The sequence below is a fragment of the Ulvibacterium sp. genome (genome assembly GCF_028285715.1).
Classification (GTDB): domain Bacteria; phylum Bacteroidota; class Bacteroidia; order Flavobacteriales; family Flavobacteriaceae; genus Ulvibacterium.
Map to the genome: position 1 here is coordinate 1 of NZ_JANQOO010000036.1, position 57671 is coordinate 57671.

Annotated in this window: 40 protein-coding genes and 1 tRNA gene (1 of these 41 running past the window's edge); 17 read left to right on the top strand and 24 right to left on the bottom strand. The window is 42.5% G+C overall.

The features are described 5' to 3' along the window. Positions 1-700: 700 nt before the first annotated feature. The 11 genes from Q0993_RS21485 to Q0993_RS21535 all read left to right on the top strand — a co-directional run bounded on the left by Q0993_RS21485 (position 701) and on the right by Q0993_RS21535 (position 9003). Positions 701-1531, top strand: coding sequence for a DUF4261 domain-containing protein (locus Q0993_RS21485; RefSeq protein WP_299537393.1), 831 nt, complete (start codon positions 701-703; stop codon positions 1529-1531). A gap of 111 nt (positions 1532-1642) precedes the next feature. Continuing rightward, positions 1643-2296: a hypothetical protein gene (locus tag Q0993_RS21490; protein ID WP_299537395.1), complete on the top strand. Its 654-nt coding sequence runs from the start codon at positions 1643-1645 to the stop codon at positions 2294-2296. A 149-nt stretch (positions 2297-2445) separates the two neighbouring features. Further along, positions 2446-2994, top strand: coding sequence for a hypothetical protein (locus tag Q0993_RS21495; protein WP_299537397.1), 549 nt, complete (start codon positions 2446-2448; stop codon positions 2992-2994). A gap of 145 nt (positions 2995-3139) precedes the next feature. Continuing rightward, entirely contained in the window at positions 3140-3655 is a 516-nt protein-coding gene (locus tag Q0993_RS21500) for a barstar family protein (RefSeq protein ID WP_299537399.1), read from the top strand. A gap of 149 nt (positions 3656-3804) precedes the next feature. Beyond that, positions 3805-4440 carry a DUF6000 family protein gene (locus tag Q0993_RS21505; protein ID WP_299537401.1) on the top strand — a complete coding sequence of 212 codons (636 nt, stop codon included), beginning with the start codon at positions 3805-3807 and terminating at the stop codon, positions 4438-4440. A gap of 138 nt (positions 4441-4578) precedes the next feature. After that, positions 4579-5178: a hypothetical protein gene (locus Q0993_RS21510; RefSeq protein WP_299537403.1), complete on the top strand. Its 600-nt coding sequence runs from the start codon at positions 4579-4581 to the stop codon at positions 5176-5178. 165 nt (positions 5179-5343) lie between these two features. Next, on the top strand, positions 5344-5796 hold the full coding sequence (locus Q0993_RS21515) for a hypothetical protein (protein ID WP_299537405.1): 453 nt from the start codon (positions 5344-5346) through the stop codon (positions 5794-5796). 145 nt (positions 5797-5941) lie between these two features. Beyond that, the gene (locus Q0993_RS21520; RefSeq protein WP_299537407.1) at positions 5942-6538 is read left to right on the top strand and encodes a hypothetical protein; all 597 of its coding nucleotides are present in this window, start codon (positions 5942-5944) and stop codon (positions 6536-6538) included. Positions 6539-6711: 173 nt separating this feature from the next. After that, positions 6712-7539: a hypothetical protein gene (locus Q0993_RS21525; RefSeq protein WP_299537409.1), complete on the top strand. Its 828-nt coding sequence runs from the start codon at positions 6712-6714 to the stop codon at positions 7537-7539. A gap of 152 nt (positions 7540-7691) precedes the next feature. Next, positions 7692-8258, top strand: coding sequence for a hypothetical protein (locus Q0993_RS21530; protein ID WP_299537411.1), 567 nt, complete (start codon positions 7692-7694; stop codon positions 8256-8258). A 121-nt stretch (positions 8259-8379) separates the two neighbouring features. Beyond that, the gene (locus Q0993_RS21535; RefSeq protein ID WP_299537413.1) at positions 8380-9003 is read left to right on the top strand and encodes a hypothetical protein; all 624 of its coding nucleotides are present in this window, start codon (positions 8380-8382) and stop codon (positions 9001-9003) included. A 298-nt stretch (positions 9004-9301) separates the two neighbouring features. Here the strand turns inward: Q0993_RS21535 and Q0993_RS21540 are convergent, their stop codons facing one another. The 8 genes from Q0993_RS21540 to Q0993_RS21575 all read right to left on the bottom strand — a co-directional run bounded on the left by Q0993_RS21540 (position 9302) and on the right by Q0993_RS21575 (position 18098). Then, positions 9302-9853 carry a BfmA/BtgA family mobilization protein gene (locus Q0993_RS21540; RefSeq protein WP_299537416.1) on the bottom strand — a complete coding sequence of 184 codons (552 nt, stop codon included), beginning with the start codon at positions 9851-9853 and terminating at the stop codon, positions 9302-9304. A 328-nt stretch (positions 9854-10181) separates the two neighbouring features. Further along, positions 10182-11447, bottom strand: a complete 1266-nt coding sequence (locus tag Q0993_RS21545) for a site-specific integrase (protein WP_299537419.1) — start codon at positions 11445-11447, stop codon at positions 10182-10184. 218 nt (positions 11448-11665) lie between these two features. Next, positions 11666-11739 (bottom strand) — tRNA-Pro (locus Q0993_RS21550). Positions 11740-11806: 67 nt separating this feature from the next. Continuing rightward, positions 11807-12682 carry an alpha/beta hydrolase gene (locus Q0993_RS21555; RefSeq protein WP_299537422.1) on the bottom strand — a complete coding sequence of 292 codons (876 nt, stop codon included), beginning with the start codon at positions 12680-12682 and terminating at the stop codon, positions 11807-11809. Between the two features lie 62 nt (positions 12683-12744). Beyond that, the gene (locus Q0993_RS21560; protein ID WP_299537425.1) at positions 12745-14253 is read right to left on the bottom strand and encodes a sulfatase; all 1509 of its coding nucleotides are present in this window, start codon (positions 14251-14253) and stop codon (positions 12745-12747) included. Further along, a complete protein-coding gene (locus tag Q0993_RS21565; RefSeq protein ID WP_299537428.1) occupies positions 14246-14974 on the bottom strand; it encodes a M15 family metallopeptidase in 729 nt (242 codons plus the stop codon). The genes Q0993_RS21560 and Q0993_RS21565 overlap by 8 nt, the downstream gene beginning before the upstream one ends. 72 nt (positions 14975-15046) lie before the next feature. Further along, a complete protein-coding gene (locus Q0993_RS21570; protein ID WP_299537430.1) occupies positions 15047-16153 on the bottom strand; it encodes a serine hydrolase in 1107 nt (368 codons plus the stop codon). A gap of 97 nt (positions 16154-16250) precedes the next feature. Next, complete coding sequence (locus tag Q0993_RS21575; RefSeq protein ID WP_299537432.1) at positions 16251-18098, bottom strand: DUF5060 domain-containing protein; 1848 nt, start codon at positions 18096-18098, stop codon at positions 16251-16253. Positions 18099-18262: 164 nt separating this feature from the next. Between Q0993_RS21575 and Q0993_RS21580 the strand changes: the two genes are divergently transcribed. Further along, on the top strand, positions 18263-19672 hold the full coding sequence (locus Q0993_RS21580) for a GH1 family beta-glucosidase (RefSeq protein WP_299537434.1): 1410 nt from the start codon (positions 18263-18265) through the stop codon (positions 19670-19672). A gap of 2 nt (positions 19673-19674) precedes the next feature. After that, entirely contained in the window at positions 19675-21462 is a 1788-nt protein-coding gene (locus Q0993_RS21585) for an arylsulfatase (RefSeq protein WP_299537436.1), read from the top strand. 6 nt (positions 21463-21468) lie between these two features. Here Q0993_RS21585 and Q0993_RS21590 read toward each other — a convergent pair whose 3' ends face one another. From Q0993_RS21590 to Q0993_RS21615, 6 genes are all read right to left on the bottom strand, one after another. Next, positions 21469-22071, bottom strand: a complete 603-nt coding sequence (locus Q0993_RS21590) for a hypothetical protein (protein ID WP_299537438.1) — start codon at positions 22069-22071, stop codon at positions 21469-21471. Positions 22072-22245: 174 nt separating this feature from the next. Next, a complete protein-coding gene (locus tag Q0993_RS21595; RefSeq protein ID WP_299537441.1) occupies positions 22246-23871 on the bottom strand; it encodes a sulfatase in 1626 nt (541 codons plus the stop codon). 97 nt (positions 23872-23968) lie between these two features. Beyond that, complete coding sequence (locus Q0993_RS21600) at positions 23969-25558, bottom strand: sugar phosphate isomerase/epimerase (protein ID WP_299537443.1); 1590 nt, start codon at positions 25556-25558, stop codon at positions 23969-23971. A gap of 142 nt (positions 25559-25700) precedes the next feature. Next, positions 25701-26417 (bottom strand): gluconate 2-dehydrogenase subunit 3 family protein, encoded by a 717-nt coding sequence (locus Q0993_RS21605; RefSeq protein WP_299537445.1) that lies wholly within the window; start codon positions 26415-26417, stop codon positions 25701-25703. A 2-nt stretch (positions 26418-26419) separates the two neighbouring features. Next, positions 26420-28141 (bottom strand): GMC family oxidoreductase, encoded by a 1722-nt coding sequence (locus Q0993_RS21610; RefSeq protein ID WP_299537564.1) that lies wholly within the window; start codon positions 28139-28141, stop codon positions 26420-26422. 171 nt (positions 28142-28312) lie between these two features. Further along, on the bottom strand, positions 28313-29191 hold the full coding sequence (locus Q0993_RS21615; RefSeq protein ID WP_299537447.1) for an AraC family transcriptional regulator: 879 nt from the start codon (positions 29189-29191) through the stop codon (positions 28313-28315). Between the two features lie 201 nt (positions 29192-29392). Between Q0993_RS21615 and Q0993_RS21620 the strand changes: the two genes are divergently transcribed. Both Q0993_RS21620 and Q0993_RS21625 read left to right on the top strand, forming a co-directional pair. After that, on the top strand, positions 29393-31216 hold the full coding sequence (locus Q0993_RS21620; RefSeq protein WP_299537449.1) for a sodium:solute symporter family protein: 1824 nt from the start codon (positions 29393-29395) through the stop codon (positions 31214-31216). A 12-nt stretch (positions 31217-31228) separates the two neighbouring features. Next, positions 31229-32416: a glycosidase gene (locus Q0993_RS21625; RefSeq protein WP_299537453.1), complete on the top strand. Its 1188-nt coding sequence runs from the start codon at positions 31229-31231 to the stop codon at positions 32414-32416. A gap of 81 nt (positions 32417-32497) precedes the next feature. Here Q0993_RS21625 and Q0993_RS21630 read toward each other — a convergent pair whose 3' ends face one another. After that, a complete protein-coding gene (locus tag Q0993_RS21630) occupies positions 32498-34597 on the bottom strand; it encodes a thioredoxin domain-containing protein (RefSeq protein ID WP_299537455.1) in 2100 nt (699 codons plus the stop codon). A 71-nt stretch (positions 34598-34668) separates the two neighbouring features. Next, entirely contained in the window at positions 34669-36051 is a 1383-nt protein-coding gene (locus Q0993_RS21635; RefSeq protein WP_299537458.1) for a sialate O-acetylesterase, read from the bottom strand. Positions 36052-36164: 113 nt separating this feature from the next. On the opposite strand from Q0993_RS21635, the gene Q0993_RS21640 reads away from it, so the two are divergent. Continuing rightward, on the top strand, positions 36165-37544 hold the full coding sequence (locus Q0993_RS21640) for a Gfo/Idh/MocA family oxidoreductase (RefSeq protein ID WP_299537460.1): 1380 nt from the start codon (positions 36165-36167) through the stop codon (positions 37542-37544). 48 nt (positions 37545-37592) lie between these two features. On the opposite strand, the gene Q0993_RS21645 is transcribed toward Q0993_RS21640, so the two are convergent. Continuing rightward, positions 37593-39071 (bottom strand): SLC13 family permease, encoded by a 1479-nt coding sequence (locus tag Q0993_RS21645; protein ID WP_299537463.1) that lies wholly within the window; start codon positions 39069-39071, stop codon positions 37593-37595. A 144-nt stretch (positions 39072-39215) separates the two neighbouring features. Then, on the bottom strand, positions 39216-40115 hold the full coding sequence (locus Q0993_RS21650; RefSeq protein ID WP_299537466.1) for a nucleoside hydrolase: 900 nt from the start codon (positions 40113-40115) through the stop codon (positions 39216-39218). 207 nt (positions 40116-40322) lie between these two features. On the opposite strand from Q0993_RS21650, the gene Q0993_RS21655 reads away from it, so the two are divergent. Further along, on the top strand, positions 40323-40754 hold the full coding sequence (locus tag Q0993_RS21655; protein WP_299537468.1) for a nuclear transport factor 2 family protein: 432 nt from the start codon (positions 40323-40325) through the stop codon (positions 40752-40754). An 11-nt stretch (positions 40755-40765) separates the two neighbouring features. Here Q0993_RS21655 and Q0993_RS21660 read toward each other — a convergent pair whose 3' ends face one another. The 6 genes from Q0993_RS21660 to Q0993_RS21685 all read right to left on the bottom strand — a co-directional run. Next, positions 40766-42019, bottom strand: a complete 1254-nt coding sequence (locus tag Q0993_RS21660) for an FAD-binding oxidoreductase (protein WP_299537470.1) — start codon at positions 42017-42019, stop codon at positions 40766-40768. Position 42020: 1 nt separating this feature from the next. Further along, on the bottom strand, positions 42021-43028 hold the full coding sequence (locus Q0993_RS21665; RefSeq protein WP_299537472.1) for a 4-hydroxyproline epimerase: 1008 nt from the start codon (positions 43026-43028) through the stop codon (positions 42021-42023). Between the two features lie 100 nt (positions 43029-43128). Further along, positions 43129-44712 carry an aldehyde dehydrogenase (NADP(+)) gene (locus Q0993_RS21670; RefSeq protein ID WP_299537474.1) on the bottom strand — a complete coding sequence of 528 codons (1584 nt, stop codon included), beginning with the start codon at positions 44710-44712 and terminating at the stop codon, positions 43129-43131. Positions 44713-44819: 107 nt separating this feature from the next. After that, entirely contained in the window at positions 44820-45749 is a 930-nt protein-coding gene (locus tag Q0993_RS21675; protein WP_299537567.1) for a dihydrodipicolinate synthase family protein, read from the bottom strand. Between the two features lie 227 nt (positions 45750-45976). Next, entirely contained in the window at positions 45977-48043 is a 2067-nt protein-coding gene (locus Q0993_RS21680; protein ID WP_299537476.1) for a DUF11 domain-containing protein, read from the bottom strand. Positions 48044-48066: 23 nt separating this feature from the next. Further along, positions 48067-57671: the 3' portion of a T9SS type B sorting domain-containing protein gene (locus tag Q0993_RS21685; RefSeq protein WP_299537479.1), read on the bottom strand. It continues 2800 nt past the right edge of the window; only the last 9605 of its 12405 coding nucleotides appear in the window; its start codon lies off the right edge, out of view; its stop codon occupies positions 48067-48069.

The window sequence follows — 57671 nt, forward strand, 5'->3', positions numbered from 1 at the left end:
GTGGCTGGCTGTTAACCAGGCTTTTGCTCCTTAGCTAGCTTATGTTTCGGTGGAGAGGAAAGTGCTTCGAAACCGCCACAAGCCATGTGCAAATCGTTGGCGGTAATTCATAAATCTAAGTGGGAAGGACCTATAAGACATTTAAACTTGTAAATGAATTTTTTGATGACTTCTTTTATCATCATTATGAAAATCAAAAAGGGAAAGACTCAAACCCCGAAGTATTTCCAATAATTATTCTTTCTTTTTGCCAAGCAACTAATGTTCTATCCATCTTAATCATATTTTTTTTCCTGATCGGTCTAAATGAATCAACCCAGAAGAGCATAGTCTTGTACTCAATTCTCGGTCTTTACTTGTTCTTTGGTGGCATTAATTTTTATCGTTTCATTTGGAAAGAACGATCAAAACTCTTCAATCGTCAGAAAAGAAAGTTACATCGAAACTTTAAAACTTTGAATTGGGCTTATATTCTTTTTTCTCTTTGGCTACCTCTTTTCTTAATCTATTTCTTTAAGGAAATCTATTAGATAAGCGGCCAAAGCATTAAAAACAAAACTACCGCCAACAAGGGCTATAATTTATAGCTGTAATTCGTTAACTTGAAACTACAAAACTATCAACGGCTGGATTTGCCACGGCTGGAAATCGTTAGATTTCCAACGCCGCTACAAATCATAGCCGGACCGTTGGGCACAATATGAGAAAATCAGTAACCATAATATTAATTGGAATTCTATCAATGGGATTATTTAGCTTTTTAAAGAAAGAGAAAAAGACTGAATCAAACGTAAATTCAGCAATTTTAGGAATGGTTCTTTTAGAAGACCCAAATTCATTTGACTTAAAAGGAACTGTAAATGAATTAAAAACAAAATGGAAACTAAAAGTAAATGACAATGATGCCGATGACAAAGCTGCTGTATTAGTAATTGGAGAATATAATGTTGCTATAGCAAATATTCCAGCCGCAATTCCAGAAGGAGAAGTTGAAAGAACAGCTGAATACAATTATTTCTGGGAAAACGGAATCGAAGAAACATCTAAACACAATGGACATATTGTATTATCAATTATGAATGCAGGAAAAAATCCAGTTCAAGAAAACTTACTATATAGTAAAATTGCTTCTTCAGTTATGAATAATAGCAAAGCAATTGGAATTTATATTGGAGGCAGAACTTTAGTTCTAAAAAAGGACTTCTATCAAACGAATGTAGAAATGATGAGCGAAGAAGACCTTCCTTTATACAATTGGATTTACTTTGGCTTAAGAAAAGAAAACGGAAAACAATCTGTATACACATACGGACTTGCTGACTTTGGCAAAATGGAAATGGAAATTGTTGAGTCCGAAAACTCAATAGAAGAATTGAATGAAATGATGTTCAATCTAGCTCATTATGTTATAGCTTATAATGTCACGTTAAAAGATGGAGAAACGATTGGAATTTCGGCTGAACAAAAATTAAAAATTTCCGAATCAAAAGGAAAGTTCTTGGAAGGAAAAACATTGAAAATTGAATATTAAAAAATACTGTGCCCAACAATGGTTATAAGTAATTGCTTGTTCTCGCCTACTTCTGAAAATCCTCACGGATTTTCAGCTTGGTGTGTGCTTGCAAAGGTTAAGTACTAACCCATGCAACTACTAATAGCCGAGACCGTTGGCAACAATATGAAGAAACTAATTTTCATATTATTATTTGGACTCTGTTCTTGTAAATCTGGGTTAAATTCTTCTTCAAAAGGAGAGTCTACTTCCTCTTCTAAAAAATGTGTTGGAATACAAGAAAGAGAACTTCTTGAGAAGGCCGTCAAAACATTTGAAACAAAAATTCAAAACCAATATCCAGAGCGTTCTACCGAATTGGCTTACTTTGAATTCATCTCAGACTGGAGTAATAAAAAATTACAAATGGACTTTTTTAAAGATTCATTGGAATTGAAAATACGTAGTTTGGATTTATGGACAGAATCCACTCGGTCGGTTGAAAATATGGAGCGAGAAAAACAATTATTCAACGTTGATTCAATGAACCCCATAAGAGTCAAATTAAACCCAGATTTTTCAACTTGTCTTGCCAATAAAATCGATTGGAGAATTGGCACTAGTACTTTTTTAAGATTGAATTCGAAATATAGAATGAGTCCCAGACATGCCAGAAAAAGACTGTTCAGGACGAGTCAAAATGACTTGAAAAAATTTGAAAACAAATTGACTATAGTTCTCGGTGTTTATTACCAAACCATGTTCAATATAAAAAATACTGTTGCCAACACGGTGTATAATTAATTGCGGTCGGAATTTCTAACTGGAATTTCCTACAATAAATTATCTTTAAAGCCAGGCGGACATTTTCCGTTTTGGCCAGCGCGCCAACTCGCCCGCTGCTAACGCAGACGGCGTGCAACTAATCATACACAAGACCGTTGGCAAACATTATGAAATACTCTAAATATTCAATTTTGCTCTCTAGCTTTTTAGTTGTTGGAACAATTTTGAGTTGTAATCAAAAAATGGATTCTAAAAATGATTCTGAAACAACAGATAAAGCCTCTAAAATAAGATTTGGATTTAGAGGAGAAAGTTTGTTTTACAAGCTAAACGGAAAAGAATATGAGATTTGGTCCACTTGGATCGAGGAAAGACGAGTTTATCTCGATGATTTGGACAAGACAAATCTTACTGAAAAAGAGAAAACGGAAATCTTCAAAGAAATATTAGCTTATATCAAGAAAACTGAAAATCGGAAACCAGTATTTTTCTACAATGTGGACTTTAAAAGCTCGGATTTATGGAAAAAACTATGTGAAAAATATTCATCGGAGATTGAACGAATTGAGGTAACGAATACTGAACAAGAGAATATTGACTTTTATAATTCCTTGGTTGAAGACCTTAAATACGAGGGAACGGTAATCAATATTAATGGGTTTACTATTACAACTGTTGAGGAATTAGATAAACATTGGGATGAAATAAAAAAATAACGATTTGCCAACAATGGCTATAATTCAGCGTGGCTGAAGAACTAATATGAAACTAAAAACAATAAATACGGCTGATTTCTTTTGCGGAACGATTCTACCGAATCATTCCACGCCGAAATCATAGCCGAGAACGTTGTGCATCATTATGACCAAATCAAAATTGGAGCAAGAAGAAGACAAATTCGGAAAGGATTATGAAATCCTTAAGAGCAGTCCGATCTGCAAATACTTCAAAAATGGAATTCTCGATGAGGACTTAAATTGGTTTAATAGCAACAATTATGAGGTTATCGAAATGAATTGCCGTAATTGGAATCGAAAAAATGCTCATCAGAAATTAAAGATTGCTCTTAATTTTCCGGATTATTACGGGGAGAATTTAGATGCGTTTGCCGACTGTTTGACCGATATGTATAATGAAAGATACAGAGGTCTTGTTTTAGTATTTAGGCGTTATGACAATTTTGTTGAAGAAGACGGAAAGTTTGCCGAAGCAATCCTTGATATTATAGCCAGTGAATCTCGAATTTGGCTTCTGACTGGACAAAAACTAATCGGACTTATTCAATCAGATAATCCTGATTTGGACTTTCCAAAAATTGGCGGGACCAGCCCAGATTGGAACGCGTCTGAGTGGTTTAATGAGAATAGAAAAAAATAACGAAGCACAACAATGGCTATAATTCATTGTGGCAAAAAGCTAAATCGATGTTTAATCTATAAATCAAACGGCTGGATTTCGGCGGAATAATCCTGCGGATGATTCCACAACGAAATCATAGCCGAGCCGTTCTACGCAATTTGTTATAAATGGACGAAAAAACTAAAAAACAACTGGAATTACATGTTGCAGGTGCAACAGTTCGCCACAAAAGCCCATTTGAAATACTTGAACATCACGACAATGGACAAAAACTAAACTTGGATTTTATCAAAAAATGGGTCAGACCATTTTATATGTTTTCTATCAACAAGCCAGATGAATACATCGCAAACTTCAATTCAATTCGAGCTGAGCTGACTTTGGAAATCGCCAAAAAATTGCTTGGAGATTTTAATTGGCGGAGTCGAATCGTTGGGGCTCATTTTGCCGTGATTAATGACTACAGGGAACTAGAAACAATAATCGGAATACATCTTCTTAAAAGTCAAGTTTGCTATGCTGGAACTGGTTACTGTCAAGCTCTAGCCAGTTTCAACACAGAAAATGGAATTGACTTCTTAAAAAGATATTTGGACTACTACCTCACTCGAAAGGACCTTTTTTACGACCAAAGAGATGCCATGGCTGCATTAAACTGGACTGATCGAATTAATGGAACTTCCGAAATGGAAAAGTTCGTTCCAAAATTCAGGGATTGGGCAATTAATCAAAAGGACTTGGAAATTGACATAGCAAGATTTGACGAGCAAATGAAAAATCTAAATAAAATAAAAACTGCGTAGAACATTGGCTATAATTCATTGCTAGATTCTAACTAACTTCAACCCATAAACAAATAAAACGGCTGGATTTGCCACGGCGGGAAATCTAACGATTTCCAACACCGCAACAAATCATAGCCGAGACCGTTGTAACACATTATGACAATACTCAAAAGTCTTATTCTAATTCTCTTCGTTCTTTTATCTATTAATGGATTAAAAGCCCAAAATAGCGACCAAAATTGGGAAATATTAAAAAATAACTTGAAAGAAAATAAAACACCTAATTGGAATCATTGTTTTATTGACGGAAGGCTTGAATTTCAATCTTTGACAGACTCGATTAATAATTATTCCATCTTATTACCTAAAAACTACAGCTCAACAACTTACAAAAATGATAAATACATAGTTTATCAATATAATCCCACAGATGAATCTAATGAAAACCCTATTCTGGAAATAAAAATTGGACCAGTAATCTCTGAAAAAATTGATGTTCATTTTGACAAAGCATTATCCGAATCAGTATATTCCAAAAGCTTCAGACACTATGGGAAAATTGAACTAAACGAAAACGAATCATACTGGATAGAATCTCAAAAAGATAAAAAATCTAGAATGTTAAGTTTCTATTTGATTAACCAAGAAACGAATAGGATATTTATTCTGACAATAAATTCATTCAAGAAGAGAAAATCTGCTAGTGATTATTGCATATTTACAAACTACTTTAAAAATATTGAATGGATAAAATAACGTGTTACAACAATGTATAACCGCAATTACGACGGATTCGACTACGTCAGAATCCACTCGGAATTGCTAACGTCAAGTGCTAAACCGAATATTAAGGCATATTAACCCGTAACTGACGGTTATACGAGACCGTTGTAAAACATTTAAGAAAAACCGAACTACGAATTGAAAAAAGGAACTTTAATAATAATTTCAATTGTACTAATTATACTTTCTTTTTGGCTCGGAATGAAAGCTGAGCGTGAATTAGCAAGTTGGGACGAAATCGGAAAACCAGTATTTGAAAAAGAACAAATTTACTTCCCGAATAAAAAAACCTCTCTTTATCTCAAAAGCAAAAATTGGGGATTGACTGCTGACCACAAAATTTCTGTGATTTCAACAAAGTCAGACCTTGAATTTCAACCTGACTCAATATCTGAATATATTTTTCACGGATTTGGCGGAATAATATACAAAGTGGAAAATAATACTCTGAAAATCTACTCGCATCAAAAACCGAAAATTCCACCGAAATTTGAATCGGAAATAAACGTGGAATTAATAAAAGTAAAGAATAATGCGGAGTGGAATAAAATGAAAGAACAGATTGACAATAATTATCAAGAATTTGAATAAAAAACGTTTTACAACAATGTATAACCGCAATTACGGCGGATTCGACTACGTCCGAATCCACTCGGAATTGCTAACAACAGTGATAAACCGACAAACAATAACTTTTAATCCGTAACTACGGTTATACGAGACCGTTGCCAACAATATGAAAAAACTTCTTTTTGGACTCGTTTTTATGTCTTTAGTGAACTGCGATTCACAAAACACCAGCTTAAATGAACTTAAAAACTGTTTAAATAAAGAAGATATTTCTGTTCTGGAGAAAGGACTTATAGATTTTGAATCTGGACTTGCGGAAAAATACGAAGGACTTGGCAGAGAGGAAGGTTATATTCAATTTCTAACGGAATTCATAAGTAATCAAATTCCCCCTAGCTTTTTCATTAATCCCAAATCAAAAAAAATACGGACGGAAATAAAGGAAATCGGGATTTGGCAATTGTCTGAACAATCAAACGAGGGAATGGAGACCGAAATTAGACTTGATGGTTCCGAACCCGTAAAGAATACTGGAATATTGACTTTGGAAAATAGATTTCAAAACTGTTTGGTTACAAAAGTTTCTAACGATGGTATTAAAAACTTCTTCGCCCTAAGGGACGAAGTACCAAATCTCAGTTGGGGACTTACTGCCACATATATTATTGACGGAATTAATGAAAAAGATCTGAAAGACAAAATGAATAGGTTCGCTATTGCATATGCAATTTATTATGAGTTCGCACTGAACTTAGAAAAGTAAATACTGTTGGCAACAATGGCTATAATTCATTGCTACATTCTCACTAACTTTAAAACTATAAACCATTAACCGGCCCGATTTCTAACCGACAATTTCCAACGGAAATCGCCGCAACGAAATCATAGCCGAGACCGTTGGCTACAATTTAAAAAATGCTCGCAAATGTTAACATAATGAAACTTGCCTTTGAAGCTTTGGAACAGGCTTCAATGAAAGAGAATTTTTCTGATTTCGTGAATCAGCTAATTCAAAAGGCATTTGAATTCTGGGAATTTAGAGATTTTGAATCGGCTATTGATAAGTGTAATGAATTTATCGACTGGAATTCGGAAATTCAATTTGTGCATTTGTTTAAAGCAATGATTCATTCATCCGCTAAAGAGTTTTACAAATCTCAAGATATAGTTGATGGAATTGATAAGGACACGTTAGAGGATTATGAAATAAAAATAAGTCTTTTCATCTCCGCCATCAATCAATTTTACACTGATAAATATCAAAGAGCATTGGATTTATGTAATGAGTTTTTGAAACTTGAAGATGGACAATTTACTGAAATCCATATTGTACGAGGATTTGCTAATGCATCGCTGGAAAAGCATAAAGATGCTATCAAGGATTTCAAAATTGCACTAAAAGATACTGACCAAGAAAATTCAATTAAAGCGAATCTAGCATATAGCTATTTGAGAAATAAGAATCATCTTAAAGCTTTATTACTTTACAGAAAGATTTCAAAAGTATATCCTAACCAATGGAAAGTCCAATACAACACAGGCTTGTCTTATTTTAAGTTTGCTCAATTTAAAAAAGCAATGCCATTTCTAAACAAAACGGAGAAATTAAAGCCTGACTTTGCGGGGACATATTTGACAAGAGGTTTTATTTACTTAAAAAAGGGGGAAAAGGAATTGGCTCATAACGACTTTTTAAAAGCAAAAGGACTTGGAGCCGAAAGCAACTATGAACATATAATGAAAAAATATTACCATAAATATTAAAAAACTGTAGCCAACAATGGCTATAATTCAGCTTTACCCTCGAACACAAAACAAAATTCCTAACTTTAAATCAATTCGATTTCTCACTTGAAAAATCCTATCGGATTTTCCAAGCCGAAATCATAGCCGAACCGTTGTGCGCAAGCTAAAAAGTGAATTCAAATAAAAAGTGGCATAAAGATTACTACGCAGAAAAAGCTCTTTGGTTCGGAATTGCCTGTATTGGATATGCCTTTTATTTTTTTGCCCCTACTCTGTTCACCCTTGAAAATTCTTTAATCGAAACAAGTGGTAAAGTAGATAACGTAAGAACACTTTACACTCAAGTCAGTTCAAGAGGACATAAAAGTGTGAAATCTGAGCTTATACTGAAATTGGAAAATGATCAGCGGAATTATAAATTAGGTAAAAACATCGAACAGAGTTGGACTAATGAAAAGTACGAACTGATTAAGAAAGAGCTTAAAAAATCAGGAAAAGCAATAGTATGGATAAAGAAAAGTAATCAAACGGACTTGGAACCTGAAGTTTTTCAGATTGCGAATGGAGAAAAGGAAATACTTTTGGACATAGATGAAGTAAAGGCCGAACTTAAGTGGTTATTTCCATTTTTGATAGTAATGGGACTTTTTATGATTGGAATATATTTTAATCATAAATACCCAGAACGATTTAAAACCCTTTTTACAAAAAAAGCCGGCGCACAACAAAGGCTATAATTCATTGCTAGATTCTAACTAAATTGAACTTTTAAAACAAACAAAACGGCTGGATTCCGTACGGAAAAATCCGATGGATTTTTCACGCAACGAAATCATAGCCGAACCGTTACCTGTAATTATGAAACCAACTTTAGAGCTTCCTATAACATTACGTCCACCAGAAATGGAAGAGGTTCCTATGAATTCTTCTGTTAAGGAAAGATTGGAATTACGGAAAACTGCAAAAATTGTAGAAGGATTTAAAATTTTACCAAAAGACAATAATCCTGAACACGAAGAATTAGCATTTAATTTCTACGCAGAAATTAATATTAACAACTCAAGACTTTGGAATTTAATACTCGAATTGACTAATCAGCTACCTGATGAAATTTCATTAATTTTTAATCATTCGGATTGTGAACCTGAATACGGAAAATACTCTGATAAAAATCAAACTCTTGAATTTCTTGCTAAATACGAGACTGAAATTATTTCTGACACTTTTATCGACATTGGAATGATATTTCACTCGGATTCTGAATTGATTGAAATTTTCGTCCCTGAATCCAAATACATAAAATTTTGGGGAATTGACCAACAATCATTTCTTGAATCAATGAATAAGTTTGACCTAAAAGAAATTGAAGGAATTGAATTTGTGGATGAATATCCAAAAGTCCGAGAACCGTTAAGGTTGTTTAATGAAAACACAACTGACTCAAACGAGATGATTGAATTATTAAGGACAAGTTTTAAATAAAATAACTACAGGTAACAATGGCTATAAGTAATTGCTTGTTCTTGCATACTTCTGAAAATCCTCGCGGATTTTCAGTTTGGTGTGTACTTGCTAAGTTAGGTGCTAACCCACGTAACTACTCATAGCCGAAACCGTTGGAGCACATTCAGCTAAAGCTGACTTTTTTGGCTGTTTAAGGTAGTAAGAGTCCCTCATTAATTCTTAGGTTCAAACTCCAATCAAAATTAAGCAAGCGAAACAAAGTTTCGTGCTGCAAGTCCCAAATCCTTACCAAACTAATCTGCTTGCAAGGTAAAAGTCAATAGTCTTTTTCCAATACTCTTTTTAACCTAGATAATTCCGTTGCGCCTATGTCAATTCGATAATAAGGTTTTCCAAACCGAGGTTCAACTCGGTTAATTTTTGTTACGGCATCCTCAAATAATTCTTGTGCCCTATCATATCTTCTTTTTAAACGGTCATACTTAATTCTCGAAATCTTGTCCTCCTTTTTATTCCACTCATCACGGGTCAGTTTCTCGAATTTCCTTTCGATGAGTTTGGGTTCCTCCCGTTGTCTAACGATCTCATGTTTTCCAAACAAGGCTTCCAACATGATATTGGTCGGCAGGGTCTGGTTCTTTTCGATATTCCTGATTATGGCTATCGCTGCCTCTACCCTCTTCCTTGTCTTCTGCTCCTCTTTGTTAATCTGGTCCGCAAAACGTTTCGAAGGCAATATTCCGTGCCATTCGAAAAAATCCATTACGGCCTCCATGGTTTCCGAATAGGACTTGCCAAATTTCCGTGAAAAACCCCTGAACCTCTTTATGGTTCTATGATGCAGTCGTATGGTTCCGAATCCGTCCATTTTCACTCCGTTTTTGAGCAATTGTTACAATTTATTCCCCTGTTCATAGGGGTTTTAGTGTTGATTGTTACAATTTTGATGGTTCTCTTAATTTCAATTTTATTTTTAAAATATTGAACATCAATGTTTTATATCAAACCTTAAATGCACAACGTCGCTTTAGCGCGTTGTCCTCTTGCTATTCAAATCTTCTCCGTTTCACTCCAAAGTTTTGAATACCCTAAAAAGGGCGTTTATATGAACAAAAAGTAGGTCGCATCCTATCAGATTTTTGTTCTTCGCTTACCTATCGGGACGCTACAAAAATTCGACAGGAACCATGTGCTTTTCAGTTATGGTAAGATTTGGGGGCGTTGCTTTTCTGTTTCTCCTTAGCCTCCAAATGATGCATCAGGTTTTGCATGTCCTCCCCTACTTTCTTTTCCAGCACTCTCGCATAAATTTGTGTCGTGGTGAGCTTGACATGACCTAAGAGTTTAGAAACCGTTTCTATGGGAACTCCATTGGCAAGGGTTACCGTTGTGGCAAAAGTATGACGGGCAGAATGGAACGTAATGTTCTTATGTATTCCGCAAGCTTTGGTAATTACCTTCAAGTAGCTATTCACTTTTTGATTGCTAAATACAGGAAGCAACTTTCCATCTGGACTTTGCTTCATCTCATCGGCATATTTCTCGATAATGGCCTTTGCCCTTGGCAACAAGGGAATCTTCACGATTTCATTGGTCTTTGCCCTTTTGGTATGTAACCAATGGTTGCCATCGATATCTAAAAGCAATTGTTCTTGAGCCAGTTCCTTTACATCGATATAGGACAGTCCCGTATAACAGGAAAACAGAAAAACGTTCCGTACCTTTTCATACCCTTGGCCCTTAAATGTGATTTCTTCGATGAGCTCCAATTCCCTTTCCGATAAATAGCTGCGGTTGTGTTTTTGAAAGTTGAGCTTGAACTGATGGAACGGGTCCTTGTCCAACCATTCAAGTTTTACGGCAAGGTTGGTCATTTTCATCAAACGTTCCAGATGTTTCATCGCCCCGTTATTGGAACAGGTCTTTCTTGTCTTCTCGGGTCGATAGTTCAATAGGTACTGTTCGAAGCCGACGATGAACCTGTAGTTCAGTTGCTTGAGATATAGGTCGGGGGTCTTGAACCTGTCCTTGATGAACTTGTGGAGATAGCGTTCCGTGGAATAGTAGTTTTTCATTGTTCCGTATTTCAGCACGGAATCCATATTCGTATTGTGATAGGCAACCAATTCCTTTAAGGTCTTATGTTGGTCGTCCTGTCCAAGGAAACGGGCCTTGATCGCCTGTGCGGTAATCAACTTGCCTTCTTGGAGCAGTTGCTTATGAGCCTCCATTATTTGCACATAGACCTCGTCAAGATAGCTATTGAGCATACGGGCTTTTTGGGTGGTCCCTATTACCCTTCCCCTGGAAACGTCCCAAACATTCACCGATGTATACCGCTTCAAACTGATCTCCGCACGTTTTCGGTCTACGGTTATGCGGGCATAAATAGTAAGCTTTTCAGGATTGCAGTTAATATCCCTTGTAAAAATGAGTACTGCTAAAGTGCTGTTGTTGCGCATGATACGTGTCTTTTGGATTGAACAAAATTTGTTTACAAAGACGACCTTAAATAGCCTTATCTGCTACCAAAATTATGCACAACTAGCGTACCAATCCATTCACCGAACTCTACACCTTTTATTTGATATTAGATGATATCGGATGAATTCATTAAAAATGAAAAGCACTGTCAACCAGTCAGTTAACAGTGCTTTCATACCACTTGAAAAGTGGTTCGTCGGGATGACAGGATTTGAACCTGCGACCCCACGCCCCCCAGGCGTGTGCGCTACCGGGCTGCGCTACATCCCGAAATTGGATTGCAAAAATATAAAAGTTGTACAGATTAGCCCTTATGTTCTTAAAAAAAATACCAAAACTATTCCAAGCTTTCCATCCACTCGAACAGGCGCTCCGTCCAACCCCTTAGATGGGGTTTCTCCCTGGCCAAGGAGAATCCATGTCCACCCTCCGGATAAATATGCATTGCCGCCGATACACCCTTATCCTTCAATGCCTTGAAAAAGAGCAAGCTATTCTCTACGGGAACCCCTAGGTCATCCGTAGCATGAACCAAAAGGGTTTTTGGGGTTTCGGAAGTCACTTGTAATTCATTGGAAAAATGTTTTTCCAGTTCAGGATCAGGATTTTCACCGAGTAAGGCCTTCTGGGAGCCAGAATGCTTTTCCATTTGGGTAAACGTAATCACGGGATAGATAAGGGCCATAAAATCAGGTCGGGCACTGATGGAATCCACGTCGTCCAGTTCTTCATATACCTTTTCGTTAAAGTGGGTACCCAAGGTAGAAGCAGCATGTCCTCCTGCGGAAAAGCCCATAATCCCGATTTTATTGGGGTCTATATGGAACTCCTCGGCTTTGCTCCGTACCAAACGCAGGGCCCGCTGCCCATCTATTAGGGGAACATTATGTTTTTCCGTAACGGATTTCGAAGTCGGCAAGCGATATTTCACCACAATACCTGCAATCCCTTTTCCGTTCAAAAATTTGGCAATATCGGTACCTTCCCAATCGTAGGCCAAAATATGGTAGCCCCCACCGGGAAAAATAAGCATCGCCTGCCCCGTGGCGTTACTTTGAGCCGGTAGATATACTTCAAGTGTGGGTTCCTGAACCTTACTTATCCTTAAGATACCATTGCGTTTATGGATTTCCTTTTCATCGGTCTCTATCCGATTGGGAATCCTATCCTTGGGCCATAATGGAATAATAGTGTCCTGCGCTTGAATTTCCATACAAAATTGCGTTAAAAATAAAAGGGAAATGAAAAAGGGTATTCTCATGATTTAAGTGTTGTTTATAATCCAGGTATAGGGTCTTCCGGTAGGATCCTGTTTCCTTGCCAAACCGGAGTGCCATCCTTATATTCCAAAATTCTCAAATAATTGCCCACGTAGGGAGGGGTATTTACCTTGGGCAACCACTTGCTAAGGCTATCTGCTATATATCTATATTGGGAATCGGCAATCAAGTTGTCCCACTCATTGGTATCCTCCTTCATATTGTAAAGCTCCTCACTGCCATCGGCATAGCGAATATACCTCCAATCCCGGGTGCGTATCCCATGGTTGTTCCAGTTATTGGTGGTGATGGCCGGCCAGGGTCTTTCCGTAGTCGGATTCTTTAATTGAGGCAACAAACTATGGCCCTCCAAATCTTCTTTTGGGGGAAGTCCACATAAGCTATTTAGAGTGGGGTAAATATCCAGAAGCTCCACGGGATGGTCATATGCCGCGCCTGCCAAAGTACCCGGTCCAGCAAAAATCAGGGGCACCCTTGTGGAACGTTCCCACAGGGTATTCTTTCCGGTTATTTCCTTTTCCCCCAAGTGGTATCCATGATCGGACCAAAGCACTACAATCGTGTTTTCGGCCTGTCCGCTCGCCTCAAGCGCATCCAATACCCTTCCTATCTGGCTATCTACAAAGCTAATGGCCGCGAGGTAGGCTTGTACCAAGTTCTTATGTTGTCCATTTTCAAGGGTCCATTTTAACCGCGGTTCGGGAACATCCCAATGGTTGAACCAGGAGGACCGTGGGGTATCTGCCCTATCATTCTCTAAAATGGGAGGAAGTTGTAGGCTTTCCTTGGGATATAGATGATACCATTCCTCTGGGGAATATAAAGGCACATGGGGCAGAAAAAAACCGACGGATAAAAAATAGGGAGATTCTGGCCGACCTTCCAAAACATCAACTGCCCAAGTGGCCACTTCCCAGTCCGAGGTCTCCTCGGCTTTTAGCGGAAATTTGCCCCAATCCATCAACGGATTATTACCCCCAGGGGTAGTCCCAATCAGTTTTGAGGGTGGTTTGGTCTTTACCTTTGATCCAGGTCCCAAGCTATCGAACTCGGTATCGGTTTTCCGACGACCATATCCGCCATGAAAAATTTTTCCAGCGGAAAAGGTTACATACCCGTGTTTGGAAAAATATTGCGGTAAGGTTACGATGTCCTTTAATTCGGGCACATCCCTAATTGAAGGAGAAAGGCCATACACTCCGGTTGTGGATGGCCTGTACCCCGTTAGTATACTGGTCCGTGAAGGGTTACAAATTGGGCTTTGCGTATGGGCGTTGGTAAATACAACGCCTCGCGATGCCAGTTGATCTATATGTGGGGTCTTTACTTGTGGATGTCCCTTTAAACAACCCACCCAATCGTTCAAGTCATCGATAGCTATAAAAAGTACGTTGGGTTTTTCACCTGATGGAAGCGTTTTATTTTCGGTAGAGATATCCTTGCAGGAAGCACAAAGCATACTGGCCATACAGATAAGGACCCCATACATTAAGCTTCTACTCATTACATGGCCATTTAAAATTAGCTACCTTATCATTGGACGCCGTCCCCAAATTGTAATGCCACCACTCCGTTCTAATACCCCAAAAGCCATGTCGTTCCATAGTCTCCTTCAACAACTTGCGATTGTCCAAAACTTCCTGGGGTAAATCGGTGTTATCATGATAGGCCTTTTTGCCAAAGAAATCAAAGTCGGTTCCCATATCCAGTTCCTCACCGTCCAATGTCTCCAAGGTAATATCAACGGCCCCGCCCTTGTTATGAATCGATCCCTTCTTGGGGTCGGCCACATATTGTGGATTGGGAACAATTTTCCACATCATATACTGTACGAAATTCGGCCGATAACAGTCAAAAAATTTGATTCTGACACCCTGGGTCTTAAAATCGGCATTGGCTTCCAATAGCGCCTTGGCCGTTTTTGCCCGGACATAACATTCCGCGCAGTCGTACACCTTTTCCTTTAGAAAATTGTTGGACGTAGCATAACGGAGATCATAGGCAAACCCATCGCTAAAATCGGCAAGACGTACAAAAGTAGTGTCGGCCAAGCCCTCAAAGGAACGAAAGGTTTTTTCAGGTACGGATTGCTCCGGAATAAGGGTATCCACCATATTCACCTCTTGCTTTTTAGGTTCTTCTGTCTCTGTTTTTTTTGACGGGTTTTGCTTGCAGGCCATAGCCAGCACAAGACCCCAAACCACGTACTTAAAGTACTTCAACATAAATCAAACTATTCTATTTATACTAACAAATCATTCCATACGGGAATGTATATGGTAACTTGATATCTGAAATCATTTTTTAATCGCCAACGCCATCCGTTTAAAGAATTCGTTGTAAACAAAGGGCTTCCCTTTGGCCGGATTACCGTCCTCTCCCCTACGGACAAAGACCAAATCCCACTCGGGAATTACGAAACACATATTATTGTGGAGACCACTGGCGTAATATAATGATTTTGGGGCATCTGGCATGTGGTATTCTCCTGTTGGCATCATCCCGTTTACCCACCAGTTGTAACCGTAACAACCGCGTCCATCCACATGGCTTCGATCAGTGTCTGCCACAGTGTCGGTAAAGACTTGATTTTGGGTCGCTTTTTTCACCCACTCTTTGGATAACAACTGCTTACCATCCCAATTTCCCTCATTCAAGTACAAATGGCCAAAACGCGCCAATTGTTCCGCATTGATCATTACATTGGTGCAGCCGTTGTTAATTTCCACCCCGTTTACTTCTTGTTCCGGATTCCATTTGTATTCTCCAATACCTATGGCATGCCCAATGTTTTCGTCAAAAATGGACTTTAGGGTCTTACCCGTGTGCATGGTGAGCAAGCGACCGAACATCATCTGCGCCTCGTCCCAATAGGCATATTGGGTTCCTGGGGCAAAGAGAGGTGTATCTATAGCATAAGGTGTCCAGGACCAATCTTCGCTCACCTCATCCCAGCGTGTAGAACCTTTTCCACTGTAGCCGGAAGTCATGCTAGAGAAATGTTTGAGCTGCACTTCGGGGTATAACCCTGTCATAGCCGTATCTATTTCTCTGGCATAGGTATCCTCGGATAGTATGCCCTTGTCTGTCAAAATTCCGAGAACGGTACTGGTAAACGATTTACTCGAGGAATAGATATTGTGCTTTTTATAAATACTGTCTCCCTTGTAAATGACATGTCCTTTCCTAACTATGAAAACTTCTTCCAAGCCATCCTCCCCGGATTCGGAAGCCAAATAATCCAGGGCTTCCAGAAATTTTTGACTATCTATCCCCAATGCTTCCGGACTTCTTTCCTCCCATTTGTCCGTTGGAAAAACCATGGACAGGTCTTCACTTTTTCCTTCGGAACAGGAAACAAGTAAAAAGGGTACAAACCAGATGACAAATGGCTTAAATTTCATACAAATTCCAATATTAAAATTCCCGAACCCAATTTGAGGAAAAGATACCTTGGCACATAGCGTAACGGTATTGGTTCCATCGACTTTCCACCGGCGACTACTTTCGCGCAATAACAATTACCCAGTCCTTGTTGCTTTGGCCATTATACGCGGTCAATTCCACATTATTGGGTTTGGTAATTTTCCAGCCTTCGTTCTGTTTATCATATAAATTACCTCCTTCCAATGGGTCATAAAAAGCAATGGAAAAAGCACCGTCTCCAAGAGTCAATTCCGTTGTCTCACCCTTGGGTAGATATACCGCATAAATCTCGTCTTTTTTGGCAAAGCAAAAGGCCTTTGGATTGCTCAATAACTCATCATGGCCCTGCATTTCCCAAAAGGGAAGGTGGTCTTGAAAAAATTTCTTGGCATTACTACTGATATCCCACCATGTATTACGAGCCCTAAAATCCTCTGCCGCCATATCATTGTTGGGCATATCCAAGCCTCCAAAATACCAAGAGGTTCCCGCACCCCCTGCCATTAAGGTTCCCCAAAGACTGGTCCGCATCACCTGGGCATAATTGTTATTGGCTGCGGTATCCGTCGTCACTCCGATATCCCAATGCCCAATCTCATCCAAAAACACCACCCAAGGCCTGTTTTTTCTTGCGGATAAATCCCTCCACTTCCTTACTTCTTTATGGACTTCCGTGGTATCGAACATCTGTAACGAGGGAATTTCAAAATCCCCATATCCCAACATGGGCGTTAAAGTTTCCTTTATGGGATCTAAAGGGCGGTCCTCCATACGTTTGCCAGTTACACGAACATGGTTATGTACGGCTATGGGATGATTATAGGGATCCAAATTACGAATGTAGGTGGCATAGCTCTTTAGTTGTTTGCTTGTTCGGTTAGTCTCTTCCCCCAAATTCCAGACTACCCCCAGATGGTGTCCAAACCGGGCAACCAATTCCTTGTAAAAGAGTTTACGCTCCAGACCTAGTTCCCCCTTGTTCAAAATAGTGTCGTTTTCCGTTTCCTGGGTAAAAAGGTTCATGGCAATGCCCAATCCATCCATATGGGTAAACACTTTTTCCCACTGGGCCATCTTACTCACATCGTAGCGTAACTGTTCCTTTGGAGCTATCCAAGGCCAAACATCGTTTCCATCCCCATGCTCGTTCATCACCAGAAAATATAGGCTATTCATTCCCTTGGAAGCCATATAGTTCAACGCCCCAATAATGCCCTTACCCCGGTCGTTGCCCCAAGTAGGATTGCCGACTTTCCAATCACTCCTGTGCGTTGGATATTCATGCAGACCTTTATTCAAAGTCGGTGTGGCCGCACCACCATTATCAAACGTTCCATCGAACTCATGATACGCCAAAAAGTTTTCGGGACTGCCCACTCCATTTTTCAAAAAGGCCTTTCCCGTTTCGCTTTCACGCAAATAGTGCTCTCCGGTATAATGCAAACGACCTGTTTTATAAAATCCCGATGCCAGGGAATCTACAGCAGCAATTTCAAATGTGCCTGTAGTCGTCCACAGAGTACTGTTAGTTTCATCGGCCCTAATCGCTATCTCATTTCCACGGAGCATTTGGGTTTCAAAAGTCCAACTACCCGAAGTAGGAGGCGAAAACTTCACCTGCCATTTGTTTCCGGAGGCCGCTCCGGTATGTGCGGCCTCGCCATCCGCGGCAAAAAAACCATGAATAGGGATGGTATCCTTTCCATTGATAAAACGTGTAATAAGACTATAGTCTAAAAAAGGGTTAATGCTATCCGTCTCAGAAACCTTTGGTCCTTCAAAAGTAATGGTAACCGGTTGCCATTTTTTGAGGTTGCCTTCAATGCTATAGTCATTTCCGGAATTCTTTTTACTACAGGAATTTAGACAAAAAAGAAAGGCTAAAGCAAAGCCAATTAATTTTGGCCATTTGAGGTATTGCATTGGTTATGGTTTGCCGTATTATCGCTCAAGATAGGGATATTTTCGTATTCCCTGTTGGCACATCAGATCATTTTTATACTCGAAAATGTCGTTATTCCATTAGTTATTTTGGGCATTTTTAAAGACTTTTATAATCTAATCGATTGAATCCAATTGAAAACCATATGCTAGAATTTCCAAAAGATTTTGTCTGGGGTTCCGCTACCTCAAGCCATCAAATAGAAGGAGGTGCCACTCAGGATGGCCGGTCCTGGAGTATCTGGGATGCACATTCCCACACCCCCGGCAGAACAAAAAACGGCGAAACCGCCGATGTAGCGTGCGATCATTATAACCGATACAAAGAGGACGTACAACTTATGGCGGACATGGGGCTCAAAGCTTATCGGTTTTCCATATCATGGAGTCGGATACAGCCCGATGGGCAGGGCGATGTAAACCCCAAGGGTATAGCCTTTTATAACAATCTTATTGATGAATTGCTAAAGCATAATATAACGCCATGGATTACCCTGTACCATTGGGACTTACCTTTAGCTTTACAAATGGAAAAGGACGGTTGGCTCAATCCTGAAATTGCGGACTCCTTTGCACAATATGCCGGGATTTGTTTTGAACATTTTGGTGACCGGGTAAAGAACTGGATTACCCTTAATGAACCTTGGGTCGTGGCCATATTGGGTTATGGAGAAGGCGTTTTTGCTCCTGGACGAAAATCCAAGGACGAACCCTACCAGGTAGCCCATCAATTGCTTCGTGCCCACGGAAAGGCCGTACAATTGTATCGAAAGAAATATCAACCTACACAAAAGGGGCAAATCGGAATCACCAATAACTGCGATTGGCGGGAACCCATGACCGATTCCAAGGCGGATAAGGATGCCGCCCAACGCTCCCTGGAATTCTTTTTGGGATGGTTTGCCGATCCTATCTATTTTGGGGACTATCCCCAGGTCATGAAAGAGCGGGTCGGAGATAGACTCCCGATGTTCACGGAGGAAGATATCGCCTTGATCAAAGGCTCCTCGGATTTTTTTGGCTTAAATCACTATACAGGCCTATATGCTTCCGATGTGGATCCCAATGCGGAGGTGCAAAATGAGGTTTATGGCAATGGGGGAATTTTTGAAGACCAATACGTACAGCTCACCGCCGATCCAAAATGGGAAATGACCACTATGCAGTGGGCCATCCTACCTTGGGGCTGTCGCGAACTGGTAGAATGGGTAAGTAACCGTTATGGAAACCCACCGTTATATCTTACCGAGAATGGATGCTCCCTGGATGATCAATTGGATAAAGGGGAAGTAAAGGATACGGTACGAAAGGAATATATCGAAGGATATCTTGCCGCCTGTCATAAGGCCATGGAGAAAGGAATAAACCTAAAAGGTTATTTCGTCTGGTCCTTTATGGACAATTTTGAATGGGCCCTCGGGTATTCCAAACGTTTTGGCATTCACTATGTGGATTATAAAACCTTGGAACGTACCCCAAAAAATTCAGCCCTCTGGTTCAAGCAGGTAATCGCCGATAATGGTTTTGAATTTTCCCTACCTGATATTAAAATCTGATCATGCCTAAAAAGTCCATAGTTCTTTATGCCCTAAGCCTGTTTATCACCATAGGCTGTAAAACGGATAGAAACGAATCAGCGACCGAACTGAACAACAAAAGACCGAACATTGTACTTATCATAGCGGATGACCAAGGCTGGGGCGACCTGAGTAGCAGCGGCAATACCAACCTCAGCACCCCCCATATTGATGCACTTGCCAAAAATGGGGTCTCCTTCCAGAACTTTTACGTACAACCGGTCTGCTCCCCTACTCGAGCCGAATTACTAACAGGTCGTCATTTTCCAAGATTAGGGGTGTTCGATACATCAGCAGGTGGAGAACGTATGAATTTGGGGGAGACCACTTTGGCGGAAATCCTAAAAAATGGTGGTTATGCCACCGCTGCCTACGGTAAATGGCACAATGGCATGCAACCACCTTACCATCCCAACTCCCGGGGGTTTGACGACTACTACGGATTTACTTCCGGACATTGGGGCAATTATTTTAGTCCGATGTTGGAACACAACGGGGAAATTACCAAAGGCGAAGGCTTTTTGGTGGATGATCTGACCACCAAGGGATTGGAATTCATCTCAGAACATGAAAACGAGTCTTTTTTCCTGTATCTGCCCTATAACACACCTCATAGCCCAATGCAAGTACCGGATGCCTACTGGAACCGGTTTGAAAACAAAGACCTGGCCATGACCTATCACGGTGAGGAGGCCGAGGACCAGGATTTTACCAAAGCGGCCCTGGCCATGGTGGAGAACATTGATTATAATGTAGGTAGAATAACCCAAAGACTTCAGGAATTGGATTTGGAGAAAAATACCATAATTATCTATATGACGGATAATGGCCCTAATGGATTCCGTTGGAATGGAGGGATGCGCGGCAAGAAGGGATGGGTAGACGAAGGTGGGGTACGAAGTCCTTTCTTTGTGCAGTGGAAGGATTCATTGCCAGAGGGGAAAGAAATCAATGAGATTGCCAGTGCTATCGACATTTTGCCCACACTGATCAACATAGTGGGACTTGATGCAAAGACCAAAAAGCCATTGGATGGTAAGGACCTTACCCCTTTATTGTGGTCGGAAAGCCATAATTGGCAACCTCGATTGGTATACAACCACTGGGCCGGAAAGACCAGCGTCCGCTCCCAAAAATATCGCCTGGATAATGAAAACCGATTGTATGACATGGTAAACGACCATGGACAGACCACCGATATTTCCCAACAGTTCCAAAAGATTGCCGACTCCCTCATCAAGGCAAAAAATGAATGGTTGGCAGCGGTAAATCCAAAATTTCCACGTGATGAGGATAATCGCCCTTTTACTTTGGGAAGTCCGGACCACCAATTTACACAAATACCGGCCAGGGATGGTACTCCCCATGGCCACATAGCCCGTAGCAACCGGTTCCCCAACAATACTTTTTTTACGCATTGGAAGAGTGAAAAGGATTCCATTAGCTGGAATGTGGAAGTATTGGCCGATGGTGAATTTGAGGTGACGCTCTATTATACCTGTGCTGCTGAAAATATAGGTCCCACAATTGAGCTCGGCTTCGGCGACAGTAAAATCGCGACCAAAATTATGGAAGCCCACGACCCACCTCTTACCGGCATGGAAAATGATCGCACTCCTAGAATGGAGTCCTATGTCAAAGACTTTAAGCCTGTGAAATTGGGAACCATTGCCCTAAAAAAAGGTAGGGGCAATTTAACCTTAAAAGCTTTGGAAATTCCAGGGGACAAAGCCATTGATGTACGGCTGTTGATGTTTAGCAAAAAATAAGATATCTTATTCCGGGATAACTATATACTCACCAGCAGCCAATCGAAACTGCTCAAAACTAATCTCGCCAGTCGTTCTGTCGATTTCTAATTTTATCCACCCTACCAAAAAGTCTTCGTCCTCTTTTACCCGAATGCCAAGGTAGTAGGGATTGGTATTGAATTCACTGTTGACACTCCATTCGTCCGGCCAAATACCATCCGCCGCCTGCCTAATTTCGGTTATTGTTATTGGGTCGGGATCATCATTCCACTTAAAATTTTCCCTAGGTACGTTCCAAATGGTATCCTCAGGTCTATTGAAAAGAATTGGGTTAGGCGGGTTCTCACCAGACCTTACGAGAACGGTACTTTCATTTAAAGATTCCAGAAAGCCCGATATAAGCTGTCCACTTTCATCAACACCATCCCAACTTCCCAAAACGTAATCAATTTGAAAATCATCAATCGTATCCACATTAAGATCATAATCAGCTGCATCGGGCAGCTCAGGCCTATTTTGTCCAGATCCTTCAACTATCCGGATGCCATCGTTATTATCGTTGTTATCGCAACAAACAATGCTAAGTAATAACGACGGTAAGAAAAATAGAATGCCAATCTTTTTCATAGATCTATACTTTTAGGGACTATACCACTAAGATAATCTATTTACACATTGGTTGCGTACAACGGAGTTAACCCACTGTACATCAGCTTTTATAACAAAATCCTTATATGGGTACCCTTTCCTTATCCATTAAACATTTTTGAGTTTCGAAGTATCCATCTTTCCCCAATATGACTAGGGGACATAGGTCAAAATTTCACTGTCCTTATATCCAATTCTCTCGGCCTTGGCTTCAAAGGAGAAGTTTTTGGGCAATGGGACGGTGTAGATATTCCAGATGGAATCCTGGGACTGTTTCCAAACAATGGTAGCATCCGTTTTTTTGGTAATTAATCGGATGCTATCACCGTGGTCTTCCATTTGTAGCGGTGGTAAAGATAATTGTTCCCCATTGGGAAGCCATTGGGAAATGAGTTCCTTTTCGGGATACTTGCCTAAATCATTGGTCTTTTTCATCCAATCTTCAAGCACATTTCTTAAATGGTTCAAGGTATCCTGTAATTCCGGATTATCGGCCAAATTATTTAGCTCATAGGGATCGTTCTGCAAATCATACAATTCCTCCTCTGGTTTTGGGGCCCTTAACCAAAGTGATTGTGCTTCATTCAACTTACCTTCAGCATATAAGGTATTCAGCTCCTGCATTAATGGCATTTGTTCTCGGTAAGACACCGGAATAGCATGTGGAAGTTCCGTGTTGAAGCTCTTGATATACTTGTATCTGGCAGAACGAACGGCTCGTAGCCTATCATAAAGTTCATCGAAACGATCGGAGGAATGAAAGGTATATTGGGGTTTATCCGTTACCTCATATTTCCCGAATTGCGCCACACCCTGCATCACCTTGGGTGGTTCTATACCCGCCAAGGAAAGTACGGTAGGGGCAAAATCGATAAAACTGATCAAACGATCATCCTTACTTCCGCCATTCTTGTTTTTTGGAAATTTAATGATCAAGGGTACTTTGAGCCCTGTATCGTATAACGCCCGTTTATGTCTGGGGAAGGGCCCTCCATGATCCCCATAAAAGAAAATAATGCTATTTTCATAAAGTCCGTCTTCCTTTAGATCTTTAATAATCTCTCCGACCTGATCGTCCATCCGTTTAAGATTACTATAATTTACGGCGATATCGTGCCGAACAATCCGGGTATCCGGAAAATAGGGCGGTACGGAAACGGATTCAGGAGAAACATACAACGTACTATCGCCTTTCTTCCAAATGCCGGATTCATGACATACCCCAAAATTGAATACCGAAAAGAAGGGTTGCTCCCCCTTTCTTTTTCGCCAATGTCTTTCATTGCTGCTTTCGTCCCAAGCCGCATCGGTCCTTTCAAAATTGTAATCCTCTTTGGGGCCATTGGCGGTATAGTATCCTTTCTCTCTCAGGTACTCCGTAAACATTCGTGTGCCCTGTGGTACGATGGGGGAATAGCTTGAAAGCTCCAAAAGGGGTTCATTGTACTTGCCCTTCCAGGGTGAATAGGTACGCATGTTGTGCGTTCCCAAAGTAGTCGGGTACATGCCCGTAATTATGGCACTACGTGCCGGGGCACAGACCGGTACCGGGGCCACTGCATTGGTAAAGGTGACCCCATCCAAGGCCAAGCTCTCCAGATTAGGGAGGGAAATGGTACTGTCCCCGTACATGGCAAAACGTTCAGGGGACTGGTCTTCTGCTACCAGCCAAACAATATTGGGAAGGCTTTGTTCCTTTTCTGTTGTAACAGTTTCTTTCCTTTCCGTACAGTTTAAAAGAAAGAGTGCTAGTAAAATTCCGATCGAATGTTTTTTCATAATCTAGGAAATTGATACTCGATTAACTTTAATCTTTTAATAAAAAGCCCTTTCTCTTTAAAAAGGAAAGGGCAAACACCTGATCCGCGATACAGTTTTATTTATCCAAGCCCTCTAAATAACCAAAACTTTGAGGTATTTGTTCTTCCGAACGGGAAGATTCGTCCTCAATGAAAATGTAATCGATATCCATTTTTTTAGCTTCTTCGACAATAGCCGCAATGTCAATTTGTCCCGTACCCAAAACCACATTGGTCTCCACATCGGATTTACCGTTATGATTTCCTTTAACTCCCTTCTCACAATCCTTTATATGCATTAATTTGAATTCCTTGGGGTACTTTCGCAACCAGGCTATGGGATCCTCACCAGGATGTGCAAACCAGTACACATCCATTTCAAAATCGAAATAATCGGAATTCTTGATCATATAATCCATCAATAATTCCCCTTCATAGGGACGAAACTCATAACCGTGGGGATGATAGGCCAGCGTGATACCTTCATCCTTTAACTTCTTTCCCGCTTTGTTGAAAACATCTAACGCCAATTTTGTTTCCTTTATGGTGAAAATAGTATCCTTATGGGGAATCCAAAAACAAACGGCGTATTTGGCCCCATATTCCTTGGCTCTTTCGATTACTGTTTCGGGTGAATCTTGCAGTTCCTCAAAAGGTGCGCTTACGCTAACTATTTTCAAGTCATTTTGAGCTAACAGGTCTTTGTACTTTTCCATGGTATAGCCATAAGTACCATCGTTTCCGTCCTCCAGATTATGAATACCCCATTTTTTAATCTTGGCAAAGGTGCCGGATACATCTGTTGGGAATACATTGCGCAAACTATATATCTGCAATCCAATTTCCGGCTCTTCCAAGCTCTCAAGATATTCAAGACTGGCAGGTACCTGTTCCAAAACCTTGGAAGCTTCATCTTCTATGAACATATATTCAATACCTAGTTTTTTAGCCTCGCCCACTGTTCCCGCAACATCCAATTGCCCTTGACCCAGGATTACATTGGTCTCCACGTCCTCATGTCCTGTATTGTTCCCCTTAACGCCGTGTGCCATATCCTTTAAATGCATTAAGGTGAACTTGTTCGGATACTTTTTCATCAAAGCGAGGGGATCGGCACCGCCATGCTGTGCCCAGTATATATCCAGTTCAAAGGTGAAATCCGTAGCATTTTGAGCCATATAATCAAATAGGGTACCATCCTTCCAAGGCCTAAATTCATAGCCATGCGGATGGTACGCCAATATTAAACCATGCTCTTTTAATTTTTTGCCGGCAGTATTAAAAACCTGGGTGGCATGCTCTGTTTCTTCCAAGCCCCATTTGTTATCGTCGTGGGGTACCCAGGCACACATGACGTATTTGGCGTTGAAATTCTTGGCATTTTCTATTACCTTATCCACATTGTTTTCCAAATCCCCGAAGCCGGCTCCTACGCTTACCACATCCAAATTGTTCTCGGCAAGCATTTTCTTAAAATCCTCCAAGGGAAGACCATAGGTACCACCTCCTTCTATTTTGGTAATCCCCCAATCCTTAATAATTTTCAGGGTGCCAGGGACATCTTCCTTAAATTGGTTCCTAAGGCTATATAATTGCAAGCCTACCTCCTGCGCCGATACGGGAATGACGAAAGCCAATATCCCGATTAAAGTCAATACGTGTTTCATTTCATCTAGGTCTTTAAATTTTGGAAATCTTTTCAAATCCCTTTTTAAGGGATGGCATGCCTTTGCCAATATGCAATATAATGAATCATTGCATGTTAGCCGCACCCGTTGGATGCGTAATTTAAATAATGGTGTGCGCTTCCTAGGTCAACAGATTGCCGTCATCATCCCACTCAGCCAGTACCCCACGCTTACTTTGATCCACGCATTTGGCTATCCATTCCGGATCATAGGCCATGCCGTGCTGGTCCAGAATATCTTGGGGTACACCGTCCCATACATTAGGCTGGTTCCCTTTATATCCCAAATCGGCTATACCCACCTTTGAGGTATAGTACCCCGTCATAGTCAATGCTCGCATCAAGTGGAAAAATTGAATTTCAAGGGGTTGTTCGTCCAAAGGAACTTCCATATCATGAAAGCAAATAGTATCCAAAATCTGTTTCTGCTGCTCCAAGGTAGCGGACTTAAACTCACTACCGAATTCCGTATTGCTTTTGTGGTCCAGCCACATTAAACCACCCAACAAAGTATTCTGCATTTCTGGAACATCCTTGCCCATAAATTCAATAAACTCCGGCACCTCTGCTTCAATAGGACCACCATGCGGTTCCTTTGGCGGCAAAATAACCGTACTTAAAACTGCGATAGTCTCCATCTCATGATCGTTGAACAACTGTTCCTCGTTCAACTTGTCGATACGCTTAAGCTCTTCGGGCGTCCGTCCAAAATATTTGGTATCGTCGGTGGCCGGTATTTCTTCGGAAGTCTTGGCACCTTCTGTGTTGCAGCCATGGAAGGCCAGAGCCGATGCTCCGGCGCCAAGAATAATGGTCTGTAAACTTTTTCTCCTATCCATGCTTAAATATTTTGTTGTTTCAATTGATCTATTATGTAATCACTTGCCCTCCATGACAAAGCCATGATGGTCCAGGTACAGTTTTTATCCGCTTGGGAAACAAATGGTCCGGCATCCACTATAAATACATTGTCCACATCATGGAGTTGCTGGAACTTATTAGTGACCGATGTCTTGGGATTATTCCCCATTCGAGTGGTGCCTACTTCATGTATTATCCTCCCCGGGGCTTCCAATCCGTAATTATTCTCCGCACCTGGTTTATTGCCTAGAGGTTCACCACCCATGTTGTGTATTATTTCCTCAAAAGTATCTTGCATGTGCTTGGCCTGTTTTACTTCAAAATCAGACCATTTATAATTGAACTTCAAAACAGGAATACCGAACTGATCCACTGTGGTGGGATCAATTTCACAATAGTTTTCCTTTCGGGCAATGCCCTCTCCCCGTCCCGCCATGCCAACTACGGAGCCATAGTACTTCTTTACATCTTTTCTTAAACCTTCACCGTAACCCCCAACAGGAAGTCCAAAAAACTTATTGAATTCATTTGGGTTCATGGCAAAGCCATAATTGGGTTGTCCCATACCGCCCCAAACCTCAATGTGGTAACCTCTTGGAAAATCCAATTTGGAGTTATCGCCCCACCATGGTGAATACACGTGCATGCCTCCTACACCATCTTCGTTGTAGGATACTTTTCGGTTCATTAAGGCCGGTATAAAGCCTCCACGGCTTGCCCCGGTAGAATCATGGAGGTATTTACCCACTACATTACTACTGTTTCCAAGGCCGTTGGGATGCTGTTTGCTTTTACTATTCAATAGAATGCGTGCCGAGCTACAGGCAGACGCCGCCAAAACGACTACCTTGCCTTTCAACTTATATTCTTTTCTATCGTCCTTGCTGATATAGGATACTCCAGTGGCCTTTCCTTCCTCATTTGTGGTTACTTCACGAACTACGGAGTTTACAAAAATCTTGACCTTGCCCCCGTTTTTCTGCGCGGGAAAGATTAAACAACTGCCTGCCGAAAAATCTGCATACACGGAACAAGAGCGCCCACATTGTCCACAATAGAAACAGACCCCCCTATCATTATTGATCTTTTTGGTCAACATGGACATCCGGGAAGGATAGACGGGAATACCACTTTTTTTTGCCCCCTTAATATAAAACAGTTCGTGAAGCCTAGGCTTTGGTGGTGGAAGAAAGAAACCATCGGGATCATTTTCAAGACCTTCATTGGTTCCAAAAACACCAATCAATTTATCTACCTTGTCATAATATGGTTTAACTTCATCATAGCCAATAGGCCAGTCCTCACCATGTCCGTCCCTGGTCTTGCCTTTGAAGTCCTTAGGGCCAAAACGCAATGAAATGCGCCCCCAGTGATTGGTTCGACCTCCCAACATATGCGAACGAAACCAATAAAACTCAGTGCCTTCCGCTCTAGTATAGGGCTCTCCTTCTATTTCCCATCCTCCGTAGGCCATATCCCATTCCCCGAACGCCCTATCCGTTCCGGCACCCCTACGCGGGGATTCATAGGGCCATTTAAGCTGTGTCATTGTCTTTGGATCGGCCGGGTCAAAAAATGGGCCGGCTTCAACAACAGCGACATTGAGTCCGGCATCAGCGAGTTGCTTAGTAGCCATTCCACCACCTGCTCCAGAACCTACGATAATGACATCATATACTTCGGAAGATTCTTTAATCTGCATCATGTAATTTATCTGATTGGTTTACGAATTATTTTTGTGCGGTATAAGTTACATCTTTTCTCCAAAGATGGAATACCGATTTCTTTTTTGATGGAAAATAAGAAGCAAAGGACAAAAAATGATGACGATTGCTCATGATATATTTAGGACGTTTCCTCTCCATAGCATTGATTACAACACACGTTTTATCCCTGAAAAATCCTGTCGATATTGAGTCGGTGTACGACCCTTGCTTTTTCGAAAAACCCTATTAAAGTTAGCAATGCTATTGAACCCGCACATAAAAGCAATCTCCGAGATGCTTAGGTCTTTTTCAATCAACCAACGCGAAGCGTAGCCTATCCGGACATCGTTCAAATATTCAACAAAGGTCTTCCCGGTTCTTTTCTTGATAAACCGATTGAAGGAAACATTGCTCATATTAAGTAGTTCAGATACTTCCGAAAGGGTAATTTTGGAGGAATAATTCTCTTGGATATACTCGTAAAGCAGTTTAATCTTATCGCTATTCTCAAAGTTTTCAAGATGTATGGTCGATGTTGAAAGTAATCTTTGGTTCCGGGAGTTGGCAAGATCGTATAAAATGGAAAGCAGCTCCAAAAAATAATCGATACCACCCAGTCTGGATACTTTTATTATCCTTGGGGCCATTGCCTTGGTGGTTTCTTCCGAAAACAAAACCCCATGTAGGGAACGATCAAACAAGTCCTTTAAAGGTTTCATAATACTCCTTCTCAAAAAAGCCTCATCGAACAAATCCTCGTGAAATTGTACGGTAACCTCACGGATGTTTTTCTGGGTACACTTGTGCTGTTCCCATCCATGATATAGGCTAGAACCAATGAGAACAAGCTCTATATTCCCAATTTCCTCAATGCTATCCCCAACTATGCGTTGTACTCCTTTTCCTCCTGAAATAAAATTAAGTTCCATTTCTGGATGGAAATGGACCGGGAAATCAAAAAAATCCTTGGTCCTGTCAAAAACCAAAAAACTATCCAAACTGGATAGCGGAGTAATTTCGCGATGTATTTTTTTTAGAATTTCCAAGAATTGTCCTATTATTTTGCCGGATTTAGTCATTCAAATGATAAAATCCTATCAGAGCAATATTAACAATTTTTTTAGATTTGAAATTAGATTTAGCCTAAAAATGTTACGTTATATTGCCAAAACTTTAAAAATCAATATTTTGATTTATCATTTTAACAATTTTTATCTGTCCCTGATCGAACAAAACGTCATTAACATATGCTAAAAGGCATAGATATTATAATAATACTTGCCTATCTTCTGGCAACAGTTGTCATAGGCTTGGTCCTACGAAAGAAAGCCCGACGAAGTAAGGATGATTATCTCTTGGGAGGAAAGTCCCTGCCTTGGTATATGTTGGGGCTGTCCAATGCCTCTGGAATGTTCGATATTTCAGGGACAATGTGGTTGGTGACACTCACCTTTGTTTACGGGCTCAAAAGCATCTGGATTCCCTGGCTCTGGCCTGTTTTCAACCAAATCTTTTTAATGATATACCTTTCGGCATGGTTAAGAAGATCTAATGTTACTACAGGGGCGGAATGGATTTTCTTTCGTTTCGGTGAGGGCAAAGGGGGCAAATGGTCGCATACCGTTGTCGTCCTATTCGCCATTGTTAGCTGTTTGGGATTTCTTGCCTATGGATTTATTGGTTTGGGCAAGTTTGTTGAAATCTTTATCCCTTGGGAAGTTATCAGCCCCTATATTCCGTTTGACATTGCCCCAAAATTCGTCCCCCACTTTTACGGAACCATCTTTACCCTATTTGCGGTGTTCTACTCCGTTCTAGGTGGCATGTCCGGAATAGTATGGACCGATTTACTTCAGTTTACGATAATGACCATCTCCTCCATAGCTATTGCCGTAATCGCTTGGGTGGCCATGGGCGAGCACACATTGACCGTGCCCGAAGGTTGGATGGATCCATTTTTTGGATGGACTTTGGATATGGATTGGACCGGAATCATTTCTGAAGTAAACGAGAAAATAGCTTCCGATGGATTCTCCTTGTTCACCATTTTCTTTATGCTTTGTGTTTTCAAGGGAATTCTTTCCAGCGTTGCCGGACCCGCGCCCAATTACGATATGCAAAAGATACTCTCTACCAAATCTCCCAAGGACGCAGCTAAAATGAGTGGTTTTGTCTCCTTGGCCCTTATGCCCACCCGATATTTGATGATTGGTGGATTCGGCATCTTGGGAATTCTTTTTTATGACCAACTCGATTTACAGCGCGGTGGCCTTATTGATTTCGAACAGATTCTACCATCGGCCATAAATCAATTTGTACCTGTAGGGTTAATGGGACTATTGTTGGCCGGACTTTTGGCAGCTTTTATGAGCACCTTTGCGGGAACCTTAAACGCAGCACAGGCCTATTTGGTCAACGATATCTATCTCCGCAATAAAAAGGATGCCACGCCCAAGCAGGTTAATAGAATGAATTACGCCAGCGGCATTATCGTTGTCATCGTAAGTATTGTCCTAGGCTTTTATGTAAAGGATGTGAATTCTATAACACAATGGATAGTATCCGCCCTTTGGGGCGGTTACATCGTGTCCAATATTTTAAAATGGCACTGGTGGCGCTTTAATGGGGAAGGCTATTTTTGGGGTATGTTATCGGGGTTGATTCCGGCCGTGCTTTTCCCCTTAGTATTTCCAGATACCTTAGAGTTATACCTTTTCCCCTTACTACTTGTAATTACGACATTAGGTTGTGTTATCGGAACCTATACCGGAGCTCCAACAGATGAGGCAAAACTTATCGATTTTTATAAGAAAACACGCCCTTGGGGCTTTTGGAAACCCATAGCTACCAAAGTGTTGGTCGAAGATCCGGATTTCAAAAAAAATACGCTCTTTAAAAGGGATATGTTCAATGTGCTTGTAGGCGTTATCGCCCAAACATTATTGGTCATCATACCTTTATACCTGATTCTTAGGGAATACAGCTCTCTGTTGATATGCTTGGCCCTTCTGGCCGTATGTGGAATCTTGCTTAAGAGACTATGGTGGGACAAATTAGATCAACAACTATAAAATACCTACTCTATGATAACCGTTGGCCGAACAAAAAAAATCAAGAACTATGACGCCTTGATGAAAAATCACAAAACGCTTATCCAAAAAAGGAATACGCCCATTAGTGAAGATAATGGAATTTATAACAGATATCAAAACCCGATTATAACAGCGGCCCATACCCCGGTACACTGGCGGTATGACCTCAATACACAAACCAACCCACATGGCCTGGAACGCATAGGTATAAACGCGGCCTTCAACGCCGGGGCCATTAAATGGAAGGGGAAATATCTTTTGATGGTACGGGTTGAGGGAAATGACCGTAAATCGTTTTTTGCCTTTGCGCAAAGTGATAATGGACTGGATAATTTTGAGTTTTGGGACAAACCGTTTTTATTGCCCCAAAACGAGAATCCGGACATTAACGCCTATGATATGCGGTTGGTACAGCACCAAGATGGTTTTATTTACGGCATTTTTTGTTCTGAACGAAAAGATCCCAATGCTTTGGAGACCGATACCTCAGCTGCCATAGCCAATGCAGGAATCATTCGATCAAAGGATCTACAAAATTGGGAACGGCTGCCAGATCTCATTTCAAATTCCAAACAGCAGCGTAATGTAACCCTTCATCCAGAGTTTGTAAATGGCCGGTACGCCATTTATACCAGACCGCAGGACGGTTTCATTGAGACTGGTTCCGGAGGTGGAATCGGTTTGGGCTTCATTGAAAACATGACCCACCCTGAAGTAAAGGATGAGGTCATTATCAACAACAAACAGTACCATACGGTTTATGAGCTTAAGAATGGTCAAGGACCATCGCCTTTAAAAACCAAGGATGGGTGGTTGCACTTGGCACACGGGGTCCGGAATACAGCAGCCGGACTTCGCTATGTACTCTACATGTTCATGACGGATTTAAAGGATATCACCAAGGTCATATACCAACCTGGGGGATACTTTATGGCTCCCAACGATACGGAAATTTACGGGGATGTGGGGAACGTACTGTTCTGCAATGGATGGATTGCGGATGAAGATGGCCGTATCTTCATCTATTATGCCTCATCCGATACTAGAATGCACGTGGCAACATCCACTATTGACATTTTGGTGGACTATTGTAAAAATACCCCTCAAGACAAATTGAGTACCAATGGTTCCGTGCAAAACATTTTGGCTCTCATCGAAAAGAACAAGGGACTATATTGAATACATCCCTTTATATGTTTAGTTTTTTGAGTTTGTAAACGACGCCCTTGATTACGCTATCAAGGGTGTCTTTTTTGATAGTCAAAAGTCCTGTAGCTGTGCCAGGGCTTCCTCAACGGTTTTTACCGGAAGTTTACAAGTGCTATTCTGACAAACATAAATGAAGGTGCTGCTTTCTTTAAACCTGTCTTTGAACAAAGGGAAGTCACTTTCCGATACACTGCCCACAACCAAAGTATTGGGGACGTTTTTTTGATTCAGATTGCTTACCAAGGGAGTCGCATTTTTGCCAACCACGGCAATCTCATAATACGGGAAGGTATTATGGAGCAACAAGGCATTCCACTGGGAATAGCTTGCCGCACTTTCCTCGATGGACGGTATCATAGAAGAAAGCATAGATTTTGATTTTTCCAGAAAATCGGCATCGTAAAGTATATGTCCCAGCGCAAACAGGTTATGCGCCATTACCGCATTGGGCGATGGCAACACCCCATCATCCGTTTTGATAATCCTTGCGATGAGTTCATCGTTCCTGTTAAAATGGTACATTCCGGAAACTTTGTCCAAAAATTGGTCCTGCACTTTTTCAATCAAGGTTCTTGCAAAATCTAGATATGATTCATCCAAGGTTACACCATAGAGATTAAGCGATGCATCGGCCAAAAAAGCATAATCTTCCAAAAAACCACTGATGTGCCTTCCGCCTTTCTTGTAGGAATGGACTAACTCCCCATTTCGATAACTCTTTTCCGTAAGAAATTTAAATATGGCCTCGGCCTTTTCCAAATGGCTGTTCTGACCAAATGCCTTATACGCATCCACAAAGCCATTGATCAAAAGGGCATTCCATGAAGTGATGATCTTATCATCCAAACCCGGAGGAACCCTTTTCATCCGCGCTTCCATAAGTTGTTCTTTCCAGTATTTTTTTGCAGAATCTAAATCATTCCTTGATATATGATTTTCTTTGGAAAAATCCGAGTCCTTGGCAAGTATATGCAGCACATAAGTATCCTCCTCCCAAGCATTTTCCGCTTTCACGTTATAATATTTGGCAAATAGTTCGAAGTCCTTTTTCAAAACAGATTTAAGTTCCTCTTTTCCCCATATATAAAACTTTCCTTCCTCTCCCTCGCTGTCAGCATCCAGGGCAGCGTAATACCCCCCCTCTGGATGCTTCATCTCCCGTTCCAAAAAAGCTATGGTCTCCAACACACTATTCCTGTATTCCAATTCATTATAAACGGTAAAGGCCTTTGAATAAAGACTTAAGGCTTGTGCGTTGTCATACAACATCTTTTCAAAGTGTGGCGCTTTCCAATTTGAATCAGTACTATAGCGAAAAAAACCACCACCAATATGGTCATAAATACCTCCTGATATTATCTTGTCCAACGTATTTTTTACATGGGCTTTTGCTAAATCGTCTTTGACCAAAAGTCCGTAATCCATTAAAAAGCTTAGATTTATCGGAATCATGAATTTTTGTACTCCCTGATCACCGCCCCATTCCAAATCCCAGAAGGATTTCCAACTTTCCACAATTTTTTGCAGAGCCTCTTTGTTCAATAGCCCAAAGTCGGCCGTCGGTTGTATCAAATTGGCTTCTTGTATCCCTCGAGCCACCATATCTGAATACTCGGCGGCTTTTTCAGGGTTGTTTTTATACATAACAGTTACCTTGGACAAGACCTGCTTCCATTGATCTTTTGTGTGATAGGTATTACCGTAGAGCGGTTTTCCGTTCGGTAATGTAATTACGTTCAACGGCCATCCTGAGTTACTATTGATCAAGCGCACAAAAGTTTGGTAGATATTGTCAATATCCGGGCGCTCTTCCCGATCTACCTTAATACTAATAAAGTTTTCATTCATTATTTCGGCGACCTCCTCGTCCTCAAATGTCTCTTCTTCCATAACATGGCACCAATGGCAGGAAGAATATCCTATGCTGACCAAAACCAATTTGTTCTCCTTTTTGGCCTTTTCCAAGGCTTCCTTGCTCCATGGACGCCAGTTTACCGGGTTGTGGGCATGCTGTAATAAATATGGGCTTGTTTCATTGGCCAAGTCATTGGTATACTCATATACCTCGGACCGCGTCCTGACCTTTTCCCGACATGAGAAGGCAAAAAATAGAAGTACAAGAAAAAAGTTCACATAAAAAAGTCGCCGCATAAAGATCCACTAGCTCGTAATCATTAAAATTCCGTTTTAAAATATAGGGATATGTTAACGTAACACTATTGTTAGTCACTGGTAAAACAGGAGACCGGCAAGCCTGCTCCGCTGAACAAGTTTGGCTCAGCGATATTGTCCCATGCATAACGGACCTTACCCGGTGCTTTTACCTCTTTTGAAGATAAGATTATCTTGTCGTCCTTAATGATTGCCTTTGCCGGATAAAATTGACCATCATTACCGGCCATTTCAAAATGGGTAATTTTTTTTCCTTTTGAGAACAGCCCTTCGGCGTTGTCAAAGAAAATCTCTACCCTCCTTCCTTGAATCACCATTTTACGAAACAACGGACTATGAACGGAACCTTCAATTTTTATATAGTGGTCCTTTAAGGCAATATTCGCCAAGCGAAGCCCTACATCTTGCTTATTCGGTGGATGAATATCATCTATCGTGGCAATATCGCTCGTAACAACCATTCCGCTGCGAGGAATCATTTCCAATGCTCTTCGCTGTTGGTCGCGAATCAAAACTCCTACTTCTTCGGTACCATATTTGTAAGGTGCAATTTGCACATAATAAAATGGAAACTCATAGCCCCATGCTTCGCGCCACGAACCTACCATTTTGGAAAATAACTTCGCATATGTATTGGGGTTGGCCGTATTGGATTCTCCTTGATACCATAAGGTACCGGCAATCTTAAACGGGACTATCGGATGGACCATGGCATTGTAAAGGGCGGCGGGAAAACCAGGACTCCACCTATTGTCCTTTACCGCCTCGGCAGCCGCCTTAAGATCTCCATAGCCTTCAAATACCGAAACGGGCGTCCAAACCTCGGCAGGAGTACCACCCCATGCATTATCGATTAGTCCTATGGGCACATTCAATTCACCTTGAAGCCTACGTGCAAAAAGGTAGGCCACAGCACTAAAATCCTTCATGGTATCCGGGCTACATACCTCCCAGTTTCCGGGAACACTTTCCTGAGGAAACCTCGAAGTGCGTTTAGGGATGGTCAGCAATCTTATATTCGGGTAATCCGCATTTCTAATCTCCTCTTCAGCATTGTCGATTCCGGCATTGGTCGTTGCGCTCCATTCCATATTGGATTGACCGGAACAAAGCCAAACCTCACCCACCAAAACGTTCTGCAATACAATTTCATTCTCTCCCTTAATCCTAATTTCATAGGGACCGCCTGCTTCCGGAGTCGTAATAAGAACCTTCCACTTGGTATCCAAGGGGGTTTTCACCGTATATTGTTTTTGGTCCCATCCCGTAGTAATCGTGACTTCCTCGTTAATATTACCCCATCCCCAGAAACTCACCTCGGTATTTCGCTGGAGCACCATATTGTCCGAGAAGATATCCGGAAGTGTAACCTCAGCTTTTAATAAGTGGGTCCATGACACCAAAATCAGTAGTGAAAAAAGTTTGGCCTTCATAATTACATGGTTTAGCACAATTGTTACTAAATATACTTATTTGGCACAAATTGTTAACATTATATTTTCTAAAATGATTTCAATATCTTTAGTACCCACAGATAATCAATACAATGACAAACAAGGATCCAAACATTAAAAGAAGACAATTTCTTAAAGGTACAACGGCGGCCATGGTGCTCTCATCTTTCGGGGTTTATGGTTTTGATCTAATGAATAAGGAAAAGCCAGTCCGTGTGGGACTCATAGGAACGGGATGGTACGGAAAAAGTGATCTTTTTCGTTTGATCCAAGTGGCCCCTGTAGAAGTGGTTTCCCTGTGTGATCCGGATAACAACTTGCTTACGGAGGCTGCGGAATTAGTAAGCCAACGGCAGAAATCGGGTAAAAAACCTAAACTCTACACTGATTTTCGTAAAATGCTTGCAAAAAAGGATTTGGACCTAGTCCTTGTGGGAAGCCCCGATCATTGGCATGCCCTACATGGTATTGAAGCCATGAAATCCGGCGCACATGTATATTTGCAAAAGCCTATAAGTGTTGATGTAATCGAAGGGGAGGCTCTTGTAGCAGCGGCAAGAAAATACAATCGAGTGGTCCAAATCGGTACCCAGCGCAAAAGCACCCCTCATTTGATCGATGCAAAAGAACGTGTTGTCGAAGCGGGGTTGCTAGGTAAAATATCCCATGTGGAAATGTGTTGTTATTTTCACATGAGGGCCAATGGTAACCCACCTGTACAGGAAGTACCCGATTTTTTCGATTATGAAATGTGGACAGGCCCGGCCCCTTTGCGCCCGTACGATGGCCTGCCCCACAAACGCTGGTGGCGTACCTTCATGGAATACGGTAATGGCATTATGGGAGATATGTGTGTCCATATGTTGGATACGGTCCGTTGGATGCTAGATCTGGGCTGGCCCAAAAAAATTAGCTCTACCGGGGGTATTTATGTCCAAAAAGATGGGAAATCCAATATAGCGGATACCCAGAGTGCCGTATTTGAATATGACGGCCTTAACTGTGTTTGGCAGCATCGTTCCTGGGGAAGTCCGGCAGATCCCGAATATCCTTGGTCATTTAAATTGTACGGGGACAAAGGAACTTTGGCCGGAAGCACCATGCAAGCGGATTTTATCCCCTACGGCGATGGAGAACCCATACATTTTGATGTGCTGTACGAGAAGGAAAAGTACCCGGAGGACGTAACAGAAAAGGATATTGAATTGAATGCGGCCCCGGCTACCCGATGGCACATGAAGGATTGGCTATCCGCCATCGATAAAGGTACGTTACCCGTGGCCGATGTTTTGGACGGACACATTTCCACGGCCAGCTGCATCCTTGCCAATATGGCCATGGAGCTGAAAAGACCCTTGGTGTACGACCCTGAAAAAAGAATCGTGGTCAATGACCCGGAAGCCACTGCACTACTACAAAGACCATATCGCGGTGATTGGGAGCATCCACATCCTGATCAATTTGAGAATTAGCGCTAGCACTCTTAATAGTCCCGTTACTTTGGATTGGATCCAAGGTACTTATTTTGCCCAAATTGGGAGTTCGGCCGTAATGCCCATAGTGGGCAATATGATAAAGTAGAGTAATAAAGGAAGTAATACAATACAAATTAGGTTTAGCCAAAAACCCGTTCTTGCCATATCCGCTACCCTAATCCGGCCACTTGCAAAGATTACGGTATTCGTACCCGTACCGGAAGGCATCATAAACGCAAAGGAGCACGCAAAGGTAGCAGGGACCATGACCAAAAGTGGATTTATACTGGCTGCCACTCCCATTGCGGCCAAAACGGGTAGAAATATCGTAGCGGTAGCGGTATTGGAGTTTACTTCCGTAATAAATATAATCAGGGCAACGATACCTAATAGGATGAAGAATTCCGGGAAGTTTCCTATGACCAAAAAAGAGCCGCCCATCCATTCTGCCAGACCGGTGCTTTTAAACCCTGAACCCAAGGCCAAGCCACCTCCCAAGAACATGGCCACTCCCCAGGGTACATTGCACGCAGTTTTCCAATCCATTAATTTCTTTCCTTTTCCATCACCAATCAAAAACAGAAGGATAGCACCAAAAAGAGCCACCGTACTATCATGAACATAATCTGCCACTCCCAGAAGATCGCCCCATCCTGGAAGGACAAAGTCGCCCATAATCAAGTCTTTTCTAAAAACCCAACCCAGGGCAGTGAGCAGAAAAATTATCAATACTCTCTTTTCTCCTGGCCCCATTGCTCCTAGGCGACTTATTTCATTAGCAAGCTTGAAGTTGATCAATTTTGCATCCCTTTGTATTCCCATAAAAAAAACCAGATAAATCCAAATAACTGGAATAAAGATAACCACCATGGGCAAGGCTATTTTCATCCAGTCCACAAAACCAATTTCGGGTGCACCCGGATATAGTTTGTCCAGTAATCCCGCAAAAACCAAGTTGGGCGGTGTTCCAATAAGGGTACCGGTTCCCCCAATACTTGCGGCATAGGCAATCCCCAACAGGAGGGCCAATCCAAAATTCCTAATATCATTTCCCCTTTGACTTTCAATGAGTGATGAAGCAATGGGCAACATAATGAGAACCACGGCCATATTGGTAATCCACATGGACAAAAATGCCGTGGCGACCATAAAACCTAAAATAATCCGACGTTGGTCCGTGCCTAAAAGACCGATAATGCGTAATGCTATTCTTCTATGAAGATTTTGTTTTTCGATTCCTTTGGCCAAAATAAAGGCCCCCAATAACATAAGCACATAATTATGACCGTACACCTTGGTAGTTTCAGCTGAATCCAATACTCCCAATACAGGAAATAGTACCACAGGTAGAAATGCGGTAACGTAGATGGGAATGGCCTCCGTAACCCACCAAACCACCATTAACAGGGCAATTGCCCCCATTCTTTTTCCCTCCAGGGAAAGGCCGTGTGGAATAGGTAAGGCGAGAACTATCAAAAACAATACTATTCCAAGCCAGAGACCGACATTATGTGTAGATTTCATGGATTTGACTTAAAATCCGAGCTATTTTGTTGAAGATTTACCACAAACTTTGCTTGTACCTTGGCCTACCCAAAATCGCTATACTTGAAAATGATTCTGAGAACTTCTTTATCAGCAAATACCAAAAAAAGATGCTCGGACCTATCAAAGTTTTTCCAACTTGGCAACAATACTATCGAAACAATCCTTTAGAAACTTTTCCTTATCAATATCCTTGTAAATGTATACATCCTTGTTCTCAAAGACATCTACTTTTACTTCGGTCACCCATTCCGGATGTAGCATGGCCTCTATCAAGGCAATATCCCAAAGCACACGTTCTTCCCTTCCTCCGTCATCATGATTGAACCAATGTTGTACCAAATAATCTCCCAAGGCGTGCTTTCCCTCCAGAAGTTCTTTGGTTTTCGAAAACTTGGATTTCATCTGATTTACCTCACTAACGGGAAGAATATGCATTTCTACTTCAGAGGACAATAGGAACTCTGCGGCTTGAGGATCCATCATCGGATTGAAGTCGGTACGCTTGGAGATATTGTTCTTAAAATCATAAGTAGTACCCAACCAATACAATTTTATTTTTGAATCGATGGTAGGGTCGATATAGACCGCAGACGCAACATTGGTAAGGGCACCAAGGGCAACAATCGTTAATTTTTCTCCGTCCGTTTGAAGATGTGCCTCCTTAATAATGTTGTATGTTGCCGCCGAATGCAAGGCCATATCCCCCCAATCATACATTCTTCGATGGCCTCCCCGTAGAAGTTTTGTGTTTTCCGGCTTTAAGTATGCGGCCAATACCTGATTTATTCTATGACCTTCTTCCATACTGCGATCGGAAGTCCACTGACTGGCCTGCCATTGCGTGGCGTTCAACGCCTGAATTTCCCAAGTAGGCTCGGCAAAGGCACGAACTATGGCAAATGGGTCATCCACTTCGTTCGCCGTATCCGCATCCAAGATAATCTTAGTCTTTTGCTGGGCCTGAACTATGGATACAGTGAAAAAAGTAAAGGCCAATACGTATAACATATAGAGTTTCATGGTTGGTATTATTAGTATATCGCTAATATATCCAATACTTTTAGAAAAACTTTCCCGGCCAAGATCAAAAAAATAGGTTTTGGTAGTTTTGTAACAGAAAACGCCAAAAACAAGTCAACCCTTATGGATATGTAGTAATCACTTATTCCGCAATTGGGTTTGGGGGAAATCAAACTTTACATCAATAATGCATCAAGTTAAAACAATATGAAAAATCTATTGATAGCAGCCTTTCTATTGGCTCAAGTTTCATGTCAGCAGCAAGTCTCGGAAAAAGAAGATATTGCCGCCATCCGGGATCTTTTGGAAATCCAGGCAAAATCCTGGTCCAACCACGATATCGAAGGTTTTATGGAAGGATACCAAAAGTCCGATTCCATAGCCTACTTTGGGAGTGGAGGCATACGCTATGGTTATCAGGCCATGTTGGACAGTTACAAGGAAAGGTATCCTACCAAGGCCCATACGGGGGTACTTACATTTACGCTTCATGACATTTCAAGGGTTAGCGAAGATGCCTATTGGGTAATGGGCGAATATCATTTGACTCGGGAAATTGGGGATGCCAATGGCACTTTTATGATTGTCCTTAAACGAATCAACGGGGAGTGGAAAATTATTGGTGATTCCTCCTGCTAAGAATTGGGGAATCAGTTAAATTTTCGATCGGGGGCAAATGGCGTAAGCTCCATATCAGGTTTTACCACATCTATCAGTTGTTGTACAAATTTGCCTGTTGCAGGTCCTAAACTCCATCCCATCATGGCATGGCCAGTGGCTAGAATGAGATTGGAGAAGCCTTTGAATCTTCCTATGTAGGGCAGCCCATCCGGGGAGACAGGTCGTAGTCCCATCTTGGCTTCACTTTTTTCTTCAGCCGTTATTTCAAGTTCTGGATAAAACCGTTGTGCCCCCTTGGCTATAGCCTCAACCCGCTCCTTACGAATAATCTGGTTTATACCGGAAAACTCCATTGTCCCCGCAAATCGAGTAAATCCACGCATTGGGGTAACTGCCATTTTGGACTCCATAAGAATGGCCGGCAGGGTAATTCCTGTATCCCTGGATACATTAATACTATATCCCTTACCCGCCTGTAGTGGTACTATCTTTCCCAATTTTTTGGCGATTCTACCACTCCACGACCCTGCGGCCAAAACAATTTCATCGCCCTGGTAAGCGTTTCTTGAGGTCTGTACTTCGGTTATTTTGCCTCCTTCTATGGTCAAGTCCCGTACCTCTTCATTAATCTTAAATCTTACACCAACACGCTGTAGATATGCTACCATTTTGGGCATGAACTCGTTGGGGGTGGTGTGTCCATCGCATTCATAGTAAATCGCTCCTTGAGCATTAATCTTTACTTCAGGTTGCAGTCGCTCAAGTCCCGAGGAATCCACCTCGGAAACCTCCAGCCCCAGTTGTTCGGCCTTCTTCGCGACAGCAAGTTCATGTTCCTGAGCCGCCTCTGTTTGGTATAGCATTAGTAGTCCTTGGCGTTCCAACTGAAAATCACCCAAGTCTCCTGAGGTCTTGATATCCTGAAAAAGTTCCCTACTCAAAAGATTGATTTCCTTAATGACAGGAATGGCCTTTTCCACTTTGGCCTTGGTCGAAGACCTGTGGAAATACCAGGACCATTTTAAGAAATCCAGGTCCCAGCGGGGTTTGATGTACAAGGGGCTAGAAGAGTCCATCATCCATTTCAGTCCTTGCATCAAAACACCTGGTGCCGCCAAGGGGACAATATGACTAGGTGTTAAATACCCTGCATTTACAAAGGAAGCTCCGGAACTGATATCGGATTTATCGATTACGGTAACCTCATGGCCCGACTTGCTCAAAAAATAAGCGGAGCTTAATCCGATTATACCGCCTCCTATAATTATGATCTTTTTTCCCATATTAAATTACCTGAAACCCATGGGCATAGGGATCGTCCTCGTCAATGGTTATGGTATTGTATCCATAAATCCTGGCCCATCCCTTTATACTGGGTACAATTGCAGTTTCTCCCGATAGTTTTGTCTCTTTCTCGACCCTTCCCTCGAATTTGGATCCTATAAAACTCTCATGAACAAATTTGTCCCCAACAGACAACTTTCCCTTAGCATACCACTGGGCCATCCGTGCTGAAGTACCCGTTCCACATGGTGATCGGTCAATGGCCTTATCCCCATAAAATACTGCGTTACGCGCGGTGGCATCCGATGATAGGGTGTCCCCCGACCACATGATATGACTTACATCCCTAATTGTATCGTCTTCCGGATGAATGAACCGATCAGGATATTTAAGATTGATTTTCTCACGGATTTCCTGGCTAAACCCGATCAATTCACTGGCCGAAAAATCCTGTAGGCCCGAAAAATTGGGCTGTACATCAAAAATAGCATAGAAGTTACCACCATAAGCCACATCAAATCTTAATTCTCCCAATGAACTACAACGCACAAAAAGTTCCGAAGCTGCGAGATAGGACTTTACATTGGTGAGCTTTACCCATTCCACTTTATTGCTCCCTAAACCATACTCTACCTCAACCAAACCGGCGGGTGTTTCCATACGTATCCGTCCCGGCACTTTTGGTGTAATAATACCTTCCTCGATCGCTATGGTGATGCTACCGATGGTACCGTGCCCGCACATGGGCAAACAGCCGCTCGTTTCAATAAAAAGGATACCCAAATCATTATTAGGATCCGAAGGTGGGTATAAGATGCTTCCACTCATCATATCATGGCCACGAGGCTCGAACATAAGTCCCCTACGAATCCAATCATATTCCTTTATGAAGTATTGCCGCTTTTCCGCCATATTGGAGCCCTTTAGTTCCGGACCTCCTGTCTTTACCAATCTTACCGGATTTCCACAGGTATGGGCATCGATACAGTTAAATTTGTGTACGGACATATTGAAGCTAGTAAAAATTCATTGGACCATTGTATCCAAAGGATGATTTGGTTCCTCACCTTGGTCTATTTTCAAAAAGATAAGGATACCTTGTAAATCGTCAAATTTTTGAAGTGGTATGCCTTCCATTTACCAATCTCATGATATCCAAAGGATTATCATCCTTTAAAGCATCAGGCAAGGCCTGTTGCGGCCAATTCTGATACGAAACAGGTCTCACCCAACGTAGAATGGCCGAGGTCCCGACCGAAGTAAAACGGCTATCCGTACTCGCCGGAAAGGGCCCGCCATGCTGCATGGAAGGACAGACTTCAACACCGGTAGGGACACCATTAAAAATTAGGCGCCCTACCCTATTCCGCAAAGCTTCGGCAATGGGGCCGTAGCTTTGCAGTTCCTCCTCATTTCCTAAAATAGTCCCGGTCAATTGGCCTTCCAATTGATCTATTACCTTTTCCAGTTCATTTATATCCTCACATTGTACCAAAATAGAGAATGGTCCAAAAACCTCCTGATGTAATTTGGGATTGGCCATAAAATCCGAACCATCTACCATCAATATCCGCTGCTTTCCATAATTAGGCGGTGCTTCTGTATCAATGGAAGCTACAATCTGCGTTTCGGACTGGGAAGAGAGCTCTTCTTTTCCTTTTTCATATCCACTATAAATGTTCGGATGCAGCATGCAGCCCGGTTCAATTTTTTCTATCTCCTTTCCCAAAATGGAAGCAAAAGCATCCAATTCATTACCCTTGATTCCCAGAAGTAATCCAGGATTGGTGCAAAATTGTCCCGCTCCCAAGGTAATGGAGCCCGCGTAACTTTTTGCCCAAAGTCCGCCGTTTTCCCCTAATGCCCCGGGTAGTGCCACGACGGGATTAATACTACCCATTTCCGCAAAAACCGGTATAGGTTCCTTACGCTCATTGGCCAATTGGTACAATGCGGTTCCACCCCGGATACTACCCGTAAAGCCAACACCTTTAACATTAGGGTGCATCACCAACTTTTGGCCCACTTCAATTCCACTACTATTCAGATTGGAAAAGACACCATCTGGCATTCCTGTGCGTTCAACTGCACGAATAATGGCCGAGGCCACCAGTTCTCCGGTACCTGCATGCATGGGGTGACTTTTTACAATGACAGGGCACCCCGCTGCCAACGCGCTGGCCGTATCCCCACCGGCCGTTGAAAAGGCCAATGGAAAATTACTAGATCCAAAAACAACGATGGGACCTTTAGGAACCAGCATTTTTCGAATATCCGTTTTGGGTAAAGGCTGACGCTCCGGCTGCGCGGTATCTATGGTAGCGTCTACCCAGGAACCTTCTTTCAACAAGTCGGCAAAGGCCCGTAATTGTCCCATGGTTCGGCCCCGTTCACCTTTTGCACGACCTTCGGGAAGTCCTGATTCTTGTATATAAACCCGTATCAATACATCTCCAAGGTTTTCTATTTCCTCGGCAATCGCAATTAGAAAATCCGCTTTTTGTATTCCTGATGTATTTCGGTAGGCCTTGAACGCGGATTTTGCCTTCTCCGCGGCGGTATTGATTTCCTCATCCGTAGCTTCGTGAAAATTCCACTCCGTCGGTATGTTCAATTTTGGGTCGAACGTGCTATAAGTAATGCCCCCTTTAGCCGAAAGCTCGTTACCCACATAATTTTTGCCCGTTATCATGAATAATTATTTTTTGATTATTTCTGTGAACGATTTTTGCAGTCCGTCGAAGATAAAAAACAAACACTAAAAGGAAGCGTATTGTCCAGAATTTATCTATGGGAGAATTATTTGAGGAATTTGGCCAGCGACCTGTAATCCGGTAATTCCGGTCGTGTACGCAGTCCCTCTTCTATAATTCGCAGAACGCGATCCCTTTCCGGTCCTTCCAATTTTAGTCTTGGGGGCCTTACATGTTCGGTACCAATACCCGTAGCCACTTCCGCCAACTTAATGTTCTGCACCAGTTGGGGGCTAATGTCCAGCTCCAAAAGTGGAAGGAACCAACGATATATTTGAGTAGCCTCCGCAATCTTGCCTGCTTTGGCCAGCTCGTAAATAGCCACAGTCTCCGAAGGGAAGGCACATACCAATCCGGCTACCCATCCATCCGCCCCCAGTAAAAGGCTTTCCAAGGCCAATGGATCTACGCCGGTGAGAATTTTTAAACGTTCTCCAAATCTATTGCGCAACCTACCGATATTGATAATATCCCGGGTTGACTCCTTTACCGCTCCTATATTTTTAAGCTCCAACAATTCTTCGAACATATTACAGGTCACCTCGATCTTATAATCTACCGGGTTATTGTAGATCATAATAGGCAAGCCAGTGTTTTGGGCCACTTCCTTAAAATAAATCACAGTTTCACGATCCGTGGCCTTATAGCGCATGGGCGGAAGGACCATTAGACCGTCCGCTCCGTGCCTTTCCGCATTTTGGGCCGCGGTTATGGCCGCCTTGGTAGCCTGCTCGGCTATGGTCATCACTACCGGTATACTGCCGGAAACGGCTTCTAAGGTCTCCTTTATCAAAACCTCCTTTTCATTTTCTACAAGCGTGCTGGCCTCCCCCAAAGATCCTCCCAGAACAATGCCATGCACACCCGCATCTATTTGGGCTTCAATGTTCTTATTGAACATTTTTAAATCCAATTCATCGTGCTCCGTGAATTTAGTAGTTATCGCGGGCATAACGCCCTCCCATTTTACTATCATAGCCATACTATATTGAAATTTATGGGGAAACTAATTCTTACCCAAAAGATACGCAAGGAAACCAGGGGCCAAAATTGAAATATTTACATCTTTTCTTGATAAGGGTACAAAGCCAGTTTAGCATTTGGTATCTACCAATGCACTCTTGAACGAGGATGCGGCAAAAATTTACTCAAATATGGTCATTGGAAACGCCAGGGAATCTCAAATCCAGCCAAATTTTTGATTCAGTTTCTGTTTACCCTAAAGGTAATTCTCCTGTTGGTGATTACGTTCGTTGGGGGTATGAGATTAACCTGTACGTCCACGGAAGGATTGTCCGCTGTTGTGTTGGAATCCGTTTGATCCTGGGTATTCGTTATGGTGTTGGTATAGGTCATGGAGGAAAGATGAATATTTGTGATGTATGCCCTGGCCACAAGGGTCATGGTAGCTACCTCCCCTCCTACCATTGTACCTATGTTCCAATTGGGATAGCTAAATGATCCCTTGGAAACCGTAGCGGAAACAAAATCCAGCCCGTTGGGCAATACATCCGTAATCTGAAGATTTGTCAACGCATCAAAACCCAAACTTTCGACTGTTATATCAAAGGACACCAAATCGCCATCATTAACGACCAGATCTGTAGTTGTTTTGTCCAAAACAATGTCGGGATCACAGTAATATACTTGAATCGCGTTGGAGTCATAGCTACAGGAGCCCTTGGTAACCCTAAGAAAATACTCCCCTGCAGACGTAGCCAAATACGTAGGTGACGTAGCTCCTGGAATCAAGACACTATTGCCATACCATTGATAGGCATCGAAGACTTCCCCGCCGGATACCTCCAAAGTAGACCCTGGCAGACAATTGCTTCCGCTTATTTGGAGATTTACATTGGGCAAGGTATCAAAGCCTGAGAAATAACCCGCCAATCCCCTAGCACCATTAAAACCAAAAAAACCCACCGCAATAGGGCCCGAAGATTGAACACTTACATCTCCGGTCAAATTGGGAACATAGAAAGTCTTCCAATCGGAGGTCCCGGCTACCGTGTTCGAAGAAGGTAGCGTAACGGTACCATTACCATCTGTTACAATAATGTTGCTATTGGGTGTTGTAGTCGATGCAATTATGGTTACACCACCGGAAACATTTATACCTGCTGCATCCCTGATATTGGGAATATTGTCCATGGTGTCCGGCAGAAGGCAATTTACTGGTGCCACAAAATTCAAACCTTGGGTATACACCTGGCTTGAACCCGCCATACATTGGTACGCATAAACATCCTCTGAGGTCTGCACATACATATTGGCCCCTACCGAGTTGGATGAATAGTTGCTACTAGGTATCTCCAGATAGTCACCATTATTAATGGTCGCTATAGGTGTGGCAGATCCGTTTACGTAGATTTCCGTATTATCTTGAGTAGCAATAATCAGCGGAAATTCAGTCTCTCCACCGGATCCTCCATTTCCCCTAACAAATACATATTCCCTGCCGAGACTATTCTCGGGTACGGGTTGGTCTATACCGGCATCCCGGTTACTCGCCCCTGCTTGTCGCCCGTAATTCAATGAGCCGTTACTGATAACAATATTCTTGTCGGAAACGATCGAGGCGCCGATCCAACCATCTTCATGGGCCGGGGTTGGGGAATTGCCAATATAGGTTTCAAAGACAAAGGATTCATTGGCGTCCAAAACAATTTGATAGGTATCCGCAGTAATTCCGGCAACATTAGACCCTACCCGAAATTCACAACCGGGGTCATATCCAAAAACATCGATCGTAGTGTTGTTCTCGGTGGCCATGATTCCCAAAGTATTGGATTTTGAAACATGGCTGCCCAGATTGGGAACGCCGCCCCATTTGAAGCTTGTGCCCAAGGCGGCCCTTCCTTTGGAAGTCAACGAAGCTGCTTGGGAACCTGATCTACCCCTATAATTTACATAGAAGTTGTTGCCCCCAGGAGCTTCAAAACGCAATCCACTATTGGTCAATACTACACCTGTATTGGTATTGTTTACCAAGGTTACATTGTTGTCCCCGTTACCGAGATTGTATGTGGCCGGACTCGTGTTGGAAATCGAAAAGGAAGTAACCGGCGTGGCATTGGTACCTTGATAGACATTGACCGTGAATGAAGTGGTCTCCGGTGTGGATAGGTAAACCGCTTGCTGTTGAATAGCGCCGTTATTCTGGCCTTGTTTGAGCGGCGGCAAATAATGCAAGTCACTGAGCTGCCCATAGGAAATGAATCCCAACAACCCAAAAAGAAGAAAAAGATGCTTTTTTTTTAACCACATCCGGAAAAACAGACATTTTAGTTTTAACGATACAGCGTGAAACTACCTACGAACTCACGCTCGTCTTGAATACCATTAAGTTTAATTATGTACCAGTAGTCCCCCGTAGGTAGACCATTGAATTTGTACTGTCCATCCCAACTGTCTTGATTGCCTTCAAATTGAAAAATATTCCTTCCGTAGCGGTCAAATATCTTTATGAAAATATTGGGATATTGTTCTATGTTTCTTGGGGCCCAGGAATCATTGTTACCATCTCCATCCGGAGTAAAGAAATTTGGAATTTCAATATCTATGAATTCCATAAAGATTTCCTGAGTGATACTACATCCGTTCTCATCGGTTACGGTTACCACATAGGTGCCGGTCTCTCGAATATAGTATTCCTGATCCGATGTAGTGGGTTCATCGTTGAAAACAAAGGTATAATTCCCTGATCCACCTTGGGCCTCGGCACTTATTTGGTTAATATCGCCTTCGCTCAGTTGCAATTCCAATGGGTCAAAAATGGTAATTTCGAACGGAAAGGTTGTGGAACATCCATTACTATGGACTACGGTTATGACATGAGGTCCACCAGTCAGGTTTTCAAAATTAGGGTCCAATTGCATTTCCTGAGGGTCATCAGTATCCAAGCCATAAAGTACGTCATTGGAAATATTTGGGTCCTCAAAAACGATCTGCGCGGAATTAGAGGTAGCCCCTTGAGGGTCACATTCGTATTGAACCAAAGCCTCACCGGCCAGATTAACACCACTCTGTACTTGGAATACCTCGGTAATTTCACATCCATTGGCATCCCTTATGAAAAGGATATGATTTCCACTGGGGAGTCCGCTATAATCCAATACATCTTGGGCAAAGTCCGTATCTTCATTACTGTTCAGACTTGTAGAATAAGGTGCTGTTCCTCCGGTGATTTCCAGAGCTATGGTTCCATCATTGCTTTGATAACATATCTCATCGGATACGGTATAGGTAACGGCCAAGGCATCAGGTGGGGTCAATGAAAACTCTACGAGCTCAAAACAACCCTTCCCATCCTGAACAATTATGGTATAATCCCCTGGAGCCAGTTCATCAAAGCTATTCTCATCGTCAAACTGGTTTAGGTTCGGTGAGATCGCAAATTGATATGCTCCGCTCCCTCCCGTAACATTCAAGACTATACTTCCATCATTTGCATCGGCACAGCTAATTTCCGAGATAATCGGATCCACCACCAATAATTCCGGTTCCGCTATGGGCACCACTTGGGAAATTGCCTCGCAATCTCCACTTTGGACGCGTATGTAATAGTTGCCCGCGGATAAATCTGTAAATAGTCCATTGGATTGGTTGGGTAAAACTTCGGTATTTAAATCGGCATCAAAAAGAGCATATTGGTAGTTCCCCAATCCACCATTGGCCTCAGCATTTAGGGCGGCAGTGCTTTCGCCATTACAATTTACACTAGCAGCGGCTGTATCCAAGGAAACCGAAAGGTCTTCAATGGAATCCACTGAAATTTCGTTGGATATTATAGAAACACAGTTAAAACTATCCTTAATATAATATTGGTAATCATTACCTGATGCCACATTGGCGAATAGATGTGTGCCCGCTCCCTGGGCATTGTTCATAGGATAAAAATTGCTATTGTCCTCACTCCATTCGTACGGTCCAGTTCCTCCGGAAGCTACTAAAAGTAGTTCGGCCTCCAGTTGACAGCTTGGGGCACGATTGGTGAACAGTTGTGCTTGCACATCTGTAGGATCCTGTATTTCAACAATAGGATTTGTTTCAAACGTACAGCCCATATCATCGGTTACCAGAATACTATAGAAACCTGCACCCAAATTCGTAAAAGTAGAATTGCCCTGGGATACCGATGTACTTAGCAGCGTACTGCCTGTGTCATCACTATAGGTATGCAGCGCGTATCTATAATTAGTAGTCACATTTCTCGGATCAAGACTTACGGACACCGACGCATCCGTATCCCCTTGACAAACCAAAGTCGTATGGGAAACGGTACCCGTAATGGGATTAGGTAGAACTAGGTTAAACGCAGCATTAAATACTCGATTGCAGGTAAGTGCATCGGTAATGCTTACATTATAGTCCCCCGCACTCAATCCCTGGAAAAGATGACTACTTACCGACATTTCGGTAGTTGTTGTACCACTACCCACATGGGTCAGCGCTATGGTATAAGGTCCTACGCCACCTGTTGGAGCAATTAAGGCACTACCCTGATCATTGCTACATCCTACATCGGTTATATCCATGGAACCCAGAGTTATCAGTGCCGGAGGTGTCGTGATACTAAAGGACCGTATTTGGCTACATTCCGGAAAGGCATCCTGCACTACTTCGGCCAAATAATTTCCGGCGGGTAAGGGGATAGCTCCGGTCGGGCCCAGATTTGCCGAATTTCCATGGGCAATGGCAGGACCATCATCGGAACGGTCAGATGGTGTACCATTGGTGTCAAAAATGCTCCATGAAAACCCACCTACATAGATAGCATCGACCAAGGTAAGTCGAATACTGCCATCCGTTCCAAAGCATACTACATCCGAAAGTTTTTCCACGATCACATCAAAGGTATTGGGCTCTTCAACAACATGGTCTATAATCATTTCGCAACCTGTTGTGATGTTTCGAACTGCAAAAGTATGGGTACCAACCTGCAGCTCGGTAAATACATTTGGATGGACGGCGTCCTGGGTGAATGTACCGGCCGATAGTACGTTGAATTGGTAATTCCCTAGATGGGCGGTACTATTGGTTACACTTCCCGTAACATCGATACGGATTTCCTCTCCTGTGTTGCTGCAGCTAATATCTTGACTCACATGTATCGTGGGTGTGGCCATTTCATCAAAAGGAGCTATGGTTGCGTTTGTGCTGCCTACGCAGCCATTTTCGTCATAGACATTGATGAGATAGTTGCCTCCCGCAAAATCGGTTTCGATCCAAGTTGGATTGGTTCCATCTTGTACAGGATTTCCATCGCGTATGAATTCATATCGCACGTAATTGCCCGATCCACCATTTGCTCCAGCAAAGGTCAGGCTTGCATTTTCGGACGTATTGCCCGAAGAACATCCATATTCTACAGGAGTAATGGCATTTATGGTAATGGCATCCGGTTCAGAAATTGTTTGTGTTGTCTCGTCGAAACAGCCATTTGGGGAGGTTACCCTAATGGTATAGTCAATACCGGGACCCGTGGCCTCAAGATTCTGGAAGGTAACGGTACTGCCTCCATTGGGTGCACTTATGGGGAAGGTACTTAGTACTGCTCCTGTTCCCGAAACGATTTCAATGGTGTGTGTGCCGGCCACCAAGTTGGAGGCGGCGACCGTTAAGGTACCGTCGTTTGCACCGTTGCAGGTGGCATCGGTAAAGGCATCTACGGAAATGCTGGGTGTTATGGCCGGATCTACTACAATGGGGAATGATCGGGAACATTCCGGGCCATTCACTCCAATGTCATAGATATGTACCGTGTAGGTATCTGAACTTGATATCAAAACCGTGGTCGGATGGACGGTTAGGGCCTGCCTTGTAACCAAGGTGCTTGCAGTACCGACTATTTCGTATTCATAATTTCCTGAACCACTAGTGACCTCTACCGAGATTTCAGCTTCATTGCCAAGGCCACATCCCAAATTTTGTGTCAGAACGGCATTGGCTTGTAGGCTAGGATGTACGGTAACCGTATCCGTATCACTACAACCGTTGCTGTCCAAAATTGTTGCCGTATAAGTGCCTAAAGGCACATTGGTGAACAGACCATTATCATTGCTGTCCGTGTAACCCGCTCCATTATCTATACTATAATGAATAGGTGCCGCCGAAAACGAGGTGACCGTAATATTGGCCTGAGGGCCGCAATTATCAACTTCAATATTGTGAATGTCCGGATTGGATGAAAGATTTAAGTTTACACTGCCCAAAGCGATTGAACAGCCATATTGGTCCGTTACCGAAACCGTATACGATCCAGAAGGCGAATTTGCCGGGATTTCTATGGGATTGTCCGGTGTACCTGTAATTGGTGTAAACGGGGCAGGACCCGAAACATCATAATAATAGGTGCCTCCTCCACCTGAAATATCGGGGATTTCTATCAAACCTGGACGGTCACAACTGATATCCCGGAACATACCTGGAGTTCCGGTAATTGGATCCAATTCGTCCAACAATTCATTTTCAGATGCACTGACACAACTAGAGATAGCACCATCCATTTTGGTGACTTCAATATAATAATTACCTGTTCCCAAAGAATTAAAGGTCAATGTATGGGGGGCTGAGAACGGAACATTTCCGCCACTGTCGCTTTCCAATACGGGAGTTCCCGTGGATATGTCATAAAATGACCATTGCATTTCCGTGCCTGGTGATGCTATATTCTCAACGATAGTATAGGTAATGCTACCATTATTACTCCCATTGCATGAGGGTGTAAGTGAGGAGGTGATTCCCAAAGGTTGGGTAATCAAATCATTTACGTTTACGGTACTCTGTCTCGTACAGCTATTGTTGTCCTGGACATAAAAAACATAGGTTCTACCGGGAACCAATCCCAACCATTCATACCTACCATGTCCCACAGGTACTGTGGTGCCGTCCTTATGCGTACTTTCTCCTGGGAACCAGGTAGCAGTATTGGGATCAAAATTAGCAGGGTCATCACTAAATGCATACTGATAGGGCGCCACGCCCTCGGAGCCTTGTACAACAACCTGGAGCTCATTACAGTTCACTACCAAAGCAGATAGGGTAATGTCAAGATTGTCCAATGGATATGGGATGATAAATTGAGGTAAATCGGTTTGACAGATCGTGTTTCCAAAACCATCGACCGTCCTTAGGGAAGGATGAACGATTTGGCCCGAGATATATCCCCTGAATTGATCGGAGGATTGCCAGGTTACACCGGCATCATCACTAAACTCAACCGTACCTATTGTAGCTGGATAGCCGGTTACATCAAATCCAAAATCCGTTGCCGGACCTCCGCAATTAACAGGGGTGGCCCCTATAACCGTGGCCGTCAATTCATCCGGGTTATTCAAGGTCACTGGCGTATCGGTCACAAGGCAACCATGGGTGTCAGTAATGGAAATGGTATAATCACCGGGCATTAAATTGTAAAATGTATACGTGTTGGCCAGCACATCGTTTACGATTTGGTCAGAAGCCCCTCCATTGTCCAGATCAACAATCTCAATACTGAAAGGTGCATCTCCGGCGGTAATGGAAATGTCTATGGAACCCATACCATCATGGCATTCTGGATCCGTTGGAGTAGACGCAAATACAAGGGCGGGAGTATTGCCCACGGTTATAGTCTCCAAATATTGGCAATACGGATCGGGTGTACCGGATCCATTCTTATCCCTTACATAAACATCGTAATCACCGGCAGTAGCATTGGTTACCGTAAAAGTGTTCAATGGGCCAAAATCAGAATCCGCTACGGTAGATCCCGTTGGTAAAAATGCGTACACGTAATTACCATCTCCCCCGGTAGGGGTAACTGTAATGCTGCCATCCGCACAATCGGTAACATCCCTAACATCTACGTTTGCTAATAGCGTTGGATTTATAACGATAGGAGTAGCTGCATTTGAAACAGAACAGCCATAGATATCGAATACCTCAATGGTATAGATACCATCTGCCAAATTGGTAAAGGTATATTCGGTAGGAGTCGCCAGGGAGGGACTCATCGGTGCTCCCCCATTAAGGCTAAAGGTGTAATCCCCGTTTCCTGAAGTAACTTGGACCGCTATGCTAGCGTTGTTCTGACCATCATAGCAATTGGTAAAGGATGTTGTGAACGCTATAGTTTGGGGTACAGCTACGGTCACTGCTTGAGCAGATGGTAATAATACATCGCAACCATTGGTATCACGTATTCGAACAAGGTAATCCCCACCTGCAATGTTGGGGAACATGGGACTATTTTGATACGATACCTGAATATTGCCTAAGGTATCCTCAAGCTGATATTCATATCCAGGACTTCCACCTGTTGCCGAGGCTTCCAAGGTAGCACCCGTATTAAAACAAGTAAACTCGGCGGTAAGGCCCAATGTTGGTGTGATAATCGAAGGTTCGGTTATAGTCGCCGGAAAGTTTACCGTGCAAGAAGTTTCATCTGCCTTTCTGACCATAATGGTATAGTTCCCATCAGCCAAGGTAGCTGCTGAAGTAACCGGTGTGGTCAATGAAGCCGCCCAATTGGCGCCACCATCCAAAGAGTACTCAAAACCGGCCAGGGCATCAAAATTGGAAACCTCAAAACGAATGGAACCGTCTGCGACCCCGCTACAACTGGGTTGCGTAACACTCAGCAACTGGGCGGCAAAGGCCTGGTCGGCTTCCACCAAAACCGCCAAATCTTGGGTTTGTGGACAAACGGAAGGTACTTGAAAAGCAGTAATATCGTCCAAAATTAGATCATTACCGTCGTTACTGTTAACATTGGTCCTAAAAACTACGTCGATATCGGTATTTGCTCCCGGGTCAAAGGTTATGGTACGTTCATGCCAATCCGTATCATTGGTATTTTTTGGAATCTCCGGAGCTACTTCGCTATAAATAATGGCCCCCGTACTATCCAAGATTTCAATCAATACTTCAGGATTGTTACCTGCCCCTGCAAGATTCATTAGGTTATAGGCCCAGAAATTCAATGTGATTTCTTCATTTGGGAGTACTTCTATATCCCGTCTTGCCCACAGAATATTATTGAGTTGTGGGTTACCTGTATCAGAGAAGTTACTAACGTCTATGGCCAGGAACCTACCATCTGTTAGATTTGTGTGGTCTTGTGGACTCGTCCAGAAAGGAACGGGATTGGTAACCCGGTTGGTAACCGTATATTCACCGTTCACCAAAATTCCGGCAGGGCCGCGATTACATGCCGTTAATGTTCCATCTTGCGGCTCATAACAATAATCGGCTCCAATTTCACCGATCTGAGTAGTCGTCCCAGCTCCAAAATCCTCAAAGAACAAAGTACTTTGATTTGGGGCTATGCTACTTGAAAAACCTACCGTAACGGTTTGTGTTCCAGCAGCTACATTGGCAAATACGTTATTATCGGACGGCGTATTTTCGGTTCCATTTAGGCTATAGGTATAGTCAAAATCCGTAGTGTTCGATGTTGAAATGGTAATGGTTCCCGTACCGTTGCAATCATATTCCACAGCATAGGACAAATTGGGATCCACCACTGGGGTGGGAACTGTGAGGTCCATATCAAAGGTACATCCCAAGGCATCCCGAACCATAAGTTGATAGGTTCCGGCCAGAAGATTTCTTTCATTTACCGCTCCAAAACTACCTCCTCCATCAAAACTGTATTCATACGGTGCCTGCCCACCATTGGCATTCAAGATCTTGACCAATGCCCCGCTTGGATTGCAAGAAGCGTCCTCCACTATGGCTGCCGATGCGGTTAATCGAAACGGTTGATCAATTTCATAATCGGAGCTTACCACGCAACCTGTAGCGCCACTTCCACTGGAATCCATCACGGTGATGGTGTATAGACCTGCGGAAAGGTTTGGAAATGTATCGGCCGTCTGGTAGTTGGCCCCGCCATCCAAACTATACTGGTATGGGGGAGTACCACCGGTAACGGAAACGGTAAGGGAAGACGTTGAGTCGTCCGCACAGACAATGGCCGAATGTGAAGCTGAAATGGACGGACTATCCAAATATTCCATCGTAACCACATTTGAAAACGCATGACAGCCGTTATCATCAAAAACAACAAATTCATAGTCTCCAGCGTCCAAAGGAGTATTGAAGATAAATGAAGAAGCTGTTTGTACCGAGGTCGGAGGAATATCGGAAAGACTAGGTGGACTTGGATAAAGATCTATGCCGTCCTTGCTCCAAACCGCCATCCTATAGTCTGGGTTTGGACTTCCCCCACTGGGTGTTAGGTTTATTATCCCTGGGTCGCATGTAATGTTTTCTCGGGTTACCGCAGTTAAGGTCAATGCCGGAATTTCACCAACGGTTATGTTTTGGGTATCCGTACAGCCATCGACTGTGGTAGTAATTACTATATAGTTTCCTTCATTAACATTGGTAAACGTGTGGGTGTTGTCGTCGGATACCAAATGACTGTCCACAAAAGTTCCTCGTCCCCCATTGCTGCCATCGTCCAAACGAAGTTCATAACTGTACTGTGGTAAAACGTTCAGGGCCTGGATTGCTATTGTACCCAGGGTGTTACAATCGGTAGGGGTAGTCGTAATGTTAACTTGATAGTCCCGTTCAAGGATACCAATGTCTTCTGTTTCAAAGATACAGGCCCCATCAATCGGGTTGCCGGAAATGGGATCCAACTGGGTAACCTGGATCTTGTAGGAGCCACTGGCCGCAATATCAAAATTGGGTCCATTGTTACTGGAAAACGGGACAACGACTGCATTATTTGCGGCATTCACCAACTGGAATCCATATCCCGCACCAATATTGGTGACCCTAATGTTACCAGGAGTACTACAGAGAATATCCGAAGCGGTGTGCTGGATATCCAAGATGTTCTTGAATACATTGAAGTAAAAACGACTAAAACAACCGTTTTGATACGTAATAACCACTCGATATTCACCGCTATCCGTTACCGTGAAATTATTTTGGGTAGCAAGATCGGTCCATGCACATCCAAAATTCTTATTGGCACAGTCGTCACCGTTATCCGAACAACTGGCCTCATCAAGTTGTTGCCAGGTAATGCTTTGGGCATCGGTAATTCCCAATTGGATAAGTGCCGAATCATTTTCGCCACATAAGAATATCTTTGGCAATAAATCCCCATCCAAGGAACAGGCTACGATCTCACCATTGAGGTCATTGTCCAAGTCGCCATCGGAATTCACTTGGTTGAAATATGCGATTATAGGATTGGTCTGAGTGGTACCGAATCGTTCCACGGTAATCAATTCGGTCAAGTCCGGACAACTTCCACCACCCGATTTTTCCACAATGTAATTCCCTATATCCGTCACCAATAAAGTGCTGGGATCATTATCGGGATCCCCATCATTTAATACGGTATCCGAACCGTCAATTTGCCCATTGGCATTATTGTCGAGTGCCCAGGTATATGTACCGAACCCAGACCCGGCAGTAAGAAGAACATCGTTACCGCACAACTGCACGGTTCTGGCCTGGCCACAATTGGCCAGGTCGTCCAAAATATTGTTGCTTGCAACCTCTGGAACGCTGTTGCATGGAAAGTTAGAGCTTCCCGGTTCATCTGTAAATACGGTTGGATTTAGGACCCCTTGAAAAGTAGAGTATGCCAAATTTTCCAATTCTGAAGAACAAGCATCCACAAAATCGGAACAGTTGGCCGAGATGGTTACCGAAATCCGGATACTATATTCCGGATCGCCGACTTCCACAAGGTTATCGGGAACCTGAAATTCAATAGTATTTGTGTTGATGTCATAGGTATTGGTAGTGCCCGGTGCATTGGATATATCAATGTTATCCAAGGTTACATTATTGGGGAGTATATCCCTAATGACATAATTTGTGGCACTATCATCACCGGTGTTCTGAAATCGGAGTACATATTGAAATGTCTGTCCAAGATTTA

Excerpts from the sequence above, each read along its gene's own strand:
- Q0993_RS21485 (WP_299537393.1), top strand. The coding sequence starts at position 701 with ATGAGAAAATCAGTAACCATAATATTAATTGGAATTCTATCAATGGGA.
- Q0993_RS21490 (WP_299537395.1), top strand. The coding sequence starts at position 1,643 with ATGCAACTACTAATAGCCGAGACCGTTGGCAACAATATGAAGAAACTA.
- Q0993_RS21495 (WP_299537397.1), top strand. The coding sequence starts at position 2,446 with ATGAAATACTCTAAATATTCAATTTTGCTCTCTAGCTTTTTAGTTGTT.
- Q0993_RS21500 (WP_299537399.1), top strand. The coding sequence starts at position 3,140 with ATGACCAAATCAAAATTGGAGCAAGAAGAAGACAAATTCGGAAAGGAT.
- Q0993_RS21505 (WP_299537401.1), top strand. The coding sequence starts at position 3,805 with ATGGACGAAAAAACTAAAAAACAACTGGAATTACATGTTGCAGGTGCA.
- Q0993_RS21510 (WP_299537403.1), top strand. The coding sequence starts at position 4,579 with ATGACAATACTCAAAAGTCTTATTCTAATTCTCTTCGTTCTTTTATCT.
- Q0993_RS21520 (WP_299537407.1), top strand. The coding sequence starts at position 5,942 with ATGAAAAAACTTCTTTTTGGACTCGTTTTTATGTCTTTAGTGAACTGC.
- Q0993_RS21525 (WP_299537409.1), top strand. The coding sequence starts at position 6,712 with ATGAAACTTGCCTTTGAAGCTTTGGAACAGGCTTCAATGAAAGAGAAT.
- Q0993_RS21535 (WP_299537413.1), top strand. The coding sequence starts at position 8,380 with ATGAAACCAACTTTAGAGCTTCCTATAACATTACGTCCACCAGAAATG.
- Q0993_RS21540 (WP_299537416.1), bottom strand. The coding sequence starts at position 9,853 with ATGGACGGATTCGGAACCATACGACTGCATCATAGAACCATAAAGAGG.
- Q0993_RS21545 (WP_299537419.1), bottom strand. The coding sequence starts at position 11,447 with ATGCGCAACAACAGCACTTTAGCAGTACTCATTTTTACAAGGGATATT.
- Q0993_RS21555 (WP_299537422.1), bottom strand. The coding sequence starts at position 12,682 with ATGGAAATTCAAGCGCAGGACACTATTATTCCATTATGGCCCAAGGAT.
- Q0993_RS21560 (WP_299537425.1), bottom strand. The coding sequence starts at position 14,253 with ATGAGTAGAAGCTTAATGTATGGGGTCCTTATCTGTATGGCCAGTATG.
- Q0993_RS21565 (WP_299537428.1), bottom strand. The coding sequence starts at position 14,974 with ATGTTGAAGTACTTTAAGTACGTGGTTTGGGGTCTTGTGCTGGCTATG.
- Q0993_RS21570 (WP_299537430.1), bottom strand. The coding sequence starts at position 16,153 with ATGAAATTTAAGCCATTTGTCATCTGGTTTGTACCCTTTTTACTTGTT.
- Q0993_RS21575 (WP_299537432.1), bottom strand. The coding sequence starts at position 18,098 with ATGCAATACCTCAAATGGCCAAAATTAATTGGCTTTGCTTTAGCCTTT.
- Q0993_RS21580 (WP_299537434.1), top strand. The coding sequence starts at position 18,263 with ATGCTAGAATTTCCAAAAGATTTTGTCTGGGGTTCCGCTACCTCAAGC.
- Q0993_RS21585 (WP_299537436.1), top strand. The coding sequence starts at position 19,675 with ATGCCTAAAAAGTCCATAGTTCTTTATGCCCTAAGCCTGTTTATCACC.
- Q0993_RS21590 (WP_299537438.1), bottom strand. The coding sequence starts at position 22,071 with ATGAAAAAGATTGGCATTCTATTTTTCTTACCGTCGTTATTACTTAGC.
- Q0993_RS21595 (WP_299537441.1), bottom strand. The coding sequence starts at position 23,871 with ATGAAAAAACATTCGATCGGAATTTTACTAGCACTCTTTCTTTTAAAC.
- Q0993_RS21600 (WP_299537443.1), bottom strand. The coding sequence starts at position 25,558 with ATGAAACACGTATTGACTTTAATCGGGATATTGGCTTTCGTCATTCCC.
- Q0993_RS21605 (WP_299537445.1), bottom strand. The coding sequence starts at position 26,417 with ATGGATAGGAGAAAAAGTTTACAGACCATTATTCTTGGCGCCGGAGCA.
- Q0993_RS21610 (WP_299537564.1), bottom strand. The coding sequence starts at position 28,141 with ATGCAGATTAAAGAATCTTCCGAAGTATATGATGTCATTATCGTAGGT.
- Q0993_RS21620 (WP_299537449.1), top strand. The coding sequence starts at position 29,393 with ATGCTAAAAGGCATAGATATTATAATAATACTTGCCTATCTTCTGGCA.
- Q0993_RS21625 (WP_299537453.1), top strand. The coding sequence starts at position 31,229 with ATGATAACCGTTGGCCGAACAAAAAAAATCAAGAACTATGACGCCTTG.
- Q0993_RS21630 (WP_299537455.1), bottom strand. The coding sequence starts at position 34,597 with ATGCGGCGACTTTTTTATGTGAACTTTTTTCTTGTACTTCTATTTTTT.
- Q0993_RS21635 (WP_299537458.1), bottom strand. The coding sequence starts at position 36,051 with ATGAAGGCCAAACTTTTTTCACTACTGATTTTGGTGTCATGGACCCAC.
- Q0993_RS21640 (WP_299537460.1), top strand. The coding sequence starts at position 36,165 with ATGACAAACAAGGATCCAAACATTAAAAGAAGACAATTTCTTAAAGGT.
- Q0993_RS21645 (WP_299537463.1), bottom strand. The coding sequence starts at position 39,071 with ATGAAATCTACACATAATGTCGGTCTCTGGCTTGGAATAGTATTGTTT.
- Q0993_RS21650 (WP_299537466.1), bottom strand. The coding sequence starts at position 40,115 with ATGAAACTCTATATGTTATACGTATTGGCCTTTACTTTTTTCACTGTA.
- Q0993_RS21655 (WP_299537468.1), top strand. The coding sequence starts at position 40,323 with ATGAAAAATCTATTGATAGCAGCCTTTCTATTGGCTCAAGTTTCATGT.
- Q0993_RS21660 (WP_299537470.1), bottom strand. The coding sequence starts at position 42,019 with ATGGGAAAAAAGATCATAATTATAGGAGGCGGTATAATCGGATTAAGC.
- Q0993_RS21665 (WP_299537472.1), bottom strand. The coding sequence starts at position 43,028 with ATGTCCGTACACAAATTTAACTGTATCGATGCCCATACCTGTGGAAAT.
- Q0993_RS21670 (WP_299537474.1), bottom strand. The coding sequence starts at position 44,712 with ATGATAACGGGCAAAAATTATGTGGGTAACGAGCTTTCGGCTAAAGGG.
- Q0993_RS21675 (WP_299537567.1), bottom strand. The coding sequence starts at position 45,749 with ATGATAGTAAAATGGGAGGGCGTTATGCCCGCGATAACTACTAAATTC.
- Q0993_RS21680 (WP_299537476.1), bottom strand. The coding sequence starts at position 48,043 with ATGTGGTTAAAAAAAAAGCATCTTTTTCTTCTTTTTGGGTTGTTGGGA.